This is a genomic window from Arthrobacter sp. efr-133-R2A-63, from assembly GCF_030209795.1.
Taxonomy (GTDB): Bacteria; Actinomycetota; Actinomycetes; order Actinomycetales; family Micrococcaceae; genus Arthrobacter; species Arthrobacter bambusae_A.
Genome location: NZ_JARVRG010000024.1, coordinates 112756 through 168733 on the forward strand (window position 1 = coordinate 112756; position 55978 = coordinate 168733).

Annotated in this window: 57 protein-coding genes and 1 pseudogene (1 of these 58 cut by a window edge); 37 read left to right on the forward strand and 21 right to left on the reverse strand. The window is 64.9% G+C overall.

Going from position 1 to position 55978, the window contains the following annotated elements; translation table 11 throughout:
* Window positions 1-266 precede the first annotated feature (266 nt).
* The 5 genes from QRN45_RS13165 (at window position 267) to QRN45_RS13185 (ending at window position 6162) form a co-directional block, all read left to right on the forward strand.
* Window positions 267-1511, forward strand: a complete 1245-nt coding sequence (locus QRN45_RS13165) for an IS110 family RNA-guided transposase (RefSeq protein WP_284763662.1) — start codon at window positions 267-269, stop codon at window positions 1509-1511.
* 190 nt (window positions 1512-1701) lie between these two features.
* Window positions 1702-2787 carry an acyl-CoA dehydrogenase family protein gene (locus tag QRN45_RS13170; RefSeq protein WP_350309774.1) on the forward strand — a complete coding sequence of 362 codons (1086 nt, stop codon included), beginning with the start codon at window positions 1702-1704 and terminating at the stop codon, window positions 2785-2787.
* The gene (locus QRN45_RS13175) at window positions 2781-4160 is read left to right on the forward strand and encodes a bifunctional PIG-L family deacetylase/class I SAM-dependent methyltransferase (protein ID WP_241710970.1); all 1380 of its coding nucleotides are present in this window, start codon (window positions 2781-2783) and stop codon (window positions 4158-4160) included. The genes QRN45_RS13170 and QRN45_RS13175 overlap by 7 nt, the downstream gene beginning before the upstream one ends.
* Complete coding sequence (locus QRN45_RS13180; protein WP_284763663.1) at window positions 4147-4974, forward strand: glycosyltransferase family 2 protein; 828 nt, start codon at window positions 4147-4149, stop codon at window positions 4972-4974. The genes QRN45_RS13175 and QRN45_RS13180 overlap by 14 nt, the downstream gene beginning before the upstream one ends.
* Before the next feature lie 147 nt (window positions 4975-5121).
* On the forward strand, window positions 5122-6162 hold the full coding sequence (locus QRN45_RS13185; RefSeq protein ID WP_284763664.1) for a hypothetical protein: 1041 nt from the start codon (window positions 5122-5124) through the stop codon (window positions 6160-6162).
* An 86-nt stretch (window positions 6163-6248) separates the two neighbouring features.
* Here the strand turns inward: QRN45_RS13185 and QRN45_RS20935 are convergent, their stop codons facing one another.
* The 6 genes from QRN45_RS20935 to QRN45_RS13205 all read right to left on the reverse strand — a co-directional run bounded on the left by QRN45_RS20935 (window position 6249) and on the right by QRN45_RS13205 (window position 8834).
* Complete coding sequence (locus QRN45_RS20935; RefSeq protein ID WP_350309778.1) at window positions 6249-6440, reverse strand: pentapeptide repeat-containing protein; 192 nt, start codon at window positions 6438-6440, stop codon at window positions 6249-6251.
* 14 nt (window positions 6441-6454) lie between these two features.
* Window positions 6455-6511 carry a hypothetical protein gene (locus tag QRN45_RS20940; RefSeq protein WP_350309779.1) on the reverse strand — a complete coding sequence of 19 codons (57 nt, stop codon included), beginning with the start codon at window positions 6509-6511 and terminating at the stop codon, window positions 6455-6457.
* A gap of 15 nt (window positions 6512-6526) precedes the next feature.
* On the reverse strand, window positions 6527-6685 hold the full coding sequence (locus QRN45_RS20945) for a hypothetical protein (RefSeq protein ID WP_319801845.1): 159 nt from the start codon (window positions 6683-6685) through the stop codon (window positions 6527-6529).
* A 254-nt stretch (window positions 6686-6939) separates the two neighbouring features.
* Window positions 6940-7464: a P-loop nucleotide/nucleoside kinase family protein gene (locus QRN45_RS13195; RefSeq protein ID WP_264637634.1), complete on the reverse strand. Its 525-nt coding sequence runs from the start codon at window positions 7462-7464 to the stop codon at window positions 6940-6942.
* Between the two features lie 323 nt (window positions 7465-7787).
* On the reverse strand, window positions 7788-8219 hold the full coding sequence (locus QRN45_RS13200) for an ASCH domain-containing protein (protein ID WP_241708724.1): 432 nt from the start codon (window positions 8217-8219) through the stop codon (window positions 7788-7790).
* Between the two features lie 141 nt (window positions 8220-8360).
* Window positions 8361-8834, reverse strand: coding sequence for a DUF805 domain-containing protein (locus tag QRN45_RS13205; RefSeq protein ID WP_284763665.1), 474 nt, complete (start codon window positions 8832-8834; stop codon window positions 8361-8363).
* A 277-nt stretch (window positions 8835-9111) separates the two neighbouring features.
* On the opposite strand from QRN45_RS13205, the gene QRN45_RS13210 reads away from it, so the two are divergent.
* Window positions 9112-9378: a three-helix bundle dimerization domain-containing protein gene (locus QRN45_RS13210; protein ID WP_264637635.1), complete on the forward strand. Its 267-nt coding sequence runs from the start codon at window positions 9112-9114 to the stop codon at window positions 9376-9378.
* 54 nt (window positions 9379-9432) lie between these two features.
* Here QRN45_RS13210 and QRN45_RS13215 read toward each other — a convergent pair whose 3' ends face one another.
* Window positions 9433-10305 (reverse strand): SGNH/GDSL hydrolase family protein, encoded by an 873-nt coding sequence (locus QRN45_RS13215; protein WP_284763666.1) that lies wholly within the window; start codon window positions 10303-10305, stop codon window positions 9433-9435.
* Between the two features lie 83 nt (window positions 10306-10388).
* Between QRN45_RS13215 and QRN45_RS13220 the strand changes: the two genes are divergently transcribed.
* Together QRN45_RS13220 and QRN45_RS13225 are read left to right on the forward strand one after the other, a co-directional pair.
* Window positions 10389-11306, forward strand: coding sequence for an alpha/beta hydrolase (locus tag QRN45_RS13220; protein ID WP_284763667.1), 918 nt, complete (start codon window positions 10389-10391; stop codon window positions 11304-11306).
* A gap of 158 nt (window positions 11307-11464) precedes the next feature.
* Entirely contained in the window at window positions 11465-12655 is a 1191-nt protein-coding gene (locus QRN45_RS13225; protein WP_284763668.1) for an acyl-CoA dehydrogenase family protein, read from the forward strand.
* A 156-nt stretch (window positions 12656-12811) separates the two neighbouring features.
* On the opposite strand, the pseudogene QRN45_RS21020 reads toward QRN45_RS13225, so the two are convergent.
* Window positions 12812-13072, reverse strand: a pseudogene (locus QRN45_RS21020) (peptidoglycan DD-metalloendopeptidase family protein); the annotation flags it as partial.
* Between the two features lie 603 nt (window positions 13073-13675).
* Between QRN45_RS21020 and rpsB the strand changes: the two are divergent.
* From rpsB to QRN45_RS13260, 6 genes are all read left to right on the forward strand, one after another.
* Complete coding sequence (gene rpsB, locus QRN45_RS13235; protein ID WP_078105731.1) at window positions 13676-14554, forward strand: 30S ribosomal protein S2; 879 nt, start codon at window positions 13676-13678, stop codon at window positions 14552-14554.
* Window positions 14555-14674: 120 nt separating this feature from the next.
* Window positions 14675-15511 carry a translation elongation factor Ts gene (tsf, locus tag QRN45_RS13240; RefSeq protein ID WP_078105730.1) on the forward strand — a complete coding sequence of 279 codons (837 nt, stop codon included), beginning with the start codon at window positions 14675-14677 and terminating at the stop codon, window positions 15509-15511.
* A gap of 146 nt (window positions 15512-15657) precedes the next feature.
* Window positions 15658-16395 carry a UMP kinase gene (gene pyrH, locus QRN45_RS13245; protein WP_059387847.1) on the forward strand — a complete coding sequence of 246 codons (738 nt, stop codon included), beginning with the start codon at window positions 15658-15660 and terminating at the stop codon, window positions 16393-16395.
* Window positions 16396-16497: 102 nt separating this feature from the next.
* Complete coding sequence (gene frr, locus QRN45_RS13250) at window positions 16498-17055, forward strand: ribosome recycling factor (RefSeq protein ID WP_078105729.1); 558 nt, start codon at window positions 16498-16500, stop codon at window positions 17053-17055.
* Window positions 17055-17978 (forward strand): phosphatidate cytidylyltransferase, encoded by a 924-nt coding sequence (locus tag QRN45_RS13255; RefSeq protein WP_241708735.1) that lies wholly within the window; start codon window positions 17055-17057, stop codon window positions 17976-17978. Before frr ends, QRN45_RS13255 begins: the two co-directional genes overlap by 1 nt.
* Before the next feature lie 21 nt (window positions 17979-17999).
* Window positions 18000-18584, forward strand: a complete 585-nt coding sequence (locus tag QRN45_RS13260) for a DivIVA domain-containing protein (RefSeq protein WP_078105727.1) — start codon at window positions 18000-18002, stop codon at window positions 18582-18584.
* A 118-nt stretch (window positions 18585-18702) separates the two neighbouring features.
* Here the strand turns inward: QRN45_RS13260 and QRN45_RS13265 are convergent, their stop codons facing one another.
* The 4 genes from QRN45_RS13265 to QRN45_RS13280 form a co-directional block, all read right to left on the reverse strand.
* Entirely contained in the window at window positions 18703-19290 is a 588-nt protein-coding gene (locus QRN45_RS13265; protein ID WP_241708738.1) for a hypothetical protein, read from the reverse strand.
* A 28-nt stretch (window positions 19291-19318) separates the two neighbouring features.
* Window positions 19319-19732 carry a DUF4383 domain-containing protein gene (locus tag QRN45_RS13270; RefSeq protein ID WP_078105726.1) on the reverse strand — a complete coding sequence of 138 codons (414 nt, stop codon included), beginning with the start codon at window positions 19730-19732 and terminating at the stop codon, window positions 19319-19321.
* Between the two features lie 128 nt (window positions 19733-19860).
* Entirely contained in the window at window positions 19861-20601 is a 741-nt protein-coding gene (locus tag QRN45_RS13275; protein WP_284763669.1) for a hypothetical protein, read from the reverse strand.
* Window positions 20602-20726: 125 nt separating this feature from the next.
* Complete coding sequence (locus tag QRN45_RS13280) at window positions 20727-21212, reverse strand: Lrp/AsnC family transcriptional regulator (RefSeq protein WP_078105724.1); 486 nt, start codon at window positions 21210-21212, stop codon at window positions 20727-20729.
* A gap of 195 nt (window positions 21213-21407) precedes the next feature.
* On the opposite strand from QRN45_RS13280, the gene pdhA reads away from it, so the two are divergent.
* The 3 genes from pdhA to QRN45_RS13295 are packed head-to-tail and all read left to right on the forward strand — an operon-like array spanning window position 21408 to window position 25044.
* Window positions 21408-22574 carry a pyruvate dehydrogenase (acetyl-transferring) E1 component subunit alpha gene (gene pdhA / locus QRN45_RS13285; RefSeq protein WP_372489655.1) on the forward strand — a complete coding sequence of 389 codons (1167 nt, stop codon included), beginning with the start codon at window positions 21408-21410 and terminating at the stop codon, window positions 22572-22574.
* Window positions 22574-23584 (forward strand): alpha-ketoacid dehydrogenase subunit beta, encoded by a 1011-nt coding sequence (locus tag QRN45_RS13290; protein ID WP_078105722.1) that lies wholly within the window; start codon window positions 22574-22576, stop codon window positions 23582-23584. The genes pdhA and QRN45_RS13290 overlap by 1 nt, the downstream gene beginning before the upstream one ends.
* Window positions 23581-25044: a dihydrolipoamide acetyltransferase family protein gene (locus tag QRN45_RS13295; RefSeq protein ID WP_284763671.1), complete on the forward strand. Its 1464-nt coding sequence runs from the start codon at window positions 23581-23583 to the stop codon at window positions 25042-25044. Before QRN45_RS13290 ends, QRN45_RS13295 begins: the two co-directional genes overlap by 4 nt.
* Window positions 25045-25138: 94 nt before the next feature.
* Here QRN45_RS13295 and QRN45_RS13300 read toward each other — a convergent pair whose 3' ends face one another.
* Window positions 25139-25792, reverse strand: a complete 654-nt coding sequence (locus tag QRN45_RS13300; RefSeq protein WP_078105720.1) for an SACE_7040 family transcriptional regulator — start codon at window positions 25790-25792, stop codon at window positions 25139-25141.
* A 151-nt stretch (window positions 25793-25943) separates the two neighbouring features.
* Here QRN45_RS13300 and QRN45_RS13305 point away from each other — a divergent pair, with 151 nt between their 5' ends.
* From QRN45_RS13305 to QRN45_RS13335, 7 genes are read left to right on the forward strand one after another with little or no spacing between them, the layout of a single operon-like run.
* Window positions 25944-27551 (forward strand): carboxyl transferase domain-containing protein, encoded by a 1608-nt coding sequence (locus QRN45_RS13305; RefSeq protein WP_284763672.1) that lies wholly within the window; start codon window positions 25944-25946, stop codon window positions 27549-27551.
* A 4-nt stretch (window positions 27552-27555) separates the two neighbouring features.
* Complete coding sequence (locus QRN45_RS13310; protein ID WP_284763673.1) at window positions 27556-29727, forward strand: acetyl/propionyl/methylcrotonyl-CoA carboxylase subunit alpha; 2172 nt, start codon at window positions 27556-27558, stop codon at window positions 29725-29727.
* 2 nt (window positions 29728-29729) lie between these two features.
* Entirely contained in the window at window positions 29730-30893 is a 1164-nt protein-coding gene (locus tag QRN45_RS13315; RefSeq protein ID WP_284763674.1) for an acyl-CoA dehydrogenase family protein, read from the forward strand.
* Window positions 30894-30912: 19 nt separating this feature from the next.
* Window positions 30913-31680, forward strand: a complete 768-nt coding sequence (locus QRN45_RS13320) for a CoA transferase subunit A (protein ID WP_264637642.1) — start codon at window positions 30913-30915, stop codon at window positions 31678-31680.
* 2 nt (window positions 31681-31682) lie between these two features.
* Entirely contained in the window at window positions 31683-32435 is a 753-nt protein-coding gene (locus QRN45_RS13325; protein WP_284763675.1) for a CoA transferase subunit B, read from the forward strand.
* On the forward strand, window positions 32432-32965 hold the full coding sequence (locus QRN45_RS13330; protein ID WP_241708752.1) for a MaoC family dehydratase: 534 nt from the start codon (window positions 32432-32434) through the stop codon (window positions 32963-32965). Before QRN45_RS13325 ends, QRN45_RS13330 begins: the two co-directional genes overlap by 4 nt.
* Entirely contained in the window at window positions 32962-33798 is an 837-nt protein-coding gene (locus QRN45_RS13335) for an HpcH/HpaI aldolase/citrate lyase family protein (RefSeq protein ID WP_284763676.1), read from the forward strand. Before QRN45_RS13330 ends, QRN45_RS13335 begins: the two co-directional genes overlap by 4 nt.
* 4 nt (window positions 33799-33802) lie before the next feature.
* Here the strand turns inward: QRN45_RS13335 and QRN45_RS13340 are convergent, their stop codons facing one another.
* The gene (locus QRN45_RS13340; protein ID WP_284763677.1) at window positions 33803-35263 is read right to left on the reverse strand and encodes a lipase maturation factor family protein; all 1461 of its coding nucleotides are present in this window, start codon (window positions 35261-35263) and stop codon (window positions 33803-33805) included.
* 38 nt (window positions 35264-35301) lie between these two features.
* Between QRN45_RS13340 and dxr the strand changes: the two genes are divergently transcribed.
* The 5 genes from dxr (at window position 35302) to QRN45_RS13365 (ending at window position 40245) form a co-directional block, all read left to right on the forward strand.
* The gene (gene dxr / locus QRN45_RS13345) at window positions 35302-36486 is read left to right on the forward strand and encodes a 1-deoxy-D-xylulose-5-phosphate reductoisomerase (RefSeq protein WP_284763678.1); all 1185 of its coding nucleotides are present in this window, start codon (window positions 35302-35304) and stop codon (window positions 36484-36486) included.
* A gap of 17 nt (window positions 36487-36503) precedes the next feature.
* On the forward strand, window positions 36504-37835 hold the full coding sequence (locus tag QRN45_RS13350) for a M50 family metallopeptidase (protein WP_078105710.1): 1332 nt from the start codon (window positions 36504-36506) through the stop codon (window positions 37833-37835).
* A gap of 33 nt (window positions 37836-37868) precedes the next feature.
* Window positions 37869-38162 (forward strand): YciI family protein, encoded by a 294-nt coding sequence (locus tag QRN45_RS13355; protein WP_078105709.1) that lies wholly within the window; start codon window positions 37869-37871, stop codon window positions 38160-38162.
* Window positions 38163-38228: 66 nt separating this feature from the next.
* Complete coding sequence (gene ispG / locus QRN45_RS13360) at window positions 38229-39395, forward strand: flavodoxin-dependent (E)-4-hydroxy-3-methylbut-2-enyl-diphosphate synthase (protein ID WP_078105708.1); 1167 nt, start codon at window positions 38229-38231, stop codon at window positions 39393-39395.
* A complete protein-coding gene (locus QRN45_RS13365) occupies window positions 39358-40245 on the forward strand; it encodes a GNAT family N-acetyltransferase (RefSeq protein ID WP_241708897.1) in 888 nt (295 codons plus the stop codon). Before ispG ends, QRN45_RS13365 begins: the two co-directional genes overlap by 38 nt.
* A 71-nt stretch (window positions 40246-40316) precedes the next feature.
* Here the strand turns inward: QRN45_RS13365 and QRN45_RS13370 are convergent, their stop codons facing one another.
* From QRN45_RS13370 to QRN45_RS13380, 3 genes are read right to left on the reverse strand one after another with little or no spacing between them, the layout of a single operon-like run.
* Window positions 40317-40943, reverse strand: coding sequence for a TetR/AcrR family transcriptional regulator (locus QRN45_RS13370; protein ID WP_241708761.1), 627 nt, complete (start codon window positions 40941-40943; stop codon window positions 40317-40319).
* Window positions 40940-41683 carry an ABC transporter permease gene (locus QRN45_RS13375; RefSeq protein ID WP_241708898.1) on the reverse strand — a complete coding sequence of 248 codons (744 nt, stop codon included), beginning with the start codon at window positions 41681-41683 and terminating at the stop codon, window positions 40940-40942. The genes QRN45_RS13370 and QRN45_RS13375 overlap by 4 nt, the downstream gene beginning before the upstream one ends.
* 8 nt (window positions 41684-41691) lie before the next feature.
* Window positions 41692-42447, reverse strand: a complete 756-nt coding sequence (locus QRN45_RS13380) for an ABC transporter ATP-binding protein (protein WP_284763679.1) — start codon at window positions 42445-42447, stop codon at window positions 41692-41694.
* Between the two features lie 499 nt (window positions 42448-42946).
* Between QRN45_RS13380 and QRN45_RS13385 the strand changes: the two genes are divergently transcribed.
* Both QRN45_RS13385 and QRN45_RS13390 read left to right on the forward strand, forming a co-directional pair.
* A complete protein-coding gene (locus tag QRN45_RS13385) occupies window positions 42947-44758 on the forward strand; it encodes a proline--tRNA ligase (protein ID WP_241708764.1) in 1812 nt (603 codons plus the stop codon).
* On the forward strand, window positions 44755-45552 hold the full coding sequence (locus QRN45_RS13390; protein ID WP_241708769.1) for a sulfite exporter TauE/SafE family protein: 798 nt from the start codon (window positions 44755-44757) through the stop codon (window positions 45550-45552). Before QRN45_RS13385 ends, QRN45_RS13390 begins: the two co-directional genes overlap by 4 nt.
* A 51-nt stretch (window positions 45553-45603) precedes the next feature.
* Here the strand turns inward: QRN45_RS13390 and QRN45_RS13395 are convergent, their stop codons facing one another.
* The 3 genes from QRN45_RS13395 to QRN45_RS13405 are packed head-to-tail and all read right to left on the reverse strand — an operon-like array spanning window position 45604 to window position 48470.
* Window positions 45604-46650 carry an aminoglycoside phosphotransferase family protein gene (locus QRN45_RS13395; RefSeq protein ID WP_241708770.1) on the reverse strand — a complete coding sequence of 349 codons (1047 nt, stop codon included), beginning with the start codon at window positions 46648-46650 and terminating at the stop codon, window positions 45604-45606.
* A gap of 35 nt (window positions 46651-46685) precedes the next feature.
* The gene (locus QRN45_RS13400) at window positions 46686-47414 is read right to left on the reverse strand and encodes a VIT1/CCC1 transporter family protein (protein ID WP_241708772.1); all 729 of its coding nucleotides are present in this window, start codon (window positions 47412-47414) and stop codon (window positions 46686-46688) included.
* A 51-nt stretch (window positions 47415-47465) separates the two neighbouring features.
* Window positions 47466-48470 (reverse strand): DUF4439 domain-containing protein, encoded by a 1005-nt coding sequence (locus QRN45_RS13405; protein WP_241708774.1) that lies wholly within the window; start codon window positions 48468-48470, stop codon window positions 47466-47468.
* A 168-nt stretch (window positions 48471-48638) separates the two neighbouring features.
* Here QRN45_RS13405 and rimP point away from each other — a divergent pair, with 168 nt between their 5' ends.
* The 6 genes from rimP (at window position 48639) to QRN45_RS13435 (ending at window position 55190) form a co-directional block, all read left to right on the forward strand.
* A complete protein-coding gene (gene rimP, locus QRN45_RS13410) occupies window positions 48639-49262 on the forward strand; it encodes a ribosome maturation factor RimP (RefSeq protein WP_078105701.1) in 624 nt (207 codons plus the stop codon).
* Window positions 49262-50242: a transcription termination factor NusA gene (gene nusA, locus QRN45_RS13415; RefSeq protein ID WP_078105700.1), complete on the forward strand. Its 981-nt coding sequence runs from the start codon at window positions 49262-49264 to the stop codon at window positions 50240-50242. The genes rimP and nusA overlap by 1 nt, the downstream gene beginning before the upstream one ends.
* A gap of 224 nt (window positions 50243-50466) precedes the next feature.
* Entirely contained in the window at window positions 50467-50772 is a 306-nt protein-coding gene (locus tag QRN45_RS13420; protein WP_284763680.1) for a YlxR family protein, read from the forward strand.
* Between the two features lie 188 nt (window positions 50773-50960).
* Window positions 50961-53798 (forward strand): translation initiation factor IF-2, encoded by a 2838-nt coding sequence (infB, locus tag QRN45_RS13425; RefSeq protein WP_078105699.1) that lies wholly within the window; start codon window positions 50961-50963, stop codon window positions 53796-53798.
* A gap of 279 nt (window positions 53799-54077) precedes the next feature.
* The gene (gene rbfA, locus QRN45_RS13430) at window positions 54078-54587 is read left to right on the forward strand and encodes a 30S ribosome-binding factor RbfA (protein WP_284763681.1); all 510 of its coding nucleotides are present in this window, start codon (window positions 54078-54080) and stop codon (window positions 54585-54587) included.
* Window positions 54588-54704: 117 nt separating this feature from the next.
* A complete protein-coding gene (locus QRN45_RS13435; RefSeq protein ID WP_241708776.1) occupies window positions 54705-55190 on the forward strand; it encodes a nucleoside deaminase in 486 nt (161 codons plus the stop codon).
* Between the two features lie 3 nt (window positions 55191-55193).
* On the opposite strand, the gene QRN45_RS13440 is transcribed toward QRN45_RS13435, so the two are convergent.
* Window positions 55194-55978, reverse strand: partial view of a pyridoxal phosphate-dependent aminotransferase gene (locus QRN45_RS13440; RefSeq protein WP_284763682.1) — the 3' portion only. Its footprint extends 370 nt past the window's final position; 785 of the gene's 1155 nt are visible here — the last part of the coding sequence; the start codon falls outside the window, past its right edge; the stop codon is at window positions 55194-55196.

The following is a 55978-nucleotide window of genomic DNA, read 5'->3' on the forward strand; positions in this document are numbered from 1 at the left end:
GCGTGCCGGAACCTGGATCGGTCAGCCTTCTGGTGCTGTGGAGCGGTATGCGGGCAGACTGGTGAGTGTGTTTCGGTCGTCCCCGATACGTCTATGGTGCCTGTGAGCCTGTGGGTTAGTTTGGTGGTGGAGGGCACAGTTTCTTGTCCGCGGGATCGTGGATTGTTGCCTTTTTGAGCACGAATGTCAGATTTGTTGTTTATCCGCCCTCCCCGGAACACAGACACCTTGCCCCTGCAGGAACGGTTTTTGGAAGGTGATCCGTCATGGAGGTCATTCACCCGCGCTGCGCGGGTGTCGATGTGTCGAAGAAGGATGCGAAGGTCTGCGTCCGTGTCCAGGGCCGGGGCACGCGGCCCACCACGTCCACCGTCACGACCTGGGCCTCGATGACCGGACAGATCCTGGACCTGAAGGAGCACCTGCTCAACGAGCGTGTGACTCTGGTCGTGATGGAAGCGACCAGCGATTACTGGCGCCCGTTTTTCTATCTTCTCGAGGACGACGGGCTGGAGGTAATCCTGGTCAACGCCCGCGACGCCAGGAATGTCCCTGGCCGTAAGACCGATGTCTCCGACGCTGCGTGGCTGGCTGATCTGGGCGCTCACGGGCTGGTGCGGGCCTCCTTCGTGCCCCCGCCGCCGATCCGTGAGCTGCGGGACCTGACCCGGGCCCGGACCGTCATCACCCGGGAGCGCACCCGGGAAGTGCAGCGGCTGGAGAAACTCCTCGAGGATGCGTGCATCAAGCTCTCCTCGGTGGCCTCGGACATCACCGGGGTCTCGGGACGGTTGATGCTCCAAGCCCTCATCGACGGGCACGAGGACCCGGCCGAGCTGGCGGAGCTGGCGCACGGGCGGATGCGGGCGAAGATCCCCGAGCTCACCGACGCGCTGGCCGGACGGTTCCTTGACCATCACCGCTACATGGCCGCCCTGTATCTGCACCGGATCGACGCGCACACCGCCGACATCAACGACCTCAGCGCGAGGATCGAGCAGGCGATGGAACCCTTTCGCGACGCCCGGGAGCTCCTGATCAGCATCCCGGGATTCAGCACCACCGTGGCCGAGGTCTTCATCGCCGAAACCGGGGCCGACATGAGCGTCTTCCCGACACCGCAACAACTGGCATCCTGGGCCGGCACGTCCCCGGGAGCGAACGAGTCCGCCGGCCGGGTCAAGTCCGCCAAGACCCGGCCCGGCAACCGCTATCTCAAAGGCGCCCTGGGCATCGCAGCCATGTCCGCGGTGCGGTCCAACGGCACTTATTTCGCAGCGAAATACCGGCGCATCGCGTCCCGGCGCGGACCCGTCAAAGCACTCGTCGCCGTCGAACACGCCATGCTCACGGCCGCCTGGTACATGCTCACCACCGGCGAACTCTACCGGGACCCGGGAGCCGACTACTTCACCCGACGCACACCCTCCAGAACAAAGGCCCACGCTATCGGACAACTCGAATCCCTGGGCTACAAAGTCACCATCGAACCACTCACGGCAACCCGATAGGTGCCGGCCCGAACAGCTGCCCTTTCCCCAGCCACAATCGCCCAGGACTATGGAGCCAACCTCATTTTCATGTCAGTCAGTATGCTGATTAATTTGCTGGGGGCGGGGCGCGCTTGTTGGCCGGTTGGTAGTAAGCCTGCTTACTATTAACCGCAGGAAATGGTTTGGTCGAGGTGATGCGGAGGAAGAGATGAACATGCACCGCCCGGGCTATGACAAGACGAGCAAAGGCGTGCGGCTGGGGAAAGCTCCACTGCCTGAGGACGTCGAGCGACTGTTGTCGCAGGCAGATGAACGGGTAGGCGACGTCCCCGCGTTGCTGGCACTGGCCGAGATGACAGCACGGACGATGCCGGATCCCGGCGAAGGCGAGACGGCACGGCTGTGGGAGATCCTGGCGTCGCTGGCCGCAGTCGACGTTGCTGCTGCGCGCGTCTTCGAACCACACCTGGACGCCGGCGCCATTCTGAAGCAAGCGGGGCAGGAGGCCCTTTTCGACGGCACATGGGGTGTGTTCGCCGCCGAGGGGCCGGGGCATGTTCTTGAGGCGCGGGATGCCGGGCAATCCACATCGGCGGGGTCCGGCGTGACGCTGTCCGGCTCGAAGCCCTGGTGCTCCCTGGCCGGCTATCTCGACCATGCAATCGTCACTGCGCAGACGCAATCGGGCAGTCGCCAGGCATTCGCCGTGGATTTGGGCTCCCCGGGAGTGAAAGTCGAAGAACCGCTCTGGATTAGCCACGGCCTCCGCGAAATTCCCAGTGGCACGGTGCATTTCGCTGACGTCCCTGCGGTCCCGGTCGGCGAGCCGGGCTGGTATTTCGATCGACCCGGTTTCGCCTGGGGAGGCATCGGCGTCGCCGCTTGCTGGCTGGGCGGCGCCGTCGGCCTCGTCCGCACGTTCAAGGACGCCCTTGCACGCCGGGAACCGGACCAGATCGCGCTTTCCGGCCTTGGCGAAGCGGACCGTTTGCTCGCTTCCGGATTCGAGCTGCTCCGCAGCGCGGCGGCCAGGATTGACGGCGGCACCTTAGGCGATCGCGAAGACAGCAACGATGCGTGGGCGCACGCCTTGCGGATCAGGGGCAACGTGGCTGAAATCGTGGAAAGAATCCAGGACACCGTCGGTGAGAACCTGGGCCCGGCCCCGCTGGCCCGGGATGAGCGACATGCCAAGCGGGTTTCCGATCTTCGCCTCTACGTCCGGCAACATCACGGCCAGCGCGACGACGCCCAACTCGGATCACTGGTCTTGAAGGGCGCAAACACATGGTGACTTTTGCACATGCCGATGCAGGCACGGCTGAGGACGAGTGGCTGAGGGCGGGGGTGGATCTGCTGCCTGAGCTCCCACTGGACGATGCCGAACTGGCCGGCCGAAGCGTCGTCGTGCTTGCTGCCCATCCCGACGACGAAACTCTCGGTGCCGGTGGCCTTATCACCCGGCTGGTGGACTTGGGGGCCGCTGTCAGAGTTGTGCTGTGCAGCGCGGGCGAGGCCTCGCACCCGCACTCTCCGACCACCACCCCTGGCGAGCTGGCAAGGCTCAGGGTACGGGAGTTCGAAAACGCGATGGCCGCGTTGGGTGTGGGCGCCCGTTGGACGAACCTGCGGCTCCCCGACGGCCAGCTCGGACGTCACCGCCCGGCGATCCGCGACGCCTTGCGGGCTGCCGTCCGGGACGCTGGCGGGAGCCTGCCCTCCGACGTCGTGCTGGTGGCGCCTTTGCGGGGGGACGGCCACCCCGATCATGACGTCGTCGGTTCCGTTGCCGCGGAACTCGCCGAAGCGGAGGGTCACGGGCTCCTCGAATACCCGATCTGGTACTGGCTTTGGGCCAATGTAGCTGACGCGCGATGGCGCAGCTGGGTGCGGTCGGAACTGACGGCGCGCGGCCGGGAAGCCAAGTCCGCGGCCTTGCAGGCCCACCGCTCACAGATGGAACCTCTCTCAGGACGGCCTGGTGACGAAGCACTCCTGCAGGAGCGTTTCGTCGACCATTTCCGCCGGACGTGGGAGACCTTTGCATGGACTCCTCCTTCAGGCGGGAACACAGCGGCCGACGCGGAGCGCGTTTTCGACGCCGTTCACCTTGCATCCAGCGACCCCTGGGATTATTCGAGCAGCTGGTACGAGAAGCGAAAACGCGACTTGACCATGGCGGCGCTGCCCGATCCGCGCTACGCCCGGGGACTCGAACTGGGCTGCTCCTCTGGAGTGCTGAGCGCCGAACTCGCCCAGCGCTGCGAGCAACTCCTCTGCGTGGATGCGAGCAGCCAGGCCCTCGCCTCGGCGGATGCCCGGCTTGCCGATAACCCAGGGGCAACGACGGCGCACATGACGGTGCCCACCCAGTGGCCCGATGGCCGGTTCGACCTCATCGTCATCTCAGAGGTGGGGTATTACTTGAGCCGCGCCGAGTTGGACGCCGTGCTCGACAAATCGGTGGATTCGCTCCTGCCGGGCGGGACATTGGTGATGTGCCATTGGCGCCATCCGATTTCTGGCTGGTCACTGGATGGAGACAGCGTCCATGCGGCCGCGCGGGGGCGGCTGCCCTGGCCTTCCGCCGCGGTGTACCGGGAGAAGGCCTTCATCCTTGAGACGTTCATCGCGGCCGCGGCCGGAAGCGCCGATGCCCGCGCCTAGCATTGAGGGCGGCAACCGCCCCCTCCCTGGAATCCCGTCCGCACACGGTGGGCCAGTCGATGGCAGCATCGCCCATGTCGCCGTCGTGGTCCCCGCCCGCAACGAGGCCGAGCGCATCGCCCCGGCGATCCGCGCCATATGCCGCGCCGCCGCCGAGTTGCGCGCGCTGCGCCCCGGCGTGGGCATCGGCGTCGTGGTGGTGTTGGACGCGTGCGACGACGGCACGGGAGATGCCGCCGTCGACGCCGCAGGCTCCGAAGGGTGCCTCAGCCTCGTCGACGTTCGCCTGCACAGCGCCGGGGCCAGCAGGGCGGCCGGCATCCGGGCCGCCCTCGCCGCCACGACCACAGCCCCTGAACAGATCTGGCTGGCAAATACCGATGCCGACTCCGTGGTTCCACCGCATTGGCTCTGCGGCCAAGTGGACTTCGCCGAGTCCGGGGCTGACGCCGTGCTGGGCACCGTTGAGCCGGACCCTGGCGAGCTGGACAAGAGCCTGCTCAACGCGTGGGCACGCAGGCATCGCTTCGCCGAGGACCACCCCCATGTGTTCGGCGCGAACTTCGGCGTCCGGGCTTCGCACTACCTCGGAGTGGGCGGGTTTGAGCCCGTGCGCCTCCACGAGGACCGGATCCTGGCGGCGCGCCTCCGGCGATCCGGCAGCGCCGTAGTCGCGACGGACACCCTCCGGGTCATCACCTCCAGTCGCCTGCACGGCCGGGCGCTCCACGGGTTCGCCGGTTACCTTCGTGGCTTGGGCGAGGCGATGGCCATGCCTCCGGACACCGCAGCGGCGAGCAGCGCCACGAGCTAGGTATTTGAGCCCGTTATGGTCTGGCGTTCCGGGAGCGTCTCCAAGCGGGTGGCCGTCCTCCGTTCATCCCAGCGTTACCTCGCATCCATGCGGTGACCGGATGATGGCCCCGATGGGGAATCGACTATGACACTGAGGAACTTAACCATGGACATCAGACCTTCCCGCAAGCCCTTCATGTTCGGCGCTGTACTCTCGGCCGCAGTCCTCCTGAGCTGCACCGCCGTCCCGGCCAACGCCGCCCCTGCGTCTCCCTACACGGTCAAGTCCTTCGCTGCTGTCGGCGGCGAGAGCAAGCCGGATGACATCACGCGCCTTGGCAACAACATCTATGTGGCCTTCCAGAACGGCGTCGGCCCGATGGGCGAACCCTCCACGAGCGGTGCAACCGCGAGCACGATCCAGCAATACTCCCTCGACGGAACCCCGGGCGGGTCCTGGACGATTACGGGCAAGATCGACGGGCTGCACGCTGACGAGGCAGGCCAAAGGCTGCTGGTGACAACGAACGAGGACGGCAACTCCGCTTTCCACACCGTGACACCGTCCGGCGGCGCTGCCGCCGTGAAGGACTTCGCCTACACCGGACTGACGCACGGGGGCGGCACGGACACGGCTACGATCTACCAGGGCAAGATCTTCATCACCGCCTCGAACCCGTCCGACACCACCGGGCCGGCCGTCTACCAGGCGACGCTGAGCGGCTCGACAGCCGCCCTGGCCCCGGTCTTCACGGACAACGCCACCGCAACCGTCGCCAACTCCGGCTCGAAAGGGACCACGGCCCTTGCCCTGACCGACCCTGACTCGGCGACAGTGGTCCCGGCCGACAGCCCCCGCTTCAAGAACCAGTTCGCGCTTGCCTCACAGGGCGACCAGCAGTTGATCTTCGCCGACCGCGCCGGGACCCCGCAGCAGTCGCTGCAGGTGCTCAACCTCAGCCAGCAGGTCGACGACACCGCCTTCGCGACGACGTCTCGGCAAACCCTGTGGATCACCGATCCCGACCACAACACGGTGCTCTCCGTCACCGGCCCGTTCGCGGCCGGCCAGGCACTCTCGACCGTGACGCCGGATGCCGCCCCGGACTACCTCGCGGCGCTGGACCTCTCGACCGGATCGCTCACACCGGTCGCGGGTCTGTCCTCGATCCACCCGAAGGGCTTGCTCTTCACGAGCGCACACTAGGTTCGCGTCCGCAGACGAAATCCGCGCGGCACCTTCCTTGGGAGGTGCCGCGCCGTCGTTCCCGGCCCCGCGGTGAGCGCTCATCCTCAATTCCAGTACGGGGTCATTGCCAAGCCGGAGGGGAGAAGAGTCGCGCGGCTCCCTTTCGCGGCGTTGAGCTGAGGCTGTGTCAGGTAGAGGGCCTTCGAGAGATCAGCGCCGTCAAGCCGGGCATCCCGCAGGTCTGCACCGAGCAGATCCGCACCCGATAAGTCACTGTCGCGCAGATCGGCGGCAATGAGTCAGGTCCCCCTCAGGTCGCCCTCAGGTCCGCCCCGCGCAGCCGGCAGAACCTGATGTCGCTGCCGATGAGATCGGCTCCGGGCTACAGGTTGGTGTCCAGATGATCGTCGCCGGCGGCGAAGTACGAGGCCCGTACTTCTTCGCTGACGTCGCCGAGTAGGTCGCCATGAATGACCTGTTCCACACCCTCAATGGCACCGTATTCCCCCGTAGCCAAGTTCAGCAGCCTTTCCTTTGGCATAGGTCCTTCGCCCCACGCGATCCGATCCGACTGGCTCCAGCACGACTGCTCCGGCGCGCCACATGACCCCTCGTCCTCCGGCCAAGCGTTTGGGCGCGCCCGAGGCTCCAAACGCCACTGGAACCTCGTGCGCTGGAGCTGAAAAGAGATCCACGGTTGCCATCCCTTCAATACTGCTTGCACCCGACACCGGCGGCGCCCGGCGTCCGCCAGGGGATCCCTCAGCGGACTCACCTGTCGGTTGTACCGTGCTCTCAGCGGCCAAGCACCGAATCCGCGATCCGGCGCGCGGCTTGCTCCGGCCTGATGTGCGTGGTGTCGATGACCTCGGCTTCATCGTGTAGCCACGTACGGGCTGCTTCGGCGTATGGCTCCAGGTATGCGAAGCGGAACGTCGAGGGTCCGAGGTCTTTGTCGTTCTGTATGCGTTCGCGGAGCGTGGCCTGGTCGGCGTGGAGCACGAAATGCTGGATCGGGATGCCGTGCCCGGTAAGACCATCGCTGATCTCCCGCCAGTAGCTCTCGACCAGGACAGTCATCGGCATCACGAGGGTGCCTCCGGTGAATTCGAGCACGCGCCGAGCGGTTTCGACGACCAGTGGTCGCCAGGGCTCCCAGTGTTGGAAATTGTCCGTTGCGGGAAGTCCAGGCCTGATGTCCATGAGGACCTCACCGACCTTCTCAGCGTCGAGGACGCGGGCGTCGGGCAGCAATTGCTGCACGAGCGCGCTCGTCGTCGTCTTTCCCGCTCCGTGGGTGCCGTTGAGCCAAATGATCATGGACGGAACAGTAACGCAGTCAAGGATCATTTCCGGTGAATCGTCGATCTGGAGAGCGAGCAGGCTCGCCCACGCATGCCTTCTCGAAGCCGCGGCAGCGCACTGCCTCAGCGTGGGGACGTGGGAAGCGCTTTCGACCAAAGATCCCGATGACGCTCTGCGTATGCGGTTGCGCTCGACGACAGTGCTCGCCATCGCCGACCAGGTGTCACCCGGTCAGTGTTCGAAGGAGTTTCGGGATGCGGGTCTTGGCCTCGCATAGACCCCATACCGGACGGACGCACCCTCTAAAGGGGCCGGTCGGCCGGACTTTCGATGGAAGGCTAGCTCCGGAGAGATACGCGGAAGCGCACCAAAACAGCTTCCGTCGAGTCTGAGACCGCAAAAGTGGGATCTCGCAGGACGGCCCGAAAGTCGGAGCTATGCCAGAATTTTTCGTGGCCCACACGCCAGTCGGAGACTGCCTGGTAACCCTCGCCTTCGTCGATCGCGTGAGCTGCGTCAACGTCCCCGAGGGGCACTACGCGAACCTCGGTAACTTCCGTGATGCAAACGGGTCGCCCTGACGAATCAACGACCACGCCCCGTTCACCGACCGCGGGTAATCGGTCTTCGGCTAGTTTGTATTGGACGAGGAGGGAGGTCGTCGCCGTCTTCCGTCCGTCAAGGATCGCGCTCACGAGTTCATCTCGCAGCGAGCCCGGAAACCCGTACTCTTCGACCGGCAGACCAGCAATTTCGTCGGGAGATAGCATCTGAAAATCCTAGGCCCTTGGTTGCCGGCCACGAAGGTAGGCGCGTCCAGCCTTGATGAGTCGTGAGGATGTTTCTGCATCGAAACACTGAAGGGCCACCGCGTGCGCGAGTGGCCCTTCAGCTTGTCCTCTGGTGTGGACTTATGCGGGGACGTCGAACCGCTGGCCTTCGGGCTTGGACGGCAGGATCGTCAAGATGAGCAGTGCCAGGCTCCCGAGGAACGGGACGAGGCCGATGAGGATCAGCCAGCCGCTGAAGTTCACATCGTGGAGGCGGCGGACAGTCAGGGCCAGGGACGGGACAATGACGGCCAGTCCCCAGATGACCAGGAGGATGACGCCGATCATCATGCCCGGGCCCGGGACTGTGGCACCGGAGTCATTGACGGTTGCACCGGCTGAGCCGGCCACCGACGTGATGATGTTCAGAACGATGCTCACGACGATGGAGATAAGCATCCACCACCAGTACTCGCTGCGGCTGGCCCGGCCGGTGAAGGTGGCGTACTTCTTGAAGAACCGGCGTGCTGCCTCACCGATGGGTGCACCGTAGTAGGGAGCCCAAAGCGGGACGGGACTGCCAAACTGGGTGGTCTGTTGCTGCTGGTACGACAAATGGATCTCCTAAATAGACGAGTAATGACGCTTTATCGTAGGGGGCCAAACCACCCGTCAAGTTGTACCGCAGATGAAATTTCGGTACGGCGTGTCGGAACTATGGATCGCACTCGGACGTTGAGGCACTTTCATGCGCGCCGGCGGCGAAAATCAGACATCCGGGAAACTCGCGCGCCAGGGCTTGTGGGCGTTCCAGCGCCCCCGTCCGTGTCGGCCCCTTCAGTACAACCTCATTTTGTTGACCTTCCTGCGCCCGGATCGGACACTTGGCCCTATGACGGGGGAAGACGAAGCGCGGGCCCTTGTGGCTGTCATCAACAACCTGTCCGAGCGGTTCCCCGAGATGCCACGCCCGGACATCGAGTCCGTGGTCGCTGAAGAGCACGGGAACTTGAACGGCGGCCCGGTCCGGGACTATGTCCCACTCCTGGTTGAACACGCAGCCAAGAAGCGCCTCACCAAATTGGCAGCCGAAGTCCGTGTGTCCGGCGGTCTCTCATCCGTACTTGCCCGGAAGCAGCCAGCGGTAGATAACCCGTAGGCGCCGCGTTGAGTTGGGGCTTCCGGGGTTGAGATGGAACCTCTGAGATCGCCGTCAGTTTGGCGGATCGTTACCCACGAATGTTCCCGGCGGCATCCAGGCGCCAAACACGGGGCCGGGATCCGGTCGCTTTGCGTGCCGCCCGTCGTCGGAGATTCCTTGTTTGAGGCGTTGCAGGACCCACGGGAACAAGTGGTCCCGCGCCCAGATAATGTCGTCCGCCCGGGCTTCGCGCCAGCTGCGTCCGGGCAGCGCTTTCGGAGTCATCGGCTCCAAGGTGTGCGGAACGTTGAGGGTATCGAGCACCATGATGGCGATGGTGTGCTGACCCAGGGGAGAGAAGTGCAGCCGGTCCGGATCCCACATCCGTGGGTGGGTGAGTTGACGCAGTGCCCAGAGATCGGCGATGACCGCATCGTGGCGGGCCGCAATCGTCCGTAGGTTCTCGTTGAAGATGGCCACCTTGGCGCGGGTCCGGCCCAGCACGGGCGTAGCGCCCCAGTCCGGGCCGGCGAACAGGACGACCGTCGCACCGGTGGAGGCCAGTAGCTGCACTCCGGCATCCATCCGGGCGGCGAGTTTGTCGGGATCGGTTCTACGGAAGATCAAATCATTGCCGCCGGCATTGAGCGTGATCAGATCCGGCTGCAGGGCCAGCGCGGGGCCAACCTGCTCGTCCAGGATCTGATGGAGCAACCTGCCATGGACCGCCAGATTCGCGTAAGCAAAATCTTCGTGTCCGGCGCTCAGTTCTTCCGCGACCCGGTCCGCCCAGCCTCGCAGGCCGCCCGGGCTGCGGGGCTCCGGATCTCCAACCCCTTCGGTGAAGGAATCACCCAGGGCCACATAACGGCTCCAGGGGTGCAGGCGGGCCCCCGGACCTACGGAGCCACCCTGCGCCGGACCATCGGCGCTGGGAGCGTTCATCCCTCCATACTGCTCCTAACGGGCCGAACGCGCCACGGCGTGGACCTTGGCCGCGCGCCGGATGCGCATCCTAGGGTTATCCAATGAGCTTCGAATTATCATCGCGGATCGATCCTGAACTGTGGTCACTCGTCGATGAAACCCGCGCTTTCTACGCCCACCGGCCGGCCGGCCGCGGCCCGGGGAGTCTGGAAGAGCTCCTCGCATTCCGGGCTGGCGCGCCAGCACCTGCGGAGTGTGATCCACAGCCAGTCACAGAGCAGGCAAGTGCGCTTGGCCGAAGCGTTCCGGTGCGGATCCACAGTCCGGTCAGTTCACCGGTGGCGGGAGTGTTCCTGGAAATCCACGGCGGCGGCTTCTACATGGGCTCAGCCGCTGGAAGCGATGTTCGCAACAGGCGGCTTGCCGACGCATTGGGTGTTGCCGTAGTCAGCGTGGATTACCGGCTTGCCCCCGAGCACCCGTGGCCGTCCGCACCCGACGACTGCGAGACGGCAGCGCTGTGGCTGGTCGAGCAGGCCGAAAGCCGTTTTGGTACCGCGAAACTCGCTGTCGGTGGCTTCTCTGCCGGTTCAACGCTGGCGGTTTCCACGCTTGTCCGGTTGCGCGATCGCGGGGTCACGGCCTTCAGCGGCGGCGTGCTGCAGTTCGGCACCTATGACCTCGCCGCGAAGACGGAGGCCGGGCGCCTGATCGCCGACGAGTATTTTCTTGACGCGTATGCCGGGACTGCTCCGGATCGCGCCCACCCCGACCTTTCACCGCTCTTCGCCGACCTTGCCGGGCTGCCGCCGATCCTTATCGTGGTTGGCCGCGACGACATCCTTTTGGAAGATAATCTCGCCATGGCCTCGCGGATGTCTGAAGCCGGTGTCGAGGTCGACCTGCGTGTTTATCCCGCATCCCCTCATGGATTCACCGGACATGCGACGCCCATGGCACTAGCCGCCCTCGAACGCATCGACGCCTGGCTTCGAGCTCGGCTAAGCCAAGCAGACTGAATCGTTCGGCCAAGAGGATCACAAGGATCGAATCCCGGCATCAATTCCCCGAGTGTGACGAGAGCGGCTAGACCTGCACAAAGGTGTGCGCCGGGTTGCTTGTGGTGGCCCCGCTCTTGCTGTAAGTTACTCACCAGTAACTTACGCGAAGGAGCGCCATGTCCAAGGCAGCAATCGACCTCGAGAATCTCCCATACGCCGACGGCGACTTCTATGGATTTGAGCAACTGCTTACGGGCAAGGAACAAGACCGGCTGGCCGAGATCCGGACTTTCCTGTCCTGTGAGGTCAAGCCGATTGCCGTTGATTGCTGGAACCGGGGGGAATTCCCGATGGACCTGATTCCCAAGCTGGCTGAGATTGACCTAGTCAGCCCGGTGAGGCGGCAAGGCTATTCCAACGTGTTCGCTGGCCTTGTCCACGCAGCAGCAACGCGCGCCGATGCCTCGATTGCCACGTTCATGGGCGTCCACGACGGCTTGTTCACTGGTTCCATCGAGGCCTTGGCATCCCGGGAGCAACAAGAAGCCTGGCTGCCGGACGTCTACTCCCTCAAGAAGATCGGCGCCTTTGGACTGACCGAGCCGTTGGGCGGCTCGGACGTTGCAGGCGGCACCCGGACCACTGCGCGCCGCGACGGCGACAACTGGATCCTCAACGGGGCCAAGCGCTGGATCGGCAACGCCACCTTCTCGGACTGGGTTGTGGTCTTCGCCCGCGACCTCGCCGACAATCAGGTCAAGGGCTTCCTGGTGGACACGGGCCTCCCCGGATTCAAGGCCAGCAAGATCGAGAACAAGATCTCGCTGCGGACCGTCCAGAATGCCGATATCACCCTTGAAAATGTGGTGGTTCCGGACTTCTTCAAACTGGCCAATGCGAACAGCTTCAGGGACACCAACAAGGTCCTGAAAGTCACCCGGCTTTCGGTCGCGTGGCAGGCTGTGGGCCAGCAGCTTGCGGCGTTCGACGTTGCCCGCCGCTACGCGGTTGAACGGATGCAGTTCGGGAGGCTCCTGGCATCGTTCCAATTGGTGCAGCAACAACTCGTGCAGATCCTGGGCAACACCGTCAGTTCCATGGGCATGATGGTCCGTCTCGCGCAGCTTGAGGATGCCGGCGTCGCCAAGGACGAGCAATCCGCGCTGGCGAAGGCCTTCACCACGGCCCGCATGCGCGAGAGCGTAGCCCTGGGAAGGGGAATCCTCGGTGGCAACGGCATTGTCACGGACTACGAGATGGCCAAGATCTTCGCCGACGCCGAGGCTATCTACTCCTACGAAGGCACCCACGAAATCAACACCCTTGTCACGGGGCGCGCCATCACCGGGATTTCCGCCATCGTCTAGCGGCGGTAAGGCTTGCAGCACCCGCAGCTCGTCCAGCGCCAACCAATCGTCCAGAGGCAGCAACACCGACGGCCGGAGATCCGTGACGAAGGCAAGCGGGTCCACATAGTCCTCCCCGGACCGAACTCCCCAATGGACGCACGGAGATCCCGCGCAGTGGCCGGCTCTGACGACGCCGATGGCTTGGCCCGTGGCCACGGGGGCGCCTTCTTCGAGTTCGCTGTCGACGGGCTCAAAGCTGCTCCGCAGCCCGTTCCCGTGGTCGATGGTGATCACAGGCCGGTCCACCACGACGCCCACGAAGCCCACAGTGCCGCCAGCGGGGGCGGCGACCGTTGCGCCGTCGTCGGCTGCTTGTAAATCCACGCCGCGGTGCCCGCTCAACCACGGCTTGTCCGGAGGATCGAACCCACGCATCACGGTGGGCCTGGGGGAGAGGGGCCACGCCCAGTCCGGGCCGGTCCCGGACTGGACAGGCGGGCCCGACGACGGCGATGCAACGGCAGGCGCCGCGCCGAGGACAACGGGCAAAAGGCCGAGGGCAACGAGCAAAAGAACGTAGGCCGGTAGATGTGTGGTTCTCACGTAACAAGCCTTCGTTGGGGTGGCGCGTCCCGAAAGGCGCCAGCCAGGCTATGTGGAAAACCAGGCGGAAAATCCGCCGAAGGACGGACCCCTGCGATCGCGCGACGGCGGTCATGAGGCTGAAGGCGCTGTAGTACACTTGGTGGAGCAGTTTGCTGTGCCCTCAGGCTTGTTCAGAAGCGCTTCTCATTCAGTCGCGCGGGGGTTGCAGGCTGACTACGCGTATCCAACCCTCCAATTGAGAATCCTCGCGGATTCAACGCTGCGGAGGATTGTGCCTCTTGCGGTCCGGCGAGTCATTGGCCGGATGAGAAGTGCAATGGATGCCAGGAGCCACGGCCCGTTCGGGTCCGGCTAACTAACCGTCAACTATTGGCAGGGTAAGAGTGGCCCGTGTGGCGCTCTCATGAATGACCTGCCGGAAGGAGCGTCGGCATGCCCGTCGTAACTATGCGCCAGCTGCTTGACAGCGGCGTCCACTTTGGACACCAGACCCGTCGTTGGAACCCGAAGATGAAGCGATTCATCTTCACGGAGCGCAACGGCATCTACATCATTGACCTTCAGCAGTCGCTGTCCTACATCGACCGCGCTTTCGAGTTCGTCAAGGCTACTGTCGCCCACGGCGGCACCGTCCTGTTCGTCGGCACCAAGAAGCAGGCTCAGGAAGCAATCGCTGAGCAGGCTACCCGTGTTGGCCAGCCGTACGTCAACCAGCGTTGGTTGGGCGGTATGCTCACCAACTTCCAGACCGTTGCCAAGCGCATCCAGCGCATGAAGGAACTCGAAGAGATCAACTTCGAGGACGTTGCAGGCTCGGGTTACACGAAGAAGGAGCTCCTGCTCCTCAAGCGCGAGCTCACCAAGTTGGAAACCAACCTCGGTGGTATCCGCAACCTGACCAAGGCTCCTTCCGTTCTGTGGGTTGTTGACACGAAGAAGGAACACCTGGCTGTTGACGAAGCCAAGAAGCTGAACATCCCGGTTGTTGCCATCCTGGACACCAACTGCGACCCCGACGAAGTTGACTTCCCGATCCCGGGCAACGACGACGCCATCCGCTCCGTAAACCTGTTGACCCGCGTGGTTGCCGACGCCGTTGCCGAGGGCCTCATCGCCCGTAACCAGCGCGCAACCGGTGCTGCAGAGGCGCCGGAAGAGCCGCTGGCTGAGTGGGAGCGTGAGCTCCTCGAAGGCAGCAAGGCTGAAGCTGCTGAAGCTCCGGCCGCCGAAGCTCCGGCTGCGGAAGCTGCTGAAGCCCCGGCCGCCGAGGCCACCGAAGCTGCTGCCGGCGAAGCCGAAGCAGACAAGTAAATCCGGACCTTTCCCGCGCTGATTTCGGTGCGGGGAGCTACTGACAGGATGGCGGCCCACCCGGTGGGCTGCCGTCCTGTCAGTCCGTAAACACATAAATTTCTAGACAGAGGGGTTCACATGGCGAACTACACTGCTGCTGACATCAAGGCCCTGCGCGAGCGCACCGGCGCCGGCATGATGGACGTCAAGAAGGCTCTTGACGAGGCCAACGGCGACGCCGAGAAGGCCATCGAGATCATCCGCATCAAGGGCCTCAAGGGCGCTACGAAGCGTGAAGGCCGCTCCACCGCCGAAGGCCTGGTTGCAGCCAAGGTCACGGACGGTGTCGGCGTAATGATCGAGGTCAACTGCGAGACCGACTTCGTTGCCAAGGCTGACAAGTTCATCCAGCTGGCCGACAAGGTCCTGGCCGTCGCCGTCGAGTCCGGCGCTGCCGACCTCGAGACCCTGCTGGCCATCGACGTCGAAGGCAAGCCCCTGTCCGAGGTTGTCGTCGAAGAAGGCGCCGTTCTCGGCGAAAAGGTTGTTGTCCGCCGCATCGCCCGCATTGAAGGCGGCACGGTTGACGCTTACCTGCACAAGACCTCCAAGGACCTCCCGGCCCAGGTCGGCGTCCTGTTCGCCGTCGAGGGCGAGGGCGACGCCGCTGCTACCGCAGCCCACGACGTCGCTGTCCACGTTGCAGCCATGGCCCCGAACTACCTGAGCCGCGAAGACGTCCCGGCCGAGCTGGTCGAGTCCGAGCGCCGCATCGCCGAAGAGACCGCCAAGGCCGAAGGCAAGCCGGAAGCCGCTCTCACCAAGATCGTCGAAGGCCGCGTGACGGGCTTCTACAAGGGCGAAGTTCTCTTGGACCAGGCATTCGCCAAGGATTCCAAGAAGACCGTTGCACAGGTCCTCGAAGAGGCCGGCGTCAAGGCAACCGCAGTTGCCCGTTTCCGCGTCGGAAACTAGTTAGACATACAAAAGGGGTGGTCACTTCGGTGGCCGCCCCTTTTGCATGCAACGGCAGGCCCGCACCGAGTGCCTCCACAGCCGGCAGCTTTCTGCCCGGCCCCCAGCAAGATAATCTAGCCAGAGTCCACAAACGGGAAGGCACCATGGAAACCGAGAACACTGCAATCCATCCGGAGAAGACCCGTCGTCGTGTACTGCTGAAGCTGTCCGGCGAGGTCATCGGCGGCGGAAAGCTTGGCGTGGACCCGGAAACCGTCCGCGCCATCGCCAAGCAAATCGCCGCAGCTGTTTCCGAGGTCGAGGTGGCAATCGTCGTAGGAGGCGGAAACTTCTTCCGCGGCGCCGAACTTTCCCAGAGCGGCATGGACCGTTCCCGCGCCGACTACATGGGTATGCTCGGCACAGTCATGAACTGCCTGGCCCTGCAGGATTTCCTGGAGCAAGCCGGCGTCGAGACCCGCGTCCAGAGCGCCATCACCATGGGGCAGGTTGCCGAGGCCTACATTCCGCGCCGTGCCATCCGCCACATGGAGAAGGGCCGCGTGGTCATCTTCGGTGCAGGCGCAGGCCTTCCGTACTTCTCCACCGACACCGTGGCCGCCCAGCGCGCCCTCGAAGTGCATGCCGACGTCGTGCTCATGGCAAAGAGCGGCGTGGACGGTGTGTACACTGCGGATCCCAAGAAGGATCCCACGGCCGAGAAGCTCGAAAAGCTCAGCTACGACGAGGCCCTGCGCCGTGACATCCGCGTCATGGACCAGACCGCAATGACCATGTGCAAGGACAACAATTTGTCCATGGTCGTCTTCGGCATGGAAGGCGAAGGGAACGTCACCCGGGCCATTCTCGGCGAAAAGCTGGGCACCCTGGTCACCCCCTAGCAAGGGCTAGGATATTTCTAGGACTCTTCCGCCCGCAGGGGCGGAAATTTATTGTGCATTGCGGCCCGTGCACCGGGGCGCGACTATTTCTGAGGAGAAACCGTGATCGAAGAAACCTTGCTCGAAGCCGGGGAAAAGATGGACAAGGCGGTCGAGGTAGCCAAGGAGGATTTCGCGTCGATCCGTACCGGTCGCGCGAACCCCGGGCTCTACAACAAGGTGATCGTGGAATACTACGGCACGCCCACACCGCTGCAGCAGCTCGCTTCCTTTGCTATTCCCGACGCCAGGACCATCCTGATCACGCCCTTTGACAAGACCTCGATGCGCGACATCGAAAGGGCCTTGAGCGATTCCGAGGTCGGCGCCAATCCGTCCAACGACGGCAACGTCATCCGGATCACCATCCCGGAGCTCACCCAGGAACGCCGCAAGGAATACGTCAAGATCGTCAAGGGCAAGGGTGAGGACGCAAAGGTTTCCATCCGAAGCATCCGGCGCAAAGCCAAGGACGCCCTGGACAAGCTCGTCAAGGACGGCGAAGCCGGAGAAGACGAGGGTGCCCGTGGCGAAAAGGAACTCGACGCCATCACGAAGGCCCACGTCGACGGTATCGATGAGCTCCTCAAACGCAAGGAAGCCGAGCTGCTCGAGGTCTGATGAGCGAGGCTGAGCCGGCGCCCGCGCAGGGAATCCCCACACGCGCCAGACGCCAACGAGGCAACCCAACGCCCAAAGCCGGCCGGAATCTTCCGGCCGCCATCGGCGTCGGGCTCGCCATGCTCTTCGCCGTCCTCGGAGGGCTGCTGTTCCTGCCGCTCGGGTTCGTGCTGCTGACCACCGCGTTCGCGGTCCTCGGTGTGTGGGAAATCTTCCGTGCGCTCGAAGGCCAAGGCACCAGGATGCCGATCATCCCCGTGTTGACCGGTACCGTGGCGATGCCGTTGGCGGCTTATTTCGGAGGCACCGAGAGCCTGCTCTTCGCGATGGTGCTGAGCAGCACGGCCGTCCTGCTCTGGCGGTCCCTTGAAAGCGCTGCGGGAGCTCCGCGCAGCGTCTTCTCAGGAATCTTCACGCTTGCCTGGGTCCCTTTCCTGATCAGCTTTGCCATCGTGCCTCTCCATGTCGGCACGGGAGCGACGACGGCGGGTCCGTGGCCCGGCGGGCAGGTTCCGGCGGGTGCCTGGCAGATTGCTGTGATGCTGTTGCTAGTGGTGTCCAACGATACTTTCGGGTATCTCGTCGGCTCTCTGTTCGGCAAGCATCCGATGGCTCCCAAGATCAGCCCCAAGAAGACCTGGGAAGGTTTTGCCGGCTCGGTGGCAGGTGCCATGGTGATCGGGATCCTCGCCAGCATCTTCGTGCTGGACCGGCCCTGGTGGGTCGGCGTGGTGCTTGCCGTTGGCATGGTTGCCGCGGCTACCGCCGGGGACCTCGCGGAATCCATGGTCAAGCGGGAACTTGGCGTCAAAGACATGAGCAGCATCCTGCCCGGACACGGCGGGGTCATGGACCGGCTCGACTCGATCGTCTTCGCGGCTCCGGCAGCATTTATTCTTTACGCGCTGTTGAGCGGCGCCTGACAACCACCCAGAAGGAAAGCAGTGGCAGTGGACATTCGTCGCCAGATCCCCGCAGCATTTGAGCGCGTGGCGCACAGCAAGTATGGCTACAACGCAAAGCAGGTAGACCAGTTTTTCCAGCGTGCCCGGTTGTCGTTCGAAAACAGGGCCGAGGCATCGGAGAAGATCGGCAGCGGCGATGTCCGCGCCGTTTCGTTTGATCCTGTCAAAGGCGGCTACGACGCCACTGCCGTGGACGCAGCACTGGACCGCCTTGAAGACGCCTTCGCCCGGCGCGAACGCGACGAGCTGATAGCGGCCGAAGGCGAGGAAGCCTGGTTGCTGAAGATCGGCAAACTCTCCGGAGTGCTGCGGGGCCGTTTGCACCGGCCAGATGGCGAACGTTTCCGCCGGCCGGACAAGAAGCGTGCGCGCAGCTACAACATCGCCGAGGTCGATGCCTTGTGTGTCTCCCTGATCGGTTACCTGGAAAACGACAAGCCGCTGAGCGTCGACAACGTCCGCCGGGCAGCTTTCTCCGAGGCCCGCGGTCGCGACGGCTATGAAGAGGCGCAGGTTGATGCTTTCCTCGACCGGGTGGTCGAACTCATGGCGGCCATCGACTAGCCAAGCTCCGGCCCACCCGGGAATCGGGGCGGTACCGCTTTAAGCAGCAATCCCTCCCACACTCGGTGTGGGAGGGATTGCTGCTTCCGCCTGGGCGGAAGGTCTTTGTGGTTAAGGCTTAGTGGTTATGGACGCCCGGCAGGGAGTGCTCTCCGTGCGGGACGGCATGCGCTCCGGCCACCGAGGCGGCGAGCCCCGGCGTCGTAATTGCTGCGACGACGACGGCGGCAGCGAAGGCGGCTCCCAAGAGCGCACCGGCACGTGGGGGAGCCGAAACGGTTCCCCCGACGTCGTCGCGAAACCTGCGGGCGAGCCAGGCGGAGGATCCCAACGCCATCAGGACCAGGAAAAGAGCCGCCAGATGCCCGCCGTCGAGCACCCTTTGGGCCATGCCGGCAACCAGGAATCCGACGTGGACCAGCACGGCCGCGAGGAGGCCTGCGGTTGTTGGCTTACGGAACCGGAGCCGCCCCTTTTGGAGGCTGGCAATCGAGCTTGCGATCAGCGCCAGGCCCCAGACCACGAAGAGGCCGCCCGCCCACACCAGGGGTCCCCGGCCCAAGATGTAGCTCGAGGCGATGGAAAGCTCGACGAGGCCCGCGCCCATTCCCGCAAAGCACGAGAACAAGGTGAGGGAGGCCCCAAGGGTGGGTCCCACGGACGTCGTTGGCTGAGCTGACACGGGGGTCGCAGCTTGAGCAGACACGGACGGCTCCTTCCGGGTTTCGAGGTGTTTAGACGTGGGCCCTGGCGGTGGTGGCCGGAACCTTGTCCTGCGAGAGGCCGATGCCGAGAAGAACCACAGCGCTGGCAAGGTGCAGGACGTTGTCTGCGCCGTTAAGGGCAATGATGTTCAGTGCGGAGCCCACGAGGAACAGTCCGAGGATGCCGACAAGCAAGTAGACGGCGCCGACGGTGGTATTGACGGTCTTGGACAGAACGGTGCTATTCATGCCCGAGTAGAGGAGGGCCGCGCCAATGGCGAGGTGGATGATGTTGTGCAGGGGGTTTACCGCAAAGATGATCAGATTGGCACCCTCGGTTGCGAAGAATCCAATTCCCGAGGTGACGAAGAATCCAACGACACCCACGAGCAGGTAGACGGCGCCAAAGATGGTGGCGATCAGGCGGTTGGGCGAAGTGCGCATGGTCCAAACCTTCCGGTATGGCCGGGGTTGTCTCCGGCCTGTGTTCGAAACCCCGGACGGGGCTCTCAACCAGATATTCGGACTCCCCGGCACTATGGATGGGTCGGATGGGATGAATTTTTTCGGAGTTATCCCTGCGGCTGGAGACGGATGGCGTCCATTTTCAAATCATTGCCTTCAAAGTTGTACCTGAAGTCAAGGGTTTTGCCTTGGCACTGCAGGGTTCCAACAACGTCGGCCGTGTTGTTGCCGTTGAATGAACCGACGTTCACGGAGTCGTAATGGGGCCTGCAGGTGTTGTCCAGTCCGAGACCCGCAATGCCGGCCATGAACTTGTCCTTCGTCAGGCTTCGGGTGAGCACGGGGTTCATGTACTGGTCGTACGCCTGGGAGCTTTGGCCGTTCACGATCAGGCGGGTGAAGTCGTCGGAGACGGCCTGGGCCCTGTTCGTGGCACTTCCCACCACGTTGACCAGAACGACGACCCCCACGATGACAAGGGCGACGAACGCGGCCGCCGCTCCGAGAATGATCCAGAGGAGCTTTCGGTTCTTCGCAGGCGGCGGGACGGGCATCCCGTAGGGGTGGGGAGGGTACGCCCCGTGCCCTGGAGGGGAGTAGGCGCCGGAGTACTGCCCGGGAGCGGGGTACTGCGCCGGCGGGGTGAACTGGCCCGGAGCCGGATACTGGCCCGGCGGTGTGAACTGGCCCGGCGGTGTGAACTGGCTTGGCCGGCCGTAAGGGGCGGGGTATTGACCGGTTGGGCCGTCAGGCGGCGTGTTGCCGTGCCGCGGTGCTTCGCCTCCCGACGCCGGCGGGACGGCCCGAGGGTCCTGGTCAGGCTGCAGCGGTACTTGCGGGGTGCTCACGGGTGGTTCCCCTTCCCGGCGACCAGGCCTGCGCCGCCAACCGGACAGAAGCCGCCAGCCGGCCCCCTAGGCGTCCACCTGCATCAAATCGCACATTCCAGCGAGGAGCAAGGGGATTCAAGGGCTCAGCCCGTGCGGAGCGCCTTCTTGGTATTCCGGTTCAACAACGGCTGCACTCGGAAAGGAATCAATTCGCCCATGGACATGGCAGTGTCCGTTCGTTCCACTCCGTCGCACGCAAGGATCTTGCCGTTGATCCGGAACAGATCCTCGGCGTCGAGCGCCACCACCCGCAGCAGCAGGTCAGCCGAACCGGTCAGTCCGTACCCCTCCAGGATTTCCGGGATTTCGGCGAGGTCCAAGGCAAGCTGCCCAAGCTTCTGCTGCTGCACATGCACCGAGATGAACGCCATGAGCGGGTAGCCGAGGGCTGCCGGGTTGATGCGCCGTTCGAAGGAAAGGAACGCATGCTTCTTTTCCAGCTGGGCCATCCGCGCCTGGACCGTATTCCGGGAAAGTCCCAGCTTCTGCGCCAAGGCCACCACCGTGCCGCGGGGATCCTTCGCCATGGCCGAAAGCAGGCGTGTGTCGGTGCCATCTAAAGCTTGCATAATGCGCAACGTTAGCACGGTGCCTACCATTCAGATAGGGCAGAATGCGCAGGATTTTCAACGGTGGTTGTACCCAATGAGCATTGTGAGTAGGGTCACAATTAATCCAGGCGACGACGCCCGGATGCTGGCCCGCGGGTGGATCACAAGTCCCTCCAAAGGCCTGCGAGCACGAGCTGAAAGGTGCGATCAACTGTGTTGACGGACGAACCCGGCCAGGACGCCTACAAGGTGCCGAATCCCGGAATCAGTGCAGCAAGCCCGCGTCGGACCGGCGGGGATCTGGTCCAACTGATTTCCCCGGAAGGGGAACGCATCAGCCACCCGGAGTTCGATCTCTGGGTCAGCGATGTCACGGACGAGCAACTGTGCTCGCTGTACGAGGACATGATGGTCATCCGCCGTATCGACGCCGAGGCCACGGCCTTGCAGCGTCAGGGTGAGCTGGCCCTGTGGCCGCCACTGCTGGGCCAGGAAGCCTCCCAGATCGGTTCCGGCAGGGCCCTCAGGGACGACGACTTTGTCTTCCCCAGCTATCGGGACAACGGCGTTGCCTACTGCCGCGGCGTGGAGCCAACGGATTTGGTCCGCGCGTGGCGCGGCAACGCTTCGGCCGGTTGGGACCCGTACCGCCACAACATCGCCACCCAACAGATCATCATCGGCTCGCAATCGCTGCACGCAACCGGCTACGCGATGGGCATCCAGTACGACGGAGCGGACTCCGTGGCAGTTTCCTACTTCGGCGATGGCGCCACGAGCGAGGGCGATGTCAACGAGGCCATGGTCTTCGCGGCGAGCTTCCAGGTACCCGTGGTCTTCATCTGCCAGAACAACCACTGGGCCATCTCGGAACCCGTCCGGATTCAGTCCCACATCCAGATCGCCGACCGTGCTTCGGGCTTCGGAATCCCCAGCATGCGGGTCGACGGGAACGACGTCCTGGCTGTCCTGGCTGCCACGCGCATTGCGTTGGACCGGGCCCGCAACGGCGGCGGACCGACCTTCATCGAAGCGGTGACCTATCGCATGGGCCCGCACACGACGGCGGATGATCCCACCCGTTACCGCGACGCCAATGAACTTGAAGACTGGGCAGCCAAGGACCCGATCACCCGGCTCAAGGCGCTCCTTCGGACCAAGGGACTCCTGACGGAAGAGGTCGAAGCCAAGACCCAGGCCAAAGCGGACGAGGTGGCCAGGGACCTGCGGGCAGGAGTCATCAACATGCCCGATCCCGCGCCCCTTGATCTTTTCAAGCACGTCTACAGCACGCCCAACTCCTGGATCGAACGCCAGAAGGACCACTACTCCCGCTATCTGGAAAGCTTCAGCGGATCAACCCAGGAAGGTGCCCTCTGATGAGCAAGCTGACCTTCGCCCGCGCCATCAACGCCGGCCTGCGCAAGTCCCTCGAAAACGATCCCAAAGTTGTCCTCATGGGTGAGGACATCGGAGCGCTCGGCGGCGTTTTCCGTGTGACCGACGGCCTCCAGAAAGACTTCGGCAAACACCGGGTGGTTGATACTCCCTTGGCCGAATCCGCGATTATCGGCACCGCCGTCGGACTGGCCTACCGCGGCTACCGGCCGGTCTGCGAAATCCAATTCGATGGCTTCATCTACCCGGCATTCGACCAGATCGTCAGCCAAGTAGCCAAGATGCATTACAGGACCCAGGGCCGCGTCAAGATGCCCATCACCATCCGGGTTCCCTTCGGCGGCGGAATCGGTTCGCCCGAGCACCACTCCGAGTCCCCGGAAGCCTACTTCACGCACACCTCGGGACTCCGCGTCATCAGCGTCTCCAACCCGCAGGACGCGTACACCATGATCCAGCAGGCCATCGCCTCGGACGACCCGGTGCTCTACTTCGAACCCAAGCGCCGCTACCACGACAAGGGAGAAGTGGACGAGACGGCGGAGCTTTCCACGGCGCTGTCCATGGAGAAGGCAAGGGTGGTCACTCCAGGCAGCGACGTCACTTTGGTGACGTACGGACCGCTCGTGAAGACCGCGAACGACGCCGCCATGGCCGCCGCCGACGAAGGAGTCTCCGTGGAGGTCATCGACCTGCGCTCGCTTGCTCCGATCGACTTCCCGGCGGTGGAGGCATCCGTCCGCAAGACCGGCAGGCTCGTCATCACGCATGAGGCTGCGCAGTCCGGCGGGCTCGGCGCCGAAATCGCCGCCAGCATCACGGAGCGTTGCTTCAACTACCTTGAAGCGGCGCCGGTCCGGATCACCGGGTTCGACATCCCGTACCCGTACTCAAAGCTCGAGATGCACCACCTGCCGGACCTGGACAGGATCCTTGACGGTGTGGACCGCGCACTCGGCCGCGGCAACTCCCTGAGCGGGCTGGAAGGATGAGCGCCACCATGATCAAGGAATTCAGGCTGCCCGACCTCGGCGAAGGACTCACCGAGTCGGAAATTCTCAGCTGGAAGGTCGCGGTGGGGGACACCGTGACGTTGAACCAGGTCATTGCCGAGGTCGAGACGGCGAAGGCCGTAGTTGAGTTGCCTTCGCCCTTCGCCGGAACCGTCGCCGCCTTGCACGAACAGGCCGGTTCCGTTGTGGAGGTCGGCAAGCCGATCGTCTCCTTTGAGGTCGACGACGCCGGAGCCTCACCTTCCGGTGCTAGCGGTTCCGACGCGGGAGCTTCCCCCGGGGACGCCCCGAGCCCGGCGGAGAGCGCGGCCAAGCGCGAGCCGAACCTCGTGGGCTACGGTGCCGTCGTCGAAAAGTCCGGACGCCCCGCCCGACGCCAGCGGAGCTTTGACGCAGGCGCCACCGAACGCGAGCCAGTCCGGGAGCCCATTCCCGCCGTCGCGCCCGTTCCCGCCGTCGCGCCCGTTCCCGCCGTCGCGCCCGTTTCCACCGTCGAAACTACGGCACCGCCAGCGGTTGCAAGCGAGACTGCAGCGGAGCAGGAGCGTCCACGGTCCACGCCTCCGGTCCGCAAGCTGGCGAGGGATCTCGGAATCGACCTCGAGCTGGTCAAAGGAACCGGACCGGGAGGCCTGATCACCCGTTCGGACGTCCAGGACTTCGCTTCCGGGTCCGAGGCGCAGGTTTCGGCTCCCGAGGTCGCCCCCGCCGCTGTGTCCGCCGTCGGGGTTTCAACTGAACGCGAGACCCGCACGCCCATCAAGGGAGTCCGGAAATTCACGGCAGCCGCCATGGTGCAAAGCGCCTTCACGGCGCCGCACGTTACGGAGTTCCTGACCGTGGACGTCACTCCGACCATGGAACTGCTGACGCGGCTCAAGGCCAGCCGCGAATTTGCCGGCTACAAGCTCACGCCGCTGACCATCGCGGCCAAGGCAGTGTTGATTGCCCTCCGCAGGAATCCGAGCCTGAACTCGCGCTGGGACGAAGGCGCACAGGAGATCGTGCAGTTCAACTACGTCAACCTGGGTATCGCCGCCGCCACGCCGCGGGGCCTGACTGTTCCCAATATCAAAGACGCGGACCGGATGACGCTGCTGGAACTGTCCACGGCGTTGTCGGCTCTCACGGACACGGCGCGTTCGGGCAAGACCTCCCCGGCAGACCTGACGGGCGGGACTATCTCGATCACGAACATCGGCGTGTTCGGGATCGACGCCGGCACCCCCATCTTGAACCCGGGCGAGGCTGCCATCGTCGCGCTCGGATCGGTGCGCAAGGCCCCGTGGGTGCACAACGACGAGCTCGCAGTCCGCCAGGTCATGTCCCTGAGCCTGTCCTTCGACCACCGGCTGGTGGACGGCGAACAGGGCTCGAAGTTCCTGGCCGACCTGGGCGCGATCCTGTCCGACCCTGCCACCGTCATGACGATGATCTAGCGGTTCCCCGGCCCAACTAACTCGCAGTTGTTGTCGTTTTGAAGGCTCAGAACGACAACAACTGCGAGCCAGTTGGGGCCTGGCAGGCGGGAGGTTAGCGCGCCGTCAGGGCCGCGAGGGCCATGCGTTCGAGGATGGGCCTCGCGGTTTTGACCGCCATGCGTCGTCCATGGTGCCGGACCGAGTGCGGTGTCGAGTTGATGAGGCCGAAGGCGGCGTGGGCGCGGACCCGGAGTTCGGCGGGATCGGTTTCCGGATGAAGTTCGCCAAGCACACCCACCCACAGTTCCACGTAATTGCGCTGCAGTGTGCGGACTTCGGCCTGGTCGGCGTTGCTGAGGTTGCTGAAGTCGCGGTCCTGGACCCGGATGACATCGGGATTGCTGAGGGCGAAGTCCACATGGAACTCCACCAGTCCGTGCAACGCGGCTTCGGCGTCAGGGGCCTCGGACGCCACGGTGCGTCCGCCGTCGAGCAGGTTCCGGCTCACGCTCAACAGCAACTCGGCCAGTACGGCTTGTTTTCCCGGGAAATGCCGGTACACGGCAGGACCGCTGACTCCAGCCGCTGCACCCAGGTCCTCAAGGGACACGCGGTTGAAACCGTCGGCGGCGAACAACCCGGCTGCGGCGGTCAGGAGGGCCTTGCGCCGTGTTTCCTTGGCCTGGCTTCTTTGGGTCGGGCTCTCTTGCTTGGGGCTCCGCGGGGTAGGGCCGTCCTGCTGGGAGCTCCGTTGGAAGGTGACCACAATTCCTCCTTTTGCACGCGTCCACTTCGGCGCCGGCACCGGGGTGGCCCGGTGCGGAGGTGATGGACAACACAGTTAATAGAGACTAACCTAAATTCCAGTTATGCGGTACTAACTGAGATGGCCCATGGGCCGGGATGGGACACAGTCGATGGAGACACTCGCCAGCCAGCTGGATACCAGCAGCGACCAGTTCGCGGCCAACGCGGAAGCGCAGCTGTCCCTGGTACACGAGCTGAAGAAGCGCCTTGCCGTGGCCGCGCTCGGCGGCCCGGAGAAGTCGCGCGAGCGGCACATTTCCCGGGGCAAGCTGTTGCCGCGCGAGCGCATCAACTACTTGTTGGACGAAGGAAGCCCTTTCCTGGAGATCGCCCCCTTGGCGGCCAACGGGATGTACAACGATGACTCGCCGGGCGCCGGCGTGATCGCGGGCATCGGCTTGGTCCACGGCCGCCAGGTGATGGTGGTTTCCAACGACGCCACGGTCAAGGGCGGAACGTATTACCCGATGACGGTGAAGAAGCACCTCCGGGCCCAGGAAATCGCCCTGGAAAACAAGCTGCCATGCGTCTACCTCGTGGATTCCGGGGGAGCGTTCCTGCCGAAGCAGGACGAGGTGTTCCCGGATAGAGAGCACTTTGGCCGGATCTTCTTCAACCAGGCGAAGATGTCCGCGGCAAAGATCCCGCAGATCGCGTCCGTCATGGGATCCTGCACCGCCGGCGGCGCCTACGTTCCCGCCATGAGCGACGAAACCGTCATTGTCCGCAACCAAGGCACCATCTTCCTGGGCGGGCCGCCCCTTGTGAAGGCCGCCATCGGTGAAATCGTTACGGCCGAGGAACTCGGAGGCGGCGACGTCCACTCGCGGATTTCCGGCGTGACGGACCACCTCGCCGAAAACGACGAGCATGCCCTGCAGATCGTCCGCGACATCGTCGCCACCCTGCCCCAGCCGGCGGCCCCGGCATGGGACGTGGACGCCGCCGTCGAACCCGTGGTGGACCCGGCCGAGATCTATGGTGCCGTTCCCACGGACGTCAACGCCCAGTACGACGTCCACGAAGTCATCGCCCGCCTGGTGGACGGCTCCAGGTTCCATGAGTTCAAGAGGAACTACGGCACCACCCTGGTGACTGGATTCGCGAAGCTCCATGGCCACCCCGTGGGTATCGTCGCCAACAACGGTGTGCTGTTCAGCGAGTCCGCCCTCAAGGGCGCGCACTTCATCGAGTTGTGCGACCAGCGCGGCATCCCGCTGGTCTTCCTGCAAAACCTCTCCGGCTTCATGGTGGGCAAGGACTACGAGCACGGCGGCATCGCCAAGAACGGCGCCAAGATGGTCACCGCCGTGGCTACCGCCCGCGTGCCCAAGCTGACCGTGGTAATCGGAGGTTCCTTCGGCGCCGGAAACTACTCCATGTGCGGCCGGGCCTACTCGCCGCGCTTCCTCTGGATGTGGCCGGCCAGCAGGATTTCGGTCATGGGCGGGAACCAGGCCTCCAGCGTGCTGGCCACCGTCAAGCGCGACCAGTACGAGGCCCGCGGCGAGGAATGGTCCGCCGAGGACGAAGAAGCCTTCAAAGCCCCCATCAAGCAGCAGTACGAGGACCAAGGCAGCCCCTACTACTCCACCGCCCGGCTCTGGGACGACGGCATCATCGACCCCGCAGACACCCGGCGCATCCTGGGCATGGCCCTCGATACCGTCTCCCGCCAATCCCTGCCGGAAACCTCCTTCGGCCTCTTCCGGATGTGACCCCATGACAATCAACTCCTTCGACACCGTACTTGTCGCCAACCGCGGCGAGATCGCCTGCCGCGTCATCCGTACCCTCAAGGCCATGGGCATCCGTTCGGTGGCGGTCTATTCAGACGCCGACGCCGGAGCCCGCCACGTGCGCGAAGCCGATGCTGCCGTCCGGATCGGTACTGCTGCGGCAGCTGACAGCTACCTCCGGATCGACGCGATCATCGAGGCCTGCCTGCAAAGCGGCGCGCAAGCCGTCCACCCCGGCTACGGATTCCTCGCCGAGAACGTGGAGTTCGCCAAGGCCCTGGACGCTGCCGGCATCGCGTTCATCGGCCCCGGCATCGACGCCATCGAAATCATGGGCGACAAGATCCGTTCCAAGAACCACGTCATGTCCTACGGCGTCCCCTGCGTTCCGGGGATCGCCGAACCCGGCCTGAGCGACGAGGAACTGATCGACGCGGCGCCCGGCGTCGGCTTCCCCCTGCTGATCAAGCCCTCGGCAGGAGGCGGCGGCAAAGGCATGCACATCGTGGAGCGGCTGGAGGACATGGCGGCGACCCTGCTGACGGCCCGCCGGGTGGCGGCGAGCGCCTTCGGCGATGACACCCTCTTCCTCGAGCGGCTCATCCAAACGCCCCGGCACATCGAAGTCCAGGTCCTCGCCGACAACCACGGCAACGTCATACACCTCGGCGAGCGCGAGTGTTCGCTCCAGCGCCGCCACCAAAAGGTGATCGAGGAAGCACCGTCCCCCTTGCTGGAGTCGCTCGCGAACGGCGCCGAGGTCCGGGCGCGGATCGGTGCGGCAGCCTGCCAGGCTGCCCGAAGCGTCAACTACAGCGGTGCGGGCACGGTGGAGTTCCTGGTCTCGGACGAGGATCCGGAGCACTTCTTCTTCATGGAGATGAACACCCGCCTCCAGGTGGAGCACCCGGTCACGGAGATGGTCACGGGCGTCGATCTGGTCGAATGGCAAGTGCGCGTCGCCGCAGGTGAGGTCCTCACGGTGGCGCAGTCCGACGTCGTGCTTGACGGCCACGCGGTGGAGGCACGCGTCTACGCGGAGGTTCCCGAACGCGGTTTCCTGCCGTCCATCGGCGAGATCGTGACGCTCCGGGAACGGGCAAGCAACGATCCGCACGTCCGCGTCGACTCGGCCATGCTTCCGGGACTGACCGTCACCGGCGATTACGATCCCATGCTCGCCAAGGTCATTGCGTGGGGACCGGACCGCAAGGCGGCGCTGGACACCCTCGACCACGCGCTGGGGGACTACGCGCTGCTGGGTGTGCACACGAACGTCGAGTACCTGCGGCTCCTGATCAACGACGACGACGTCCGCGCCGGACGCCTCGACACCGGCTTGATCGAGCGCAAACTGGACGGGTTGGAATTCCGTCAAGCGAGCGACGTCGAGTTGATCGCCGCCGCGCTGCTCAACCGGACAGAACTGCTCAACCGGACAGAACTGCTCAACCGGACAGAACTGCTCGGCCGCCCGGAACCGGCTCCTGCTGGAACGGCTGCACCCTGGAACACCGCCGACGGATGGCGCGTCGGCGCCCCCGCGCCGTGGAAGGCCACCATCGGACGTCCCGACGGCGGCCTGGCCACCGTGGGGCTGACGGTGAAAGGGCAGGGCTTCACGGCGCGGGTGGACGACGGCGTCGAGCATTCTGCCGCCCTGCGTCCGGGATCCGCGGGGCATGCGGTGCTGGTGCTCGACGGCGCCGAGCACCCCTTCGCGTACGGTTCACCGTCGCCGGTGGCCGGGACGCGCGAGCTCTGGCTCGGCAGCGACGGCTGGTCCTGCCGTTTGGAGATCCTGGACCGCGAGACCCGGATCCAACGCATCCTGGCGGTCATCCAGCGCGAAGAAAGCGCCGCGGATCCCGAAGTCCGGTCTCCCATGCCGGGAACCGTCGTCTCCGTTTCGGTGAACGACGGCGACCAGGTGGAAGCAGGCCAGGTACTCCTTTCCGTGGAGGCGATGAAGATGGAGCACCAACTGGTGGCCTCGGTGTCCGGCACCGTGCACCTCAGCAGCAAAACCGGGGACCTCGTGAAGGCAGATCAAGTCCTCGCCACCATCCACGTGTTGGCGGAACCCACCTCCGAAGCCGCATCGGAACCGGCCCCTGAACTTACAGCAGAAAACCAGAAAGACGAGGAAGTCTAGCCATGGCAAGTTTTGAACTCACCGAGGAATACCAGGACCTGAGCGACTCCGTCCGGGAATTCGCCGACGAGGTAGTGGCCCCCGTATCCACCAAGCACGACGAGGAACACAGCTTCCCGTACGAGGTCGTCAATCAGATGGGCGAGATGGGCCTTTTCGGCCTGCCCTTCCCTGAAGAGTTCGGCGGCATGGGCGGCGACTATTTCGCGCTCGCCCTCGCGCTGGAACAACTGGGCCGGGTGGACCAGTCCGTGGCCATCACCCTCGAGGCGGGCGTATCGCTCGGAGCCATGCCGGTGTACCGCTTCGGCACCCAGGAGCAGAAGGAACACTGGCTGCCCCGGCTCACCTCGGCCGAAGCGCTCGCAGGCTTCGGCCTGACCGAGCCGGAAGCCGGCTCGGACGCCGGAGGCACCAAGACGAACGCGCACCTCGAGGATGGCCGCTGGGTCATCAACGGCAATAAGGAGTTCATCACCAACTCCGGGACCGACATCACCAGGCTCGTCACCGTCACCGCCGTCACCGGGCAGCACGAACGCAACGACGGGAGCATCAAAAAGGAAATCTCCACCATCCTGATTCCCACCGACACGCCCGGTTTCACCGCCGAAAAGGCCTACAACAAGGTGGGCTGGAACGCCTCCGACACCCACCCGCTGACACTGAACAACGTGCGGGTGCCCGAAGAAAACCTGCTCGGTGTCCGGGGACGCGGCTACGCCAACTTCCTGTCCATCCTGGACGAAGGCCGCATCGCCATCGCCGCGCTCGCCACTGGCGCTGCCCAGGGCTGCGTCGATTTGTCGGTGAAATACGCCAAGGAACGCATGGCCTTCGGACAGAACATCGGCAAGTACCAGGCCATCCAGTTCAAGATCGCGCGCATGCAGGCACGGGCCCACACGGCACGCCTGGCCTACTACGATGCGGCCGCGAGGATGCTGGCAGGCAAGCCGTTCAAGACCGAAGCGGCCATCGCTAAGATGGTCGCAGGCGAGGCAGCCATGGACAACGCGCGGGACGCCACCCAGGTGTTCGGCGGCTATGGCTTCATCAACGAATTCACGGTGGCGCGCCACTACCGCGACTCCAAGATCCTGGAAGTCGGGGAAGGCACCACCGAGGTCCAGTTGATGCTCATCGCCCGCGAGCTGGGCCTTTAACCGTCAGGGAAGGTAAACGATGATTGACAAAGTTGTTGCCAGCGCCGCGGAAGCGGTGAAGGACATCCACGACGGCGCCTCTCTCGCCGTCGGCGGGTTCGGCTTGTGCGGTATCCCGGTGGCGCTGATCGATGCGCTCCACGATCAAGGCACCCGGGACCTTGAAACCGTCAGCAACAACTGCGGCGTGGACGACTGGGGCCTGGGCATCCTGCTGAGGGACGGGCGTATCCGCCGGACCATCAGCTCCTATGTCGGTGAGAACAAGGAGTTCGCACGCCAGTACCTCGCCGGTGAACTCGAGGTGGTCCTCACCCCGCAAGGTACTCTCGCCGAGAAACTGCGCGCCGGCGGCGCCGGCATCCCCGCGTTCTTCACCGCGGCCGGCGTCGGGACACAGGTGTCGGAGGGCGGACTCCCGCAAAAGTACGACGCCGACGGCAGCGTGGCGATCGCTTCCTCACCCAAGGAAGTGCGCACCTTCAACGGGGCGGACTATGTCCTGGAGGAATCCCTCACGCCCGATTTCGGACTGGTCCACGCCTGGAAGGGCGACCGCCACGGGAACCTTGTCTTCCACGCGACGGCCATGAACTTCAATCCACTCTGCGCCATGGCGGCACGGATCACCATCGCCGAGGTCGAAGAACTCGTGGAACCCGGCGAACTCGATCCGCAGCATATCCACACCCCGGGCATCTTCGTCCAGCGGGTCGTGGTGGCGCCGGACACCGAGAAGCGCATCGAGAAGCGGACGGTCGCGTTGACCCGACAGGCAGGAGCGTAGCCATGGAATCGAACATCACCCAGGATGTGCCGCCGCGTCCCGAGACGGTCAGGCACGAGTACCGCCGCGCCGGCGTCGAACACCACGAGGGCAAAGGCTGGACGCGGAACGAACTGGCCGCCCGCGTAGCCCGCGAACTGAGCAACGGGCAATACGTCAACCTCGGGATCGGCATGCCCACCCTGATTCCCAACTACATCCCCGAGGGCGTCGAAGTGATCCTGCATTCCGAGAACGGGATCCTGGGCGTGGGCCCCTATCCCGCCGACGATCAAGTGGATCCCGATCTGATCAACGCCGGCAAGGAAACGGTCACTGTCAACGCGGGTGCTGCGTTCTTCGACTCGGCAACGTCGTTCGGCATGATCCGTGGCGGCCATGTGGATGTCGCCGTGCTGGGCGCGATGGAGGTCGCGGCCAACGGGGACCTGGCCAACTGGATGGTGCCGGGCAAAATGGTCAAGGGCATGGGCGGCGCCATGGACCTGGTGTTCGGCGCGAAGCGGGTGATCGTGATGATGGAGCACGTGGACCGCAACGGCAAGCCCAAGATCGTCAAGGACTGCTCCTTGCCCGTCACGGGGAAGGGCTGCGTGGACCGGATCATCACCGACCTCGCCGTGATCGACGTCGTGTCCGAAGGCGGGGCATCGAGGCTCGTCCTGCGCGAATTGGCCCCGAATGTCTCCGCCGAGGACGTGGCCGCCGCGACCGGCGTCGAACTCTTCGAAGAGGACCAGGAGCTGACCGTATGACCAACGTCCCCGAATCCGGCGTCGCCGAACCCCGCATTGTCGAGCAGCGGGGCCTGTACTTCGACGAACTCGAGGAAGGCGTCGTGTACGCCCACCGGCCCGGGCGGACCGTCACGGAAACGGACAACGTCCTGTTCACCACGCTGACCATGAACACGCAAGCATTGCACCTGGACGCGGCGTGGAGCGCGAAGCAGCCTTTCGGCCAGAGGCTCATGAACTCGATGTTCACCTTGTCCACCATGGTGGGACAGTCCGTGACGCAACTGACCCAAGGCACCATCATTGCCCAACTGGGCCTCACGGACGTCTCATTCCCGCACCCGCTCTACCACGGTGACACCCTCTACACGGAGACTGTCATCACCGGGAAACGGGAGTCGTCGTCGCGTCCCGGGCAGGGCGTGGTGACCATGAAACACACCGGCCGCAACCAGGACGGGACGGTTGTGGCGCTGGCCACGCGGGCCTGCCTCATGTGGAGCCGGACCGCGCATCTGGAGGCACAACAGGGGACAATCAATACATGACCTTCACCATGGGCCCCGCTTTGCTTTTCTGCCCCGCCGACCGTCCGGAGCGGTTCCAAAAGGCCGCTGAGCGTTCCGACGCCGTCATCGTGGACCTCGAGGACGCCGTCGCCCCCGCAGACAAGAAGCGGGCGAGGGGCGCCATCCTCGCCCAGCTCGGCTCCGGCGGCGAGACGGCCGAACTCGACCCGAGCCGCACGATTGTGCGCGTCAATCCGGTCGGCACCGCGGACTTCGAGAAGGACCTGCACTGCCTCGCGCATACTCCCTACCGCACCGTCATGCTGGCGAAGGCCGAGACCGGTGAACAGCTGAAAGCACTCGAGGGATACCACGTCATCGCCCTCTGCGAGACGGCCGAAGGAATCGTCAACGCGGCTGAGATCGCCCAGGCCCCCAACGTCGTCGGACTCATGTGGGGCGCCGAGGACCTGATCGCCTCCATGGGCGGCACCTCCAGCCGCAAGGACGACGGCGGCTACCGTGCCGTCGCAATGCACTCGCGGTCCACGGTGCTGCTCGCGGCCAAGGCCGCAGGCAAGGAAGCGATCGACTCGGTCTACGTCGACATTCCCGATCTTGCCGGGCTGGCCGTCGAGTCGGCCGACGCCGTGGCCAGCGGGTTCGGTGCGAAGGCCTGCATCCACCCGAACCAGGTTGCCGTCGTCCGCGAAGCCTATGCGCCGTCGCCCGAGGCCGTCGCCGGGGCCCGGGACCTGCTTGACGCTGCGGCCGCGGCTGGAACGGGCGTGTTCCAATACAAAGGCAAAATGGTGGACGGTCCCGTCCTGAAACACGCCGAATCCACGTTGCGCAGGGCCCGGCTTTCCTGAAGCGCTATTGACCGCGCCGTCGTGACTTCGGCAGGGACAACGGAGCGATGACCTCGTAGAGCTCCATGCGGATCCAGCGCTGCCCAGTCTCGCGGAACTCGGCCCTCGTGGCGAAGCGGTACAGGAAGCTGCGCGCCCGCACCCAACGCGGCGGCGCGCCGTCGAACGGGTCCTGGCGCAACAAGCGCAAGGTGGGCGGATCGGCGTCGAGCAGTTTGCCGAGGAACGCGTAGAACCATTCCTCGTGCACCGTACGCAAGGGCAGGAACCACATCAGCCAGTCGAGGCGCAAGTGGTACGGCGCCCATTGCCGGGGGAGCCGGCGGACGTCGCCGGGCTTGCCCTTGAAGCCGTATTCGCGCCAATCCGCCTCGTCGACCGGAGCATCGGCCTGGGTGCCCTCCACCACGATTTCCACCCGGTGCCTTGTCACCGTGCCGAACGCCCCGTAGGTGTTGACCAATTGCCACCGGTTGAAGCTGGCGTTCATGAGCTGCCCCCGAGAGAGCAGGTTGCGGGCCGGCCAATAGCTGAGCACCACGAGGAGCACCGTCACCGCGAGGACGACGGCGAGCCACCACACCGGGGCCTGAGCCGTGGCCGGGTACCGCTGTCGCGGTATGAAAGGCAGCACGGCGTGGGCCTCCCGGTCGCCCACCGCAGCGAAGGCGAGCACGATCGCGGACCAATTGAGCCACGCGAAGTTTCCACTCCCCACAAGCCAAAGCTGCGTGAAGACGACAATTCCGGCAGCAATGGTGGCCAGCGGCTGCGGGGCGAACAGGAAGAACGGCACCACCAGCTGGGCGAAGTGGTTGCCGAGCACTTCCATCCGGTGCATCGGCTTGGGCAACAGATGCGCTTGGCGGCTCAATGGCCCCGGCATGGGCTGCGTCTCGTGGTGGTAGTACAGGGCGGTTAAATCACGCCACTCGCTTCCGCCGTGGATCTTGATCATGCCCGCGCCGAATTCGAGCCTGAACAGCAGCCACACGAGCAGGACGAGGATGGTTCTCGGCGGGGGAACCTGATCCGAACCGAGGAAGCCCACAGTGAAGCCCATCTCCAACAGCAGCATCTCCCAGCCGAAGCCGTAGAAGGTCTGTCCGACGTTGACGATCGACATGTAGAGCAACCACAACGCCAGGAACGCCGCCAAGGGAAGCCATGGCGGGCCCAGCTGCGGCAACCCGCCCACGAGGGTCAAGGACACGGCTAGCCCGGCAGCGCACACGGCCCGGAGCAACGCGTCCGAATACTTCCAACGGAACAGGCTGGGCCTGCGCAAGACCCTGTGGACGTCTACGTACCTCGGAACAGGCAGGAGCCCGTGCTCCCCGAGGAGCGCGGGAAACTGGTTGAGGCTGGACAGGAACGCGATGAAATACAGCGCGGCCGTGCCGCGCTGTAGCACCTGCCGGGCGAATTCATAGTCCGGCGCCTCGAACCACGAGACCCAGTCCACAAACCAACGCTACGCCTGGGGTGCGGGATACTTAAGCAATGCAGCCGCGCAAGATCATCCTCCTCGGGTCCACTGGTTCCATCGGCACTCAAGCGATTGACGTCGTCGACGCCGCCCCGCATCTCTTCGAGGTCGTGGCGCTGAGCGCGGGCGGCGGGAACCTTGAACTCATCGCGCGGCAGGCTGTCCACACCAAGGCCCAGGCAGTCGGCATTGCCTACGGCGATCCCCATGAACTCCGGAGACTCATCGGCCCTGCGGCCTCTGCCGCCGGACTCCGGAACTACGATCCGGCGATCATCACGGGGCCGGATGCGTCCACCAAGATTGCCGCGATCGAAGCGGACGTCGTACTCAACGGCATCACAGGATCGATCGGCCTGGCGCCCACGCTGGCAGCCCTCAAGTCCGGCGCGATCCTGGCCCTGGCGAACAAGGAATCCCTGATCGTCGGCGGCGCACTGGTGAAGGCCGCGGCCGCCGTCGACCAGATCGTGCCCGTGGATTCGGAGCACTCCGCCATCGCCCAATGCCTGCGGGCGGGAACCGACAAAGAGGTCGAGAAAATCATCCTGACGGCGTCCGGCGGACCTTTCCGGGGCCGTAGCCGCGAGCAACTCCGCGACGTCACCCCGGCCGAGGCCCTTGCCCACCCCACGTGGGACATGGGCCTGATGGTCACCACCAACTCGGCAAGCCTGGTCAACAAGGGGCTGGAGGTCATCGAAGCCCACTTGCTCTTCGACGTCCCCTTGGACAGGATCGACGTCGTGGTGCACCCGCAATCCGTGGTGCATTCCATGGTGGAATTCGTGGACGGCTCCATCATTGCCCAGGCTTCTCCGCCGGACATGCGCCTCCCCATCGCCCTCGGACTCGGGTGGCCGGACCGCGTGCCCCGCGCCGCAAAGCCCTGCGACTGGAGCCAGGCCACGAGTTGGACGTTCGAGCCCCTCGACTCGGTAGCCTTCCCGGCGGTGGAACTGGCCAAGGACGCAGCGAAGCAGGGGAGCACGTTCCCGGCGGTCTTCAACGCGGCCAACGAGGAAGCGGTGGAGGCCTTCCACGCCGGCAGGATCCGGTTCACCGACATCGTGGACACGGTGGAGTCCGTCCTCAGCGAACATTCAGGATCCTTGGAGCTGACAGTGGACTCCGTGTTGGATGCTGAGAGGTGGGCACGCACGCGCACCCACGATCGTTTAGCCAACAGCACCCTTTAGGAAGCAGTACTTAAGGCATGAATCCCGTCATTCTGTTCATTCTCGGAGTCGTCTTCGTCGCGATCGGCGTGGCTGTCTCCATTGCGCTGCACGAGGTGGGGCACCTGGTCCCCGCCAAGTTGTTCAAAGTGCGCGTCACGAAATACATGATTGGTTTCGGCCCTACCCTGTGGTCCAAGCGGAAAGGCGAGACCGAATACGGCGTCAAGGCCATCCCGTTGGGCGGCTACGTCGCCATGATCGGCATGTACCCGCCCAACAAGGAAGACGGCAGCGTCAGGCCGTCCAGCACCGGCATGTTCCAGACGCTCGCCACCGAGGCCCGGTCCGCGGCGCACGAGGAAGTTGGCCCCGGGGACGAGAACAGGGTCTTCTACAGGCTGCCGGTCTGGAAAAAGGTCATCATCATGCTGGGTGGCCCGGCCATGAACCTGCTCATCGGCCTGGTCCTGACCGCGGTGCTGCTCATGGGCTTCGGAGTGTCCTCGGCCACCACCACCATTGCCGAAGTGTCCAAGTGCCAGGTCAAGGCCGGTGAGACCGTCGATCCGAACTCCCCGAACTGCCAGCTGACCCCGGCTGCGGTGGCCAAGCTCCAGCCCAACGACGTCGTCACCAGCTTCGATGGCAAGCCCGTGACGAGTTGGGCTGAAATGAGCGGCTGGATCCGGGCATCCGCCGGCAAGTCTGTCCAGATCACCGTGGATCGTGGCGGCAAGAGCGTCACCACGCAGGTAACCCCGGTGCTTTCCGCGCGCCCCGTCGTTGGGGACAACGGCCAGCAGGCCAAGGGCGCGGACGGCAAGCCGTTGTACGAGCAAGTCGGGTTCCTTGGCATCGGTGCGCAGACCGCCATGGTGCCCCAACCGGCGTCGACCGTTCTTCCGATGGCAGGCGAGAACATCAAACAGATTGCCGGAGTCATCCTCAACCTGCCCGCGAGGGTGGTCGGCGTGGCGCAAGCGGCTTTCGGTTCCGAGCCGCGAGATCCCAATGGCCCGATCAGCGTGGTGGGTGTCGGCCGGGTGGCCGGTGAAGTGGCTGCCATGGACCAGGTTCCGCTGCAATCGCGCATCGGGGCCCTCGTGGGACTCCTCGCAGGACTGAACTTCGCCCTCGCCATCTTCAACCTGGTTCCGCTCCTGCCGCTCGACGGCGGACATGTTGCGGGCGCGCTCTACGAGGGAGCCCGCCGTCGGATCGCCAAGCTGTTCGGCAAACCGGATCCGGGAGCTTTCGACATCGCCAAGCTCCTGCCGCTCACCTACGTCGTGGCGAGTGTGCTCATGGCCATGAGCGCACTGCTGATCTATGCGGACATCGTCAAGCCCGTCAACCTCTTTGGCTGATGCTGAATTGTGCCGGGGGGATAGGCTATCCATATGACTGTTTTCGCTGTTGAGTACGTGTACGACGCCGAGTCCGCCGAGGTGCGCGACGCGAACCGCCCCGCCCACCGTGCCTGGCTCGCCAGCCTCGCCGAGCAGGGAACCCTGCTGGCGAGCGGCCCTTACACCGACGGCGCTGGTGCGCTGCTGCTGCTCGAGGCCGCCGACGAGTCCGAGCTGAACGCCACGCTGAAGGAGGATCCGTTCGCCGCCGTCCGCGGGATCGCAGGCATCCGGACATCGGAGTGGAACCCCGTGATCGGGATGCTCTCCGCCCACGCTTCCTAGCAGCTTGACCGGCCGGAGTCCGGACTCCGGCCCCACGTTCCACCCATTTCAACCCAAGGAGTCCACGTGACCTCGGTCAGCCTGGGAATGCCGTCAGCCCCGCCCCCCGTTCTCGCTCCCCGCCGCAAGACCCGCCAGATCAAGGTGGGGTCGGTCGGCGTCGGCTCCGATTCACCCATCAGCGTGCAATCGATGACCACCACACCCACGACGGACATCAACGCCACGCTGCAGCAAATCGCGGAGCTGACGGCGTCCGGCTGCGACATCGTGCGTGTCGCCTGCCCGTCCGCGGACGACGCCGAGGCATTGCCGATCATCGCCCGCAAGTCCCAGATTCCGGTGATCGCGGATATCCACTTCCAGCCGAAGTACGTCTTCGCTGCGATCGAAGCCGGTTGCGCCGCGGTGCGCGTCAATCCGGGCAATATCCGCAAGTTCGACGATCAGGTGAAGGAGATCGCCAAGGCCGCCAAGGACCACGGCACGTCGATCCGGATCGGCGTCAACGCAGGATCCCTGGAGCCCGGCATCCTGAAGAAGTACGGCAAGGCCACCCCGGAAGCCCTCGTGGAATCGGCCGTGTGGGAAGCGTCGTTGTTCGAGGAACACGGCTTCCACGATTTCAAGATCTCCGTCAAGCACAACGACCCCGTCATCATGGTGGCGGCCTACGAGATGCTTGCCGAAAAGGGCGACTGGCCCCTGCACCTTGGCGTGACCGAGGCCGGACCGGCTTTCCAGGGCACCATCAAGTCCGCCACGGCGTTTGGTGCGCTGCTGTCCCGGGGCATCGGCGACACCATCCGCGTGTCCCTCTCCGCGCCGCCTGTTGAGGAAATCAAGGTCGGCAACCAGATCCTGCAGTCACTCAACCTGCGCCCCCGCAAGCTCGAAATCGTCTCCTGCCCGTCATGCGGACGCGCCCAGGTGGACGTCTACACGCTGGCCGAGCAGGTCACGGCCGGGCTCGAAGGAATGGAGATTCCGCTGCGGGTCGCCGTCATGGGTTGCGTGGTGAACGGACCGGGTGAGGCCCGTGAAGCCGATCTTGGTGTGGCGTCCGGAAACGGCAAGGGACAGATCTTCGTGAAGGGCGAAGTCATTAAGACTGTCCCCGAGAGCCAGATTGTTGAGACACTGATCGAAGAGGCCATGCGTATCGCCGAAGAGATGGGGGAGGCCGATGGCGAAGATGCTGTCAAGGGTAGCCCCGTGGTTAGCGTCTCGTAGCGAGACAGCCGCCGATGGGATTTCCGTCCGGGTGCTCGGCGCTGCCGACACCCCGGCCCTTCGCGTGCTCGCGATGGAAGACCCCGTAGCGAATGTCTTCATTCTGGCGCACCTCGATTCGTCGGGAAGCGCCGCACCCACGGCGGGTGGCGCGAGCGTCTTCGGAGTGTTCGACGGCGACGCCCTGGTGGGTGCCTGCTGGGCCGGCGCCAACCTGGTTCCGGTGCAGTTGGACCCTGACCTGGCGTCACGCGTCGCGGCGGTTGCCCACCGGGCCGGCCGCCGCTATGCCTCGATTTTCGGGCCCGCGGAGACCGTGCTGGCACTCCATTCGCGCTTGGAGGAACTGGGGCATTTCGCCCACGAGGTGCGTGCCGACCAGCCGCTCCTGGCCATATCCGGGCCACCCGCCGTCGACGCCAATCCGCAGCTCGGCTTCGGCAACATTGCGGACTTCGACCGGATCCTGCCCGCCTGTGCCGCCATGTTCGAAGAAGAAGTGGGGTATTCACCTTTTCTTGGGAGCGAGGACTTCTACAGCCGCCGGGTGTCCGGACTGATCCGGCAAGGCCATTCCCTGGTGCACATCGACGCGGACGGCACAGTGAAGTTCAAAGCCGAACTCGGGGCCGTCACCGCCCAGGCCACCCAGGTGCAGGGCGTGTGGATGAACCCCGAGTTCCGCGGCCAAGGACTCAGCGCAGGGTACATGGCAGGAGTGGTGGTCCTGGCGCAGAAGTTCGCGCCGATCACGAGCCTCTACGTCAACGAATACAACACCAGGGCACGCGCCACGTACGAGCGCGTGGGATTCCAACGCCTCGGAACCTTCGCCACGGTCCTGTACTGACCGGCCCAACCCCGTACTGACCGGTCCAACTAACTCGCAGTAGATGTCGTTTTGAGGGTTCATAACGACAACTACTGCGAGTCAGTTGGGTGGGCGAGCTCGCCGGTGAGGTAGTGCTGGACGTTCGGGGCCACGAGCCGGACCACCTCGTCCTGGGAAGCGGAAGCCAACGGTTCCAGCCGGACCACGTAGCGCATCAGCATGAGCCCCACTACCTGCGTGGCAACGAGGTTGCCGCGCATTTTCGCCTCCTCGGGGGAGCCGGGAAGGCCCGCCGTGATCCTGGACAGGATGGTCCTCGCCACCATCTCCCGCAGCAAGGCGGTCTTGGCCTTGGAACCGATCGTTCCCCTGACGAAGGCGACAAGCCCGTGTTGCGCCGGGCTTTCCCACAGCCGCAACACGGCGCGGACGATTGCTTCGGCGCGTTGCCCAGGATCGAGTTCTTCGACGCCTGCAAGGACCTCGTCGGGATCCGCCGGGAGCTCGATGCTCTGGGCGAAAAGCTCGTCCTTGCCCTTGAAGAAATGGTGGACCATGGCCGGGTCCACTTCCGCTTCACGGGCCACTTGCCGCAGGCTCGTCCCGTCGAAACCGTGCTCGGCGAAGAGCCGGCGCGCTGTGGCCAGGATCAGTTCGCGGGAGTCGCTGCCGCCGCTCCGGCGTCCCCGCCGCAGGGGAGGCAAGGCGCCGCTCACGAGGTCCGCCGTCGGAGGGTGAACGATGCCAGGACCAGTACTCCGATGACGATCGCCGCCATGATCCCGGCATCCTGCCACATGGTTTGCGTCGCTTCGGTGTTGTCGGCGATCTGCTGGAGCGCATCGACCGAAAACGTCAGCGGAAGCACATTGGAGATGCCCTCCAGGAGGCTGTTCATGTGGTCCCTGGCCACGAAAAGCCCGCACAACAGGATCTGCGGAATGACCACGACGGGCATGAACTGCACCGCCTGGAATTCGGTCCGTGCAAAGGCTGAGCACAAGAGGCCGAGCGCGACGCCCAGCACGGCATTGATGACGGCGATCATCACGACGTAACCAGGACCGCCCTTGATGTCCAGGTTGAAGATCCAGTAGGCCACAGCCGTGGCGACAAGGGATTGGAGAGCGGCCATGATGGAGAACGCCAACGCATAGCCGAACAGGAGATCGGCTTTGTGGATGGGCGTCGTCAGGAGCCGTTCCAACGTCCCCGAGGTTCTTTCGCGCAACATCGTGATCGACGTGACCAGGAACATCACCACAAACGGGAAAATGGCCAGCATCATGAGTCCCACACGGTCAAAGGTCCGGGGGAATCCGGGAGGCAGGGTTTCGTTCTCGTAGAGATAGTAGACGCCCGTGAGAAGCAGGGCCGGAACCACCATGATGAGGGCGACGCTGCGGTGGTCGTGGCGCAGTTGGTCCAAAACCCGCTTGGTGGTGGCAAACATCATCCGTGGATTCATGACGCCACCTGGCGTTCGTTGGCACTCCGGCGATTCGGGACGCCGCTTGTTTCCCGGATGATGTGCAGGAAGGCCTGTTCCAAGTCGTTGCTGTGGCCCCGCTCGCTGAGTTCCGCCGGACTGAGCTGCGCGAGCAGCAAACCTTCGCGGAGCAGGAGCAGCGATGAACAGTGCGAGGCCTCTTCCATGACATGGCTCGACACCAACAGGGTGGTGCCGGCTTCGGCCATGGCGGCAAACCGTTCCCACAGCTCGGCACGCAGGACGGGATCCAAACCCACCGTCGGTTCGTCGAGGATCAGCAGCTTGGGACGCGAGACGAGCGCGCAGGCCAGCGAGACCCGGCTGAATTCGCCGCCGGACAGGTCCGCCGTCCTTTGCCGTGCCAGCGTTTCGAGCCCGACGGCGGCAATCGCCTCCGCGGTGTCGGCCGCCGAGACGCCGTGCATGGCTCCGAAATACCTGACGTTCGCTTCGACGCTGAGGTCCGTGTAGACGCTCGGTGCCTGGGTGACGTATCCGACGTCGTGCCGCAAGGACGGCGTACCGGCGGGTCGGCCCAATACTTCCACGCTGCCGGCGGTGAGCCGCTGGACCCCCACGATGCAGCGCATGAGGGTTGTCTTTCCGCTCCCGGAGGGTCCGAGCAGGCCCGTGATCCGCCCGGTCTCCATGGCGAAGTCCACGCCGCGCAGGATCTTTTTATGGCCGCGGGTGACGTGCAGGCCTTCCGCTTTGACGGCCGGAGGCATGCCCGGCGCATTACTTCCTGGTGCACTGTGGGACATCGTCGCCTCCGGGATAACTTATTCATCAGGTGATGAATAAAAGGTAGGCCCGCAACCGGTTGGCGTCAACAAAAAATTGATAAGTCCAAGCCCTTGAAAAAAGTGTCCGCAATCACATAAGTTCAGATCAGCCGTGTCGCTGGGGCGCGGATGGTTTCAGAGAGGAAACACAGACAAATGACTGTAAGCGTTGATCTTTTGAAGGCATCCGACAGGTCTCACTGAGCCTCCAAGACAGCGCGAGCGGCCGAGCGGCCGCTGAGCCACGCCATGGCAGGATGACCAGCCGCCCAGCGGCCAGGGGCTTCCTCGCACCATGGCGTGGCTCCTCTTCGTTCGGGGCCTCTCCTGCCTTGGGGGAGGAACCCAGGCGAGTGGCACCGGCAGGTTCACCGGCCGCAAGCCGGTAGATTGGTACACAGTAGTTTTTGCCAGCTCTTGCCATAGAAACGGATTCTGCCCCGTGGTCCTTCGCCTCTCCCAGCTGTTCCTGCGCACCCTGCGTGAAGATCCCGTCGACGCCGAAGTCGCAAGCCACAAACTCCTGGTCCGCGCGGGCTACATCCGCCGTGCCGCGCCCGGCATCTACACGTGGCTGCCTTTGGGACTGAGTGTGCTGCGCAAGGTCGAGCAGATCATCCGCGAGGAAATGGCCGCCATCGGCGCCCAGGAAGTCCACTTCCCGGCACTGCTGCCCCGGGAACCCTATGAGGCAACCAACCGCTGGACCGAATACGGCGAGGGGCTGTTCCGGCTCCAGGACCGCAAGGGTGCCGACTACCTTCTCGCGCCCACCCACGAGGAAATGTTCACCCTCCTGGTCAAGGACCTGTACTCCTCGTACAAGGACCTGCCGCTGAGCCTCTACCAGATCCAGAACAAGTACCGCGACGAAGCGCGTCCCCGCGCGGGGCTCCTCCGCGGCCGCGAATTCATCATGAAGGATTCGTACTCCTTCGACGTCGACGACGCCGGCCTGGACGCGAGCTACGCGGCCCACCGCGCCGCGTACCTGAAAATCTTCGAGCGCCTCGGCCTTGAGGTCATCCCCGTCGCCGCCACGGCAGGCGCCATGGGCGGATCCAAGAGCGAGGAGTTCCTGCACCCCACCGAGATCGGCGAGGACACCTTCGTGCGCTCGGCAGGCGGGTACGCGGCCAACGTCGAAGCCGTGACCACCGTGGTCCCGGCCGACATCGATTTCAGCAACGCGCCTCCAGCACGCGTCCTGGACACGCCTGACACGCCCACCATCGAAACCCTGGTGGCGGCCGCCAACCAGCTCGCTCCCCGCAGCGATTCCGACGGCGGCGCCTGGACTGGCGCCGACACCCTCAAGAATGTGGTCCTCGCCGCCACTCTGCCCACCGGTGAGCGCCAGATCGTGGTCATCGGCGTCCCCGGAGACCGCGCCGTGGACCTCAAGCGCGTCGAAGCCAACATCGGTTCATTCCTGCCCATTGCCGGAGAGATCGGCCTCGAAGCGGCCAACGAGGACGACCTCAAGAAGATCCCGGAACTCGTCAAGGGCTACATCGGCCCCGGCCTGGCCCTCGGCGAGGCCGTGCTCGGCCTCGAAGGCACGTCCAAGCTGCTCTTCCTGGTGGACCCCCGGGTTGTCCCGGGCACCAGCTGGGTCACCGGCGCGAACGAAGACGGCAAACACGTCTTCGGCCTCGTCGCCGGGCGCGACTTCGCCTGGGACGGCGTCATCGAATGCACCGAGGTTCGCGCGGGAGACGATGCCCCGGACGGCTCCGGTCCCTTGGAGACTGCGCGCGGCATCGAAATGGGCCACATCTTCCAGCTCGGCCGCAAGTACGCCGAAGCCCTCGACCTGAAGGTCCTTGACCAGAACGGCAAGCAGGTCGTGGTCACGATGGGCTCGTACGGCGTCGGCGTGACCCGTGCCGTGGCCGCCCTGGCCGAGGCCAACAACGACGACCGTGGCTTGATCTGGCCGCGCTCCGTGGCCCCCGCGGATGTCCACGTGGTCGCCGTCGGACGCGGCGAGGAAATCTTCGCGGCGGCGGAAAAGCTGTCCGCCGAACTCGAAGCCGCCGGCCTCGACGTGATCTACGACGACCGCCCCAAGGTTTCCCCCGGCGTGAAGTTCGGCGACGCCGAGCTCGTGGGCGTCCCCACCATCGTGGCGGTCGGCCGCGGCCTGGTGGACGGCGTTGTGGAGATCAAGGACCGTCGTACCGGAGAGGCCGAGAACGTGGCAGTCGAGAAGGCTGCCGACTACGTGGTCAACGCCGTACGCCAGAAGTGATCTCCGGCTTCGAGTCGGTCCAGCTCACCACGCTCCTCATGATCGTGGTGGCCGGATTCGCTGCCGGCTGGATAGACGCCGTGGTGGGCGGCGGGGGACTGATCCAGCTCCCCGCCTTGCTCCTGGTTCCGGGGATCACCCCGGTCCAGGCGCTGGCCACCAACAAAATGGGCTCCATCTTCGGGACGACAACGAGCGCGGTCACTTATTACCGCCGGGTCGGTCCTGACCTCAAGACGGCCATCCCGATGGCGGTGATTGCCCTCGCGGGCAGTTTCGGCGGTGCCGTCCTGGCAGCCAACCTTCCCGCGAGCGTATTCAAACCCATCATCGTGGTGGCGCTGATCGCCGTCGCGCTCTTCACCGCGCTGCGGCCCAACGCCGGCGAGTTGACGGCCCTGCGTCACGACGGCCACACGCACTATGTCGTGGCGTGCGCCATCGGCGCGGTGATCGGGTTCTACGACGGTCTGATAGGTCCCGGAACAGGCTCGTTCCTGGTGATCGCCCTCGTCTCCGCCATGGGCTATGCGTTCCTCGAGGCCAGCGCCAAGGCGAAGATCGTCAACATGGCCACCAACGCCGGAGCCCTCTTGTTCTTCCTGCCGCACGGATCGCTGCTGTGGGGCGTCGGCGCCGTGCTGGGCCTGTCGAACATGGCCGGTGGCTACCTGGGCGCCCGGACCGCCGTGAAACAAGGCAGCGGATTTGTGCGGATCGTGTTCCTGATCGTCGTCGGCGCGTTGATCATCAAACTCGGCATGGATGTCTGGAACGACTACGTCGCCACGTAGCGTTACGGACCCCGGGAGCGATCGCCGGCGCGAAGCCGCGGAAGTCTGACGCTAGCTCGAGGCGGCCTGTCCCGGTTCGGGAAGGTCGTGAGCTGCGGGCAGCCCGTCCAGCGGCCGTCCCGCAAGGGTGCTGGCCACCCACAAGGAGCGCGCCAGATCGCCTTCATGGCGTGGTTTGCCGGCATACGACAGCGCGTTTTCGACCTCGCGGACCAAACTCCATTCCCGGGCCGCTTCGCCGTCCAGGCCGGCCGCGCTGCTGAAATCCGCGCAGCGCTCCAGGAGGGCGACTTCCGGCGCCGTCCTGGAGAGATCGCGGATGCGGTTCCATAGGATCGGGGCGACGGCGAATTCCGCCTCACCGATCATCGGTTGCGGATCGATCGCCACGTAGGCGCGTTTGCCCGCTGACCCCGCCCCCTTGAACGCGCCACCGGGGGAGCCGTTGAGATGGGGGAGGATGTTCATGAAATGCAGGTCGCAATGCACCAGCACGTCCCGGCCCGAGCGCCGACCTACTGCGCCCCGCGTCTGGCATACCTCCAAAGCGGCTTCGAGGAGCCACCGGGGAAAGGGCTGACCCAGGTGCTCCCAATCGGCAGGCAACTCATCGCTCCAGCGTTCGGCCCGGGCCGCGATGTGCTCAAACTCTTTCCATTCGGACCGCTCGTCCGGTTCGATGCTGAGTTCCCGCACGAGCGTTCCCCAGACGTCGCGCGCTTCATCCATCCGGGCGCCCTGCAGCCAGCTGACGGCGTCGAGCCGCTCCAGGACCATCGCGCAGGAGGCGGCATCGGCGTCGAGCAGCCTGACGGCTCCGTTGCCTCCCCACAGGGCCAGGGCATGCCGTTCGACGAGGGCCTCCTCGTGCGGGAACGCTATTTTGAGCACCGAACGGGCACCGTCGTAGAGGACCGGAATGACGATGCCGCCATGGCCATTCCATGGTTCCGCGCCGGGTTCCAGGTCGACGGACAGCTGCCAGCGTTCCAGGCTCGCGTTGATCAGCCCGGGCAGCCCTGAGAGCCACGCGCGCCCCTCCGCTGTGCGGGAGTAGCGTGCCTGGAGGTCGCCAGGGATGGAAACGAAGGTAGTCATCACTGTCAGACTACCCAAGCCGGTCCCGGAGTGGTTCAGACCACTCCGGAGGAGCCCAGGAGGCTTCCGATCAGGAAGGTCGCGGCCAGCGCAAGGGCTCCGCCGATGACGACCCGCACGGCGGCACGGGTCTTCGAGCTGCCGCCGATCCATGCTCCAAGGGCACCCGTGATGGCCAACGCGAGCAGCACGGAAATGAAGGTCAGGGGTACACGCAGGCCCGGGGGCGGGAGCAGGATCGCGAGCAGGGGCAGTACCGCGCCGAGGGTGAAGGCAATGGCGGAGGCGAAGGCCGCATGCCACGGGCTCACGATGTCGTCCTCGTCGATGTTCAATTCGGCGGAAAGGTGGGCGGCCAAGGCATCGTGTTCCGTCAATTCGACGGCTACTTTCCGCGCGGTTTCAGGACGCAGGCCCTTGGCCTCGTAGATCGCAGTCAGTTCGGCCAGCTCTTCTTCGGGTTCCTCGGCGAGTTCCCGGCGCTCCTTCTCGATGAGTGCCTTTTGGCTGTCGCTTTGGCTGCTGACGGATACGTACTCGCCGAGTGCCATGGACACCGCACCGCCCACGAGCCCGGCTGCTCCAGCGGTGAGGATGGCGCCGGTACTCGTCGTGGCGCCGGCGACGCCCACCACGATGGCGGCAACGGAGACGATTCCGTCGTTGGCGCCAAGGACTCCGGCCCGAAGCCAGTTGAGCCGGTGGGCGAGGTCGTTGGCGTGTGGTTCGTTTTCATGCAGGGCTGCAGTTTCGATGGAAGCCATGGTACAAGCCAAACACTCCGGGACGGCTGCCGCCAGCAAAGAAAGGCTTTCCTATGGAGACGGAGTTCCTGACGGCAGCGGCGGCAGTGCCGCGTTGTCGACGGAAAGTCCCGCGAACGGGCCAACCGGAGTTCCCCAGGCCTGGCTGCGTTTCGCGGCGTCGACAAGCCCGTCGATGGCCCATTGGCGCGTCCCGCCGTCCGACAACGCCACGAGGTCGGCATAGGCCGTCAGTGAGCTGGACTCCATGCTGCCCAGCGCCAGGGCGGGTTTGGCGGCGAAAGTGGCGGGCAGCCGATAACCGGCTTCCCGCGGAGGTGTGGCGATGCAGTGCAGCCTGCCCTGGGCTTCCGCTCCACGGAGCAGTTCCTGATGACGGGCCAACCAGGTGGCTGCCGTCGCGGAAGCCTTCGCGTCCAGCCTGGTCAAGGCCACCTGGTACGCATAGATCGACTCCTGCTCGGAGCTGACGACGGCAGCCAGGGCGGCCGGCAGATCTGCCGCGGTGGGCGCTGTTCCGGGTGTCGGTGCAGTGGTCGACGTACCCGGCGATGCAGGGCAGCTTGGCGGCGGGGTCGGGGCGGAACCGGCCGCGGCCGGGGTCGACGGTGCCGGCAAGCCCCACGCCACGGCCAGCCGCGATGACTCAAGCAGCTGGGCGGTCCCGACGGCGGCAAGCAGCCGTGCCATGCCGCCGTCGGCGTCCGCCGCGTCCGCCAAGCGACGGGACGCGCTCGAGGTGAGTTCTGAGACAAAGGCCGCCCGGGTCGGGCGGTCCTGGGTGGCGCCGGGGCTGGTGGAAGCCGAGGGCATGGTCGATGGCGACGAACCGGGAAGCGGAAGCAGCGCGCGCGTCTGGATTGTCAGCAACATCACAGTGTCGGTGCTCTCCAGGGCCGAGGCGCTGCCCAAAAGCGCCTCGGTCGACGACAGCGCTGCGGAACGGGCAGTTTCGGAAAACGGCACCGCTTGCGGCTTTCCGGCGTCCCGCGGGACAACGACGGCGCCCACTCCGAGGACGAGGACTGCGAGGAAAGCCAGGAGGAGGCCTTTCATCCAGCGACGGCTCCGTGGTTTCTCAACAGTCTCGTGGTTCACAACAGACTATGGTGTCACGCCCACGGACCACTTGCGTCTCCCCGCAGAGAAGCACGGTGCACCACGCCGCCGTAAATGTCGTTAAGCTAGTAGTCACAACATCATCTATCGGGAGGCGGCTGGCCAGTGAGTCATTCGGAAGCCACGACTTCAACAGACCAGGCTGGAACGGATCCGACGAGTCCGGCACAACACGAGGTCCGCAACCCCGAGGAGAGCAGGCTGAAGGCGCTTCTGGAGCCTGCTGTCCTGGCAAGCCGGCTCTACCTTGAGGATGTTGCCATCCAGGTTGCCGGTTCGCACCGGGTAGTCCACGTGGTCATCGACCTGCCCCAGGAGGAAACCGGGGGCGTCAGCCTGGACGTCATCGCTGAAATCTCCAGGGCCCTTTCGGACATCCTTGACAACGATCCCCGCACCGACGGCCGCCCCTACGACCTTGAGGTCTCCTCGCCCGGCGTCGGACGGCCACTCACCGAGCCCCGCCACTGGCACCGGGCACGCGGACGCATGGTCAAAGTCAACGTGATCCAGGGCGAGAACCTGACAGGCCGGATCCAGTCCGTCGACGACGACGGCGTCACACTGGTTCCCGAGCAAGAGGTCAAGAAGGGCATGAAGCCCAAGCAGGGCGAACCCGTGAAAATTCCTTTCGACAGGATCCGCCAAGGAAAAGTCGAGATAGAGTTCAGCCACCTCAACGAGGCCGTGCTGGAAGACGAGTACAACGGACCTTCCGAGGAGGCCTAATGGATATTGACATGAGTGCGCTGAGACTCCTGGAGCGTGAGCGTGAAATCCCGCTGGACCTCCTGATTCCCACCATCGAGCAGGCGCTCCTTGTGGCTTACCACAAGACCCCGGGCGCTTTCGAAAAGGCCCGCGCCGAGCTGGACCGCAAGAGCGGGCACGTGACCATTTGGGCCACGGAAATCGACGACGACGGCGAAGCCATCGGCGAGTTCGAGGACACTCCTGCGGGCTTCGGCCGCATCGCGGCGAGCACCGCGCGGCAGATCATCCTGCAGCGCCTGCGCGACGTCGAGGACGACAACGTCCTCGGCGAATTCAAGGGCCGTGAAGGTGAGCTTGTCGCCGGCCTGATCCAGCAGGGCAACAACCCGCACATGATCCAGGTGAACCTCGGTTCCGTGGAAGCCTTGCTGCCGCCGCCCGAGCAGGTGCCGGGGGAGAAGTACACCCACGGGAACCGGCTGCGTGCGTTTGTGGTGGACGTCCACCGCGGCGCCAAGGGACCCTCCATCACACTGTCGCGTTCACATCCGGGCCTCGTCCGGAAACTTTTCGAGCTGGAGGTCCCGGAGATCGCGGACCGTTCCGTCGAGATCGTGGCGCTGGCGCGCGAAGCGGGCCACAGGACCAAAATGGCAGTCAAAGCCAACACCCCCGGTATCAACGCCAAGGGTGCGTGCATTGGTGAAATGGGCTCCCGCGTCCGCGCAGTCATGACTGAACTCAACGACGAAAAGATCGACATCGTCGACTTCAGCGAAGACCCGGCGACCTTCATCGCCAACTCCCTTTCGCCGTCGCGCGTGAATTCCGTCACTATCACCGACGAAGCCACGCGCTCCGCCCGGGTGGTTGTTCCCGACTACCAGCTGTCCCTCGCCATCGGCAAGGAAGGCCAGAACGCCCGCCTCGCAGCCAAGCTGACCGGCTGGCGGATCGACATCGTCTCTGACGCCACTCCGGCCAAGGGCAACTAAATACCCCAAACCGTACCCGGCCCCGGATCCACGCACCTTGTGGATTCGGTGGCCGGGCCCTCGGGGGCTTAGAATAGATGGAACCGGGCCTATGCCCGGTATCCGTGCGCTTTGGCGTGCTCGCGACTGGTGGGGACAACAATCCCAACAAGGCAAGGGCCCGCGCCGCGCAAAGCAGAACCGCAGAAGACAGGTAAAGACACTGAGGCAGGTTGATACACCCAGTGACTGAACTGCTTCACACCAGGCACCAGCCTGTGCGCACCTGCATCGGATGCCGGAAACAAGGCAAGCGGAGCGAGTTGATCCGGCTTGTCGCCGAAGGCGGCGGGTCACCCGTCGTCCTGGTGGATGAACGACGCCGGATGGCTGGCCGGGGTGCGTGGCTGCACCCCAGCACCACATGCCTGGCGTTGGCAAGCAAACGGCGTGCTTTCTCAAGGGCCCTCGCGGGCGCAAGCGAAGTCACCGCCGTCGAAAGCTACCTGGCGGCAGTCATACCCCCTGCGGACACCCCCGTGAAAGCATGAAAACCGTCCAAACCTGAAAGCGGGTCAGAAAACTGATGGAAACCCGATGAGTTCCCAGCGATGAGTGCGCAACGATGACAATTTTGTTGCGCTCTGCACAGGGCCTATCCGCCGCGTTCGTGGCAGGGGCCCGCAGTAAGAATTAGACGGTTCGTGCCTGGCTCGGTGCGGACCGAGACAGGAGAAATGTGGCCAAGGTCCGCGTACATGAGCTCGCCAAAGAGCTCGGTATTACTTCCAAAGATGCAGTGACGAAACTGCAGGAATTGGGCGAATTCGTTCGCTCCGCCTCGTCGACAATCGAGGCACCGGTCGTGAAGAAGCTTCGCGACGCCTACCCCGGCGCCAGCGCTGCAAAGGCGGCTGCCCCGGCAGCACCTCGCGTTGCAGCACCCGCTGCGCCTGCTGCACCCGCAGCGTCCCGCCCGGCTCCGGGCCCCGCTGCGCCCAAGGCTCCGGTTCCCGCCCCCAAGGCTGAAACCCCCGCCCCGGCAGCGCCCGCGGCTCCCGCAGCTACGGCAAGCCCTGTTTCCGCCAAGCCGGGTGCCCGTCCGGCCCCCAAGGCCGAAGCCCCTGCCCCGGCACGTCCGGGCAGCCAGGCTCCGCGGCCCGGTGGCCCCCGTCCGGGCAACAACCCGTTCGCGACCTCGCAGGGCATGCCCCGCGGCCGTGGCGACGGCGAGCGTCCTCCCCGTCCGGGCAACAACCCCTTCGCAACTTCGCAGGGCATGCCGCGTTCCGGTGGCCGCACTGACGGCGAACGTCCCGGCGGTCCGCGTCCCGCGGCCGGCGCAGGCGGTCCCCGCCCCGCAGCCGGTTCCGGTGGTCCGCGTCCGGGTGCTCCGCGCCCCGGCGCTCCCCGTCCGGGCGCTCCGCGTCCCGCGGGCGGCCCCGCAGGAAACCGTCCCAGCCCGGGCATGATGCCCAACCGCACCGAGCGTCCCGCGCCCGGTGGCGCAGGCCGCCCGGGTGGCGCTGGCCGTCCCGGTGGCGGCCCCGGCCGTCCGGGCGGCGCTCCTGGCGCAGGCACCGGTGGCGGAGCTCCCGCCGGCGGTGGCTTCGGCAAGGGCGGCCGCGGACGCGGCGGTACCCAAGGTGCCTTCGGCAAGGGTGGCGCAGGACGCGGCAAGCAGCGCAAGTCGAAGCGTGCAAAGCGTCAGGAACTGGAGCAGATGAGTGCTCCGTCGCTGGGTGGCGTATCCGTACCCCGCGGCGACGGCAGCACCGTGGTCCGCCTCCGTCGAGGCTCGTCCATCACGGACTTCGCCGACAAGATCGAGGCAAACCCCGCCGCACTGGTGACCGTGCTGTTCCACCTTGGTGAGATGGCAACGGCTACCCAGTCGCTGGACGAAGACACCTTCGGCCTGCTCGGCGCCGAACTTGGCTACAAGGTACAGGTCGTCTCTCCGGAAGACGAAGAGCGCGAGCTCCTCGACTCCTTCGACATCGATCTCGATGCCGAACTGGAAGCCGAAGGCGACGACGTCCTCGAACCGCGTCCCCCGGTTGTCACCGTCATGGGTCACGTTGACCACGGTAAGACCCGACTGCTCGACGCCATCCGGAAGACCAACGTGGTTGCCGGCGAACACGGCGGCATCACGCAGCACATCGGTGCCTACCAGATCAGCCACGTCCACGAAGGCACTCCGCGCGACATCACCTTCATTGACACCCCCGGTCACGAGGCGTTCACCGCCATGCGTGCACGTGGTGCCAAGGTCACCGACATCGCCATCCTGGTTGTCGCAGCCGACGACGGCGTCATGCCGCAGACGGTGGAAGCACTCAACCACGCACAAGCGGCCAACGTGCCGATCGTCGTCGCGGTCAACAAGATCGACAAGGATGGCGCGAACCCGGACAAGGTCAAGGGCCAGCTCACCGAGTACGGCCTGGTTCCCGAGGAATACGGTGGCGACACCATGTTCGTTGAGGTTTCTGCCCGCCAGAACATCAACATCGACGAACTGATCGACGCCGTCCTGCTGACCGCAGACGCCGCTTTGGACCTGCGCGCCAACCCGGACAAGGACGCTCGAGGCATTGCCATCGAAGCGAACCTGGACAAGGGCCGCGGTTCCGTGGCCACCGTCCTGGTCCAGTCCGGTACCCTGGCCGTCGGTGACACGATCGTGGCCGGTACGGCCCACGGCCGCGTCCGTGCCATGTTCGACGAAGACGGCAACGCCCTCGACGTCGCGCTTCCGTCCCGTCCGGTCCAGGTCCTGGGCCTGTCCAACGTACCGCGTGCAGGCGACACCTTCCTGGTGACCTCCGACGAGCGTACGGCCCGCCAGATCGCTGAAAAGCGCGAGGCAGCCGACCGCAACGCGGCACTGGCCAAGCGCCGCAAGCGCATCAGCCTCGAGGACTTCGACAAGGCTGTGGCCGAAGGCAAGATCGACACCCTCAACCTCATCCTCAAGGGTGACGTTTCCGGTGCGGTCGAAGCCCTCGAAGACGCCCTGCTCAAGATCGACGTCGGCGACGAAGACGTTCAACTGCGCGTCATCCACCGCGGTGTGGGTGCCATCACGCAGAACGACGTCAACCTCGCCACGGTGGACAACGCCATCATCATCGGCTTCAACGTCAAGCCCGCCGAGCGGGTGGCTGAACTGGCCGATCGTGAAGGCGTGGACATGCGCTTCTACTCCGTCATCTACTCGGCAATCGATGACATCGAGCTGGCCCTCAAGGGCATGCTCAAGCCGGAGTACGAGGAAGTCCAGCTCGGTACCGCCGAGGTCCGCGAAGTCTTCCGTTCTTCCAAGTTCGGAAACATCGCCGGTTCCATCGTGCGCTCGGGCATCATCCGCCGTAACACGAAGGCACGCGTCAGCCGCGATGGCAAGGTCATCGGCGACAACCTCACCGTTGAGACGCTCAAACGCTTCAAGGACGACGCCACCGAGGTCCGTACGGACTTCGAGTGTGGTATCGGTCTTGGCTCGTACAACGACATCAACGAAGGTGACATCATCGAGACCTTCGAGATGCGCGAAAAGCCGCGCGTCTAAAGTCGAAAAATAGAGGGCGGGGCCGTTGGATTCTTCCGGCGGCCCCGGCCCTTTCCGCCGATATGGGGGCCCCGCCCCTACGCTGGGTGGCTGACGTCTTGCGACGTCAGCCACCCAGCTCCGGCAGGCCCGATGCCACTCCCGGGCCCCCGTATCGGCTCCAACGGCCTCCGAGGAACTCGGCGGCCGGTCGTAGACTCGCACTAGGCGCGTCGCGCACTGAGAACTTAAGTACGCAAGTTGCTAACGCGCCGTCGTACGCAAAATTTAGGAGTTGAAATGGCTGATCCGGCACGCGCTGCCAAGTTGGCGCAGCGGATTAAGGTTGTTGTTGCTGAGGCACTGGGCCGGAGGATCAAGGATCCTCGGGTTGAGGGAATCACTATCACCGATGCCCGCGTCACCAATGATCTTCAGCACGCCACCGTGTACTACACCGTCTTCGGTGACGAAGTTGCCCAGGCCGATGCTGCCAGGGCCCTTGAGAAGGCCAAGGGTGTTTTGCGCCAGGAAGTGGGCCGCAACATCACCGTGCGGCTGACTCCCACCTTGGAATTCGTTGCCGACCTCATTCCGGTCAACGCCTCGAACCTTGAGGAGCTGCTGCGCACCGCCAAGCAGCGCGACGCCGAGGTGGCCGCGCTGGCCGCCGGCGCCAAGCACGCAGGCGATGCTGACCCGTACAAGAGCGATGCCCCGCAGGATGCGGACATCGACGAAGACGATTTTGACGAAGAAGACATCGGCCTCCGAGCCGATGAAGACATCGACGAAGACGGCGGCAAGTAGCCCAGCGCTTCCCGGGCAGGGCCGGATCCGCAACTCTCACGAGCTGCCGGATCCGGCCCTGCTTGTTTAACCGTGAAAAACCGGGCCAAAATGACGGGTCGTCGCTAAGATCGGAGCATGGCGGCGCACGATGCAGCTCAGAGTCCAGAAGGCTACCTTGAGCACGCCGTGCGGCTCGCGGTGCAAAACGTGGCCGACGGCGGCGGCCCTTTCGGTGCCGTCGTGGTCACCCCGGACGGACGGATCCATGACGGCGTCAACCGGGTCACCCGCGACAACGACCCCACAGCGCACGCCGAAGTGGTGGCCATCCGGCGGGCCGCGTCCGAACTGGGAAGCTTCGACCTCAGCGGCTCGGTGCTCTACTCAAGCTGCGAACCGTGCCCTTTGTGCCTCTCGGCCGCACTCTGGGGCAGGGTCAGCCGCGTCTACTTTGCCGCGGACCGGCACGGGGCCGCGGCCGCAGGCTTCGACGATGCGGTGTTCTACGAATACTTCGACGGCAACAGGCCTGAACTGCTGCCCGTCCAACATCAGGAGGTCCCTGCCTCCGACGCTCCTTTCGACGCCTGGCGCGGGCACAAGAACCGGACCAAATACTGAGGTTCAGGACCGTGCCGGAAGCCGACCGACGCCGTCGAGCAGCTGCTGGTGGTCTCCGCACAAAGCGATCCTGATCCACCCCTCGCCGATGGAACCGAACGCGGTGCCCGGCGCCACGGCCACTCCGGCCTCCGCCAGGAATTGGCGCACCCACGCACGCACGTTTCCGCCGCTCACATGGGAGACGTCCGCCCAGAGATAGAAAGCGCCCTGGGCGCCCAAGTAGGGAATGCCCTTGTCCGCTAGCAGCGCCGAGGCGGCGTCGCGGTTGGAACGGTAATGCTCCCGGGCGGTGTCCACATAGTCCTGCGGGCCGGTCAGCGCCGCGACGGCGGCGTACTGGGAGGGCGAAGCCACGCAGGAAACGATCGCTTCCATGACGTTGTTCATCTTCCGTTCCAGGCCCGGCGGGCAAATGAGCGCACCGATCCGCAGCCCGGTCAGCCCGTACGTTTTGGACAAGGTCAAGGAGGTGAAGACGCGGGCCTCGCCGGGAACAGCGCTGTCGAAGCGGGCAGCACTCGTGTGTTGAACATCGAAGGTGAAGGCTTCGTAGCATTCGTCCGAAATGATCCACAGATTGTGCTTGACGGCCAATTCCACGAGCTGGCGCGTCGTTTCCTCGCAGATCACCGCGCCCAGGGGGTTGGACGGCGAATTCAGGACCAAAACCTTGGTGCGCGGCGTGATGAGTGCCTCGATGTCCTCGATGCGGGGCTGGAACTCGTGCTCGGGGTAGAGCGGATACTGCACCGCGACGGCGTGCAGCAAATGGCTCGTCATGGCAA

Excerpts from the sequence above, each read along its gene's own strand:
- QRN45_RS13225 (WP_284763668.1), top strand. The coding sequence starts at position 11,465 with ATGTCCAAGGCAGCAATCGACCTCGAGAATCTCCCATACGCCGACGGC.
- QRN45_RS13255 (WP_241708735.1), top strand. The coding sequence starts at position 17,055 with ATGAGCGAGGCTGAGCCGGCGCCCGCGCAGGGAATCCCCACACGCGCC.
- rpsB (WP_078105731.1), top strand. The coding sequence starts at position 13,676 with ATGCCCGTCGTAACTATGCGCCAGCTGCTTGACAGCGGCGTCCACTTT.
- QRN45_RS13290 (WP_078105722.1), top strand. The coding sequence starts at position 22,574 with ATGAGCAAGCTGACCTTCGCCCGCGCCATCAACGCCGGCCTGCGCAAG.
- QRN45_RS13200 (WP_241708724.1), bottom strand. The coding sequence starts at position 8,219 with ATGCTATCTCCCGACGAAATTGCTGGTCTGCCGGTCGAAGAGTACGGG.
- QRN45_RS13320 (WP_264637642.1), top strand. The coding sequence starts at position 30,913 with ATGATTGACAAAGTTGTTGCCAGCGCCGCGGAAGCGGTGAAGGACATC.
- QRN45_RS13380 (WP_284763679.1), bottom strand. The coding sequence starts at position 42,447 with ATGCCTCCGGCCGTCAAAGCGGAAGGCCTGCACGTCACCCGCGGCCAT.
- QRN45_RS13215 (WP_284763666.1), bottom strand. The coding sequence starts at position 10,305 with ATGAACGCTCCCAGCGCCGATGGTCCGGCGCAGGGTGGCTCCGTAGGT.
- QRN45_RS13305 (WP_284763672.1), top strand. The coding sequence starts at position 25,944 with ATGGAGACACTCGCCAGCCAGCTGGATACCAGCAGCGACCAGTTCGCG.
- pyrH (WP_059387847.1), top strand. The coding sequence starts at position 15,658 with ATGGAAACCGAGAACACTGCAATCCATCCGGAGAAGACCCGTCGTCGT.
- nusA (WP_078105700.1), top strand. The coding sequence starts at position 49,262 with ATGGATATTGACATGAGTGCGCTGAGACTCCTGGAGCGTGAGCGTGAA.
- QRN45_RS13165 (WP_284763662.1), top strand. The coding sequence starts at position 267 with ATGGAGGTCATTCACCCGCGCTGCGCGGGTGTCGATGTGTCGAAGAAG.
- QRN45_RS13365 (WP_241708897.1), top strand. The coding sequence starts at position 39,358 with ATGCTGTCAAGGGTAGCCCCGTGGTTAGCGTCTCGTAGCGAGACAGCC.
- QRN45_RS13310 (WP_284763673.1), top strand. The coding sequence starts at position 27,556 with ATGACAATCAACTCCTTCGACACCGTACTTGTCGCCAACCGCGGCGAG.
- QRN45_RS13280 (WP_078105724.1), bottom strand. The coding sequence starts at position 21,212 with ATGCAAGCTTTAGATGGCACCGACACACGCCTGCTTTCGGCCATGGCG.
- QRN45_RS13210 (WP_264637635.1), top strand. The coding sequence starts at position 9,112 with ATGACGGGGGAAGACGAAGCGCGGGCCCTTGTGGCTGTCATCAACAAC.
- QRN45_RS13395 (WP_241708770.1), bottom strand. The coding sequence starts at position 46,650 with ATGACTACCTTCGTTTCCATCCCTGGCGACCTCCAGGCACGCTACTCC.
- QRN45_RS13435 (WP_241708776.1), top strand. The coding sequence starts at position 54,705 with ATGGCGGCGCACGATGCAGCTCAGAGTCCAGAAGGCTACCTTGAGCAC.
- QRN45_RS13375 (WP_241708898.1), bottom strand. The coding sequence starts at position 41,683 with ATGATGTTTGCCACCACCAAGCGGGTTTTGGACCAACTGCGCCACGAC.
- QRN45_RS13270 (WP_078105726.1), bottom strand. The coding sequence starts at position 19,732 with ATGCGCACTTCGCCCAACCGCCTGATCGCCACCATCTTTGGCGCCGTC.
- QRN45_RS13315 (WP_284763674.1), top strand. The coding sequence starts at position 29,730 with ATGGCAAGTTTTGAACTCACCGAGGAATACCAGGACCTGAGCGACTCC.
- QRN45_RS13295 (WP_284763671.1), top strand. The coding sequence starts at position 23,581 with ATGAGCGCCACCATGATCAAGGAATTCAGGCTGCCCGACCTCGGCGAA.
- QRN45_RS13405 (WP_241708774.1), bottom strand. The coding sequence starts at position 48,470 with ATGAAAGGCCTCCTCCTGGCTTTCCTCGCAGTCCTCGTCCTCGGAGTG.
- QRN45_RS13400 (WP_241708772.1), bottom strand. The coding sequence starts at position 47,414 with ATGGCTTCCATCGAAACTGCAGCCCTGCATGAAAACGAACCACACGCC.
- QRN45_RS13175 (WP_241710970.1), top strand. The coding sequence starts at position 2,781 with ATGGTGACTTTTGCACATGCCGATGCAGGCACGGCTGAGGACGAGTGG.
- rbfA (WP_284763681.1), top strand. The coding sequence starts at position 54,078 with ATGGCTGATCCGGCACGCGCTGCCAAGTTGGCGCAGCGGATTAAGGTT.
- QRN45_RS13350 (WP_078105710.1), top strand. The coding sequence starts at position 36,504 with ATGAATCCCGTCATTCTGTTCATTCTCGGAGTCGTCTTCGTCGCGATC.
- QRN45_RS13335 (WP_284763676.1), top strand. The coding sequence starts at position 32,962 with ATGACCTTCACCATGGGCCCCGCTTTGCTTTTCTGCCCCGCCGACCGT.
- QRN45_RS13170 (WP_350309774.1), top strand. The coding sequence starts at position 1,702 with ATGAACATGCACCGCCCGGGCTATGACAAGACGAGCAAAGGCGTGCGG.
- QRN45_RS13180 (WP_284763663.1), top strand. The coding sequence starts at position 4,147 with ATGCCCGCGCCTAGCATTGAGGGCGGCAACCGCCCCCTCCCTGGAATC.
- QRN45_RS13195 (WP_264637634.1), bottom strand. The coding sequence starts at position 7,464 with ATGATCATTTGGCTCAACGGCACCCACGGAGCGGGAAAGACGACGACG.
- QRN45_RS13220 (WP_284763667.1), top strand. The coding sequence starts at position 10,389 with ATGAGCTTCGAATTATCATCGCGGATCGATCCTGAACTGTGGTCACTC.
- tsf (WP_078105730.1), top strand. The coding sequence starts at position 14,675 with ATGGCGAACTACACTGCTGCTGACATCAAGGCCCTGCGCGAGCGCACC.
- QRN45_RS20945 (WP_319801845.1), bottom strand. The coding sequence starts at position 6,685 with ATGCCAAAGGAAAGGCTGCTGAACTTGGCTACGGGGGAATACGGTGCC.
- QRN45_RS13330 (WP_241708752.1), top strand. The coding sequence starts at position 32,432 with ATGACCAACGTCCCCGAATCCGGCGTCGCCGAACCCCGCATTGTCGAG.
- dxr (WP_284763678.1), top strand. The coding sequence starts at position 35,302 with ATGCAGCCGCGCAAGATCATCCTCCTCGGGTCCACTGGTTCCATCGGC.
- QRN45_RS13185 (WP_284763664.1), top strand. The coding sequence starts at position 5,122 with ATGGACATCAGACCTTCCCGCAAGCCCTTCATGTTCGGCGCTGTACTC.
- QRN45_RS13325 (WP_284763675.1), top strand. The coding sequence starts at position 31,683 with ATGGAATCGAACATCACCCAGGATGTGCCGCCGCGTCCCGAGACGGTC.
- QRN45_RS13355 (WP_078105709.1), top strand. The coding sequence starts at position 37,869 with ATGACTGTTTTCGCTGTTGAGTACGTGTACGACGCCGAGTCCGCCGAG.